Below are 56610 nucleotides of genomic sequence, written 5' to 3'. Positions count from 1 at the left end.
GACCGAACACCAACGGCGTCACGTCGATCATCTACATCCTCGAGGCGCAGACCGAGTTCGTCCGGCGGATGCTCGACGACATGGTCGACCGCGGTGCGGCGGCTGTCGAGGTGGGTCGGTCGGTGACCGACGCGTTCAACGCCGAGATTCAGCGGGCGATGGCGGACACGGTGTGGATGAGCAACTGCAACAACTACTTCCGGCACGCCAGTGGCAAGAACGTCACGCAGTTCCCGTATCGCGGGACGGCGTTCGCCGAGCGGCTCGCCGCCGTGTCACCCGACGACTTCCTCTGGACACCTCCCACCCACTGACGCGAGGAGCGCACATGCCCGGAATCCACCACACCGCGATCGTCACCGCGGACGTCGATCGCTCACGCCGGTTCTGGTGCGAGGGGTTGGGTTTGACCGAGCTCATGGACCACACGTTCCGCGGCGATTGGCCGACCCTGTTCGGGGCGCCGACCGACCGACTCAGATCGGTGTTCCTCGGCGACCCCGGTACACCCGACACCGGGATCGTCGAACTGGTGGTGTTCGACGCCGCCGACCCCGCACCGCCTCCCGCGCAGGCGCCGCGGCACGGGTTCTTCCTGGTGTCGCTCGAACGCGAGGTGGAGTCCACGCTGGCCACGTTGGCCGCGCTCGGGTTCTCCGACGGGGTGCAACGCATCTCGATGCCCGCTCCCGGCGACAAGTCGGTCGCCATGGCGGTGGTCACCGCCCCGGACGGCGTGCTGGTCGAGTTGATCGGGGCGCCTGCGCTGTGAGCGCCGTGGTGACGGGCGGCGCGTCCGGGATCGGGGCGGCCGCGGCGGCCCGGCTGCGGGAAGCCGGTCACTCCGTAGTGGTGTGGGACATCAGGGACGGCGATATCGATTGCGACATCAGCGATCCCGACTCACTGGCTGCAGCGCTGGACCGCACGGTGACCGACCACGGCGTGCCGGATCGGCTCGTCGCGTGTGCGGGCGTGGGTGCGTCCGGGCTGCTGCTGGACCAGTCGGTCGAGGACTGGCGCAGGGTGCTCGACGTCAACCTCACCGGCACCTGGCTCACGCTGCGCACGGTCGCGGCGGCGATGATCGCGCACGGTACGCCGGGTTCCATGGTCGCCGTGTCGAGCATCAGCGGCACGGTCTCCGACAGGGACATGGGCGCGTACTGCGTCTCCAAGGCCGGCATCGACATGCTGGTGCGGATCGCCGCTTCCGAATGGGGTCCGCACGGCATCCGGGTCAACGCCGTCGGGCCTGGCGTGACCCGCACGCCGATGCTGGCGAAGCCCGAGGCGCTGCCGGGTTGGGTCGACGGTCTGACAGAGCGCACGCCGCTGGGCCGCCTGGGGGAGGCGGACGACGTCGCCGAGGCCATCGTGGGGGTGCTCGAACTGTCCTGGGTGACCGGCCAGACCGTGTTCGCGGACGGCGGCCTCGCCCTGCAGAGCCCCATCGACGCCTACGGGCAGGTCCAGCGGCTGACCGCCCGACCACTGACGTGAGGCGAATCAGGGTCTTCAGTTACGAGAACATCATTGGCAAGATGAGAGAATGAAGTTCACCATCACCTATCCGATGCACAGCCATCCGTACCATCCGGACTTCGCATCGGGTGCCGGTGTCGCCACGCTCGCGGCGGCGTGCGAGAAGGCGGGATTCGACGGATTCGGCTTCACCGACCATCCCGCGCCGACGCAACGCTGGCTCGACGCAGGCGGACACGACTCGCTGGATCCCTTCGTCGCGATGGGGTTCGCCGCCGCGCACACGTCGACCCTGCGTCTGATCCCGAACATCGTCGTCCTGCCGTACCGCAATCCGTTCGTGGTCGCGAAGGCCGGCGCCACGGTCGACCGACTGTCCGACGGCCGTTTCACGCTCGCGGTCGGGGTCGGGTACCTGCGCAAGGAGTTCACCGCCGTCGGGGTCGACTACGAGCAGCGCGCCGCTCTGTTCGACGAGTCGCTCAAGGTGATCGACGCCATCTGGACGGGTGACGACATCTCCTACGAGGGAGGCGATTTCACCGCCATCGGCATCACCGCCCATCCGCGGCCGGTCAGCACGCCGCGACCGCCCATCTGGATCGGCGGCAACACGGGTGCGGCCCGTCAGCGTGTCGTCGACCGCGCCGAGGGGTGGTGCCCGTTCGCCGCGCCGAAGGCACTCGCGCAGACCGCGAAGACCGCCGCGCTGGATTCGGTGGAGGCCCTCGGGGTCGCGATAGACGATCTGCACAGGCGCTGTGACGCCGCGGGCCGCGACGCCGGCGCACTCGACATCGCCTTCACCAATTTCGAAGGGGGACATCCCGGTTCGCCCGACTTCAACGCCTCCGCACACATCGAGGGGCTGCAGGCGCTCGAGAAACTCGGGGTCACGTGGGTGCACGTCCACCTGCCCGGCGACAGCATCGCGCACGCGCTCGAGGCCATCGACCAGTTCCGCGCCGAGGTCATCGAGGCCGGGTAAGGGCGGCGATCCCCGCCTCGGCGCACGCGACGTCGTCGGCCACCGCTGCACCGCTCACGCCGATGGCGGCCACGGCCACGCCGTCGTCGAGCACGGGTATCCCGCCGCCGAAGATCACGAAGCGGCCGTTGCCGTTGGCGTGCAGTCCGAAGAGCTCCCCGCCGGGCGCGGCGAGGCCGGCGAGTTCGCTCGTGGCAATGGTGTTGGACACGGCGGTGTAGGCCTTGTCGATCGCGAGGGTCGGACCGGCGATCTCCGCGCCGTCCATCCGGCCGAAGGCGATCAGATGGCCGCCGGCGTCTACCACGGCCGCGGACACGCGCACCGACCGTCGAGCGGCTTCCGAGTGCGCGGCGGCGATCATCCGCTGCGCGACGTCGTACGTGATCACCCGGTCAGCTTATTCGGGTCAGCTTCACCGGCAGGTTGAGCACCAGCGAGGTGTTGCGGCCGCAGTTGCCGCTCTCGCCCGTGGTGACGTCCTCGCCGACCAGAACCCCTGGGGTTGCCGACCCGTCGGGATTGCTGCTCGTCTCGGGGTGGAACCTGAACACCTGCAGACCGGGGGCGGTGGTGCCGTCGGGGCAGGGGATCCAGTTCGGCACGGCGTGCCGGACGTACCAGTTCTTGCCGGTCGTGGTGTAGATGTCCTCGGTCCAGCCGAGGCTGCTGGTGACCGTGCCCGCGCAGGTGATCGGGGTCGAGCACGTCGTCGAGATCGTCCACTCGCTGAAGACCGACGGCTTGTCCTGGTACCGCTCGTTCATCTTGGCCCATTCGCCGTTGGACACAACGGAATACGTGCCGTTGAGCGCGTAATCGGAATTGTCGGCGACGGCCTGCGGTGCGCTCGCGACGGCGATCGCCGAGACGGCGAGTGCCGTCGCCGAGACGATCACCGCGCTGCTGACCATGCGCGACCCTAACACCGGCATCAACATCGGTAGACGCGTTCGGCATTCGCGGCGAAGAGCTTGTCCCGCGCGTCGTCGTCGAGGCCGGCGGTGACCGCCGAATACGTCGAGTACAGGGTGTCGAAGCTGCCGTGCATTCCGTCGACGGGGAAGTTGCTCGCGAAGAAGCAGCGGTCGACGCCGAACGCGTCGATGGCGTACTCGAGCCACGGCGCCAGCGTGCCCGCCGCCATCGATCCCAGCGGCATCGCCAGGCCCGACAGCTTGCAGTGCACGTTGTCGCCGAGCGCTGCGAGTGCGTTGACGCCCTCCTGCCACAGCGCCCGCTCCTGCGCGGAGTCGTTGCGCGGCCAGCCGGTGTGCTCGATGACCACGACCAGGTCGTCGTGCTGCTCGAGTCCTCGGGCGGTCGCCACGAGCTGGTCGGGATGTGTCATCACCTCGTAGACGAGCCCGCGGTCGGCGAGGGCGCGAAGGACGTCGGCATCGGGCAGCGCCGCGTCCCCTCCTCCCATCGGGCGGACGCCGCGAAATCGCTTGGCCGCCAACTGCCGGTCGATCGCCGCCACCGCCCCGGCGATCGTGTCCACGGGCGGCAGGCCACCGATGATCGCGTCGGGGTGACCGTCGGCGTCGGCCCTGCGGTCCAGTTCGAGCGTCTCCTCGACTGAGTGCCCGCCGGTCGCGGCGGCGACGTTGACCAGCTTCACCACGTTCCAGCCCGCGCTCTCCGCGCGGTAGGTCGGGACGTCGAAACGGCGCGACATGCCCGACACGTCGCCCATGTTCAGGGACGACTGATCCCTGGACAGGTACGGGTACCAGTCGGTGCGGGCGGGATCCCACAGGTGCACGTGGGCGTCCACGATGCGGGAGGGCTTGGTCTCGTCGGTCACTGCGGTGCCACCACCTCTCGAAGCGTGTCGTCGAACCACGCGGGTACGTCCGGCCCGCCGAAGCTGATGCTGCCGATCGGCCGCGGATGACTGCGCAGCCCGAACCATCCTGCGCCCGTGACCAGTTCAGCGCCTGCGAGATCCGCGGCCGCGGGACTGCACACCAGATGTGCGACGAGTTCGGCGTCGACGTCCGCGGACTCGGCGCTGACCGCGAACGGCAGCACCCGGTCGCCGGTGGCCTTGCGACCCGCCCTGGCCAGCTGCGCGGCCGCCTGCGCCCGGCTGCGACCGCCCGCGGTGTTGGCGTCGGTGACGGTGACGACGCGGACGGCGCGATCGAGATCGGCAGCGGCCCTGATCCATTGAGCGTCGAGGTCGATCCGGTCGACGATACCGTCGTGCTCGGCGAGGATCCGCTCCCAGCCGCCGCTGTTCGATCGGGTGCCGCCGGCGAGCGCAACCACCACCGCGTCGGCGTCGCCGAGTTCGGCGGGTGACTCGACCGTCCGGCACGTGACCCCGCGCGCCCGCAGCGCCGTCGACACGGCCGCCGCGACGTCGGCGCGGTCGGCGGCGACGGCGCAGACGCGCGTGAGGGGAGCGGGCAGGTCGTCGGCGGGGGCCTCGTCGAAGATCGAGCCGAAGCGGGCGTTGCTGCCGCCCCTGCTGACCTGGCCGGCCTGAGCGGGCGCGAGCGCGATCGTGGTCGCCGCCTCGATGAGCGCGGCGGGGGCGGGAACGTCGTCGCGGCGGACGACCTCGATCAGGCGTGGTTCGTCGATCACCGCGACCTCCGAGCCGCCCGCGAACAGCACACGGCCGCGGCAGGCGTCGAAGGTCCCGTCCACCAGATGTGCGCCGAGGGGCCCGAGGTGCTCGGGGGCGGGCATCGACCCCAGCGACAGTCCGCCGGTGGTGGCTCCCTTCGCCGGAACCCCGCCGCCCAGTGCGGCGGCGACCATGCGCGTGGCGGCGATCGGGGACACCGCGTTGACGACGACGCCCGGCGGTGCGTGGCGGCCCAACTGCCACGTCAGCGATGCGACCGCGCGCTTGGCGCAGCCGTACGCACCGGCGTCGGCCGCGCGCCACCCCGATCCCGACGTGACGCCGAGGATGTGTCCGCGGCCGGCGGACGCCATCAGCGGCAGGGCCGCGCCGAGCACGTTGCGGTAGCCGTTGAGGTGCACGTCGAGAACGTTGCGCCAGTCCTCGCGGCTGCCCTTCGCGAAACCGGTGGGCCTGCTGATCCCCGCGACGTTGACGACGGCGTCGAGGGCACCGAACTCCGCGGCGAGGTCGCCGAACAGCGCTCGGACCGCCGCCTCATCGGTGACGGATGTGTTCGACGCCCGCGCGGCACCGCCCGCGGCGACGATGCGGCCTGCGGTCGTGTCGTCCGTCGCGGGTAGTCGCTCGGACCCGTCCACCGACACCATCGGGTCGACGGTGACGACGAAAGCACCTCTGCGCGCGATTGATTCGGCGATCGCGGCACCGATTCCACCGCCACCGCCGGTGACGACGACCACGCGCCGGCGATCGGTCACGCCGTCTCCAACCCGTCGAAATCGCCAGCCGCCAGCCAGTTCTCGAGTAGGTCACGGTAACCGAAGAAGTCGCCGAAACCGCGGCCCCAGTTGGTGTCGCGTGCCTTGATCCCACCGGGGTCGCCCTCGTTGTTCAGGCGCGACGGGGTGCAGGCCGACATCACGGCGCTCGGATCGACGTACGTGTCGACGATCTGCTGAATCCAGTCGGCCTCCGCGGCGGCGCTGACGTCGAACACCGTGATGCCCTGCTTCTCCAGGAGCGCGACCATGCCGCCGATGAACTCGGCGCCGAACACGGCCAACTGGGTGTAGTTGACGGTGACCACCGACTGCTGGCCCGGCGCGGGCATGACGAACATGTTCGGGAAGCCGCGGCTCATCATGCCGAACAGGCTGGCGGCGCCGTCCGCCCACTTCTGCGCCAACGTAAGGCCGTCTCTTCCGACGATCTCGTGTCCCGCCCGGCGCTGCAGCGGGGTGACCTCGGCCTCGAAGCCCGTGCTGTAGACGATGCAGTCGACCTCGTACTGACGACCGGCGGCGATCAAGCCGTGCTCGGTGATCTTCTCGATGCCCGTCGGGCAGTCGACGAGCGTGACGTTCGCACGGTTGAACGCGTCGTAGTACTCGTCGTGGAAGCACGGTCGCTTGCACAGGTAGCGGTAATAGGGCTTGAGGATGGCCGCGACCCCGGGATCGGTGACGAGCTCGTCGATGCGGGCGCGGTGCTCCTCCATGATGCGGTAGTCGAGTTCCTCGGCCCTGAGCATGAACTCGCGCAGGCTCGCGCCCTTGATCCGCGGCGGGTTCTGCACGGCGGCGTAGTGGCGCGTCCAGCCGTCGTCGGTCAGGTCGGCCTCGACCGGCCTGCCCAGCATGATCGACTGGAAGTTGTCCATCCGCGCCTTCTGCCAGCCCGGCGTCAGCGTCTCGGCGAAGGACGGGTCGGTGGGGCGGTTGCCGCGTACGCCGATCGCCGACGGCGTCCGCTGGAAGACGTAGACGTGCTGGGCGGCCTCGGCGAGCGGCGGCAGCGCCTGCAGCCCGCTGGCGCCGGTGCCGATCAGTGCGACGGTCTTGTCGCCGAGTTCGGTGAGCGGCTCGCCGGTCGCACCGCCGGTGTACTCGTAGTCCCACCGCGCGGTGTGGAAGGCCTTCCCCGCGAAGGCGTCCATCCCCGGAATGGCGGGCAGCTTCATCAGGTTGAGGATCCCGACGGCCAGCACGTAGTAGCGGCAGGACAACTCGTCGCCGCGATCGGTGTGCACGGTCCAGCGCCCGGTGTCGTCGTGCCACACCGAACGTGAGACACCGGTGTGGAAGAGCGCGTCGGACACCAGGTCGAAGCGATCCGCGATGGACTGCAGGTGCAGCCGGATCTCCTCGCCGAAGGCATAGCGCCGAGACGGGAGGTAGTCGAGTTCCTCGAGCAGCGGCAGGTACTGATAGGACTCGACGTCGCACATCACGCCGGGGTAGCGGTTCCAGTACCAGGTACCGCCCACCCCGCCCGCGTGATCGACGATCCGGATGCGTTCGATACCCGCCTTGCGCAGGTGCACGCCCGCGAGCAGTCCTGCGATGCCGCCGCCGACGATCACCACGTCGGGGTCGTCGGTGATCGCGTCGCGCTCGGTACGGGGGGTGAAGGGGTCGGCCCGGTATCCGGCGACGCGTTCGTCGTGCGCGAGGTCGCGAATCTCGGCGCGGCCGGGAATCAGACGCCGATCGCGCTCTGCGAGGTACTTGGCGTGCACTTCCTCGGGATCGAAGGTCACGGCACTCCCTTCCGACGGCGTCGTGGTCATGTTACAAAACATAGCGCATCTGTTAACTCCGTCGGAGGGAGTTTCCCGCACTCGCACGGCGGCCGGGCGGGGGCTTGCCTTGATCGTCAACGGGATTCGAGGTGACGACCGCCGAACGGGCCATGTGCCGCCAACCTCTCCCGCTGTCAGCCTGTGCGTCGTCGCCGCACAGGCGGCTACTCTGATATGGCTATTATTGCTAAGATACTCACCGTCGATCACCGACCGCAATATCCCGCGACTCTGGAGAAGGGGTGGGTGGATTGCCGCACGCCGTGGATTGGACTCCGCTACCGGTGCCGTGGGCGGTGCAGGCGGTCGACCGGATCCCCAAACAGCGCTACTACGACTCCGAGTTCTACGCACTCGAGAACGAATTGCTCTGGCCGCGGGTGTGGCAGATGGCATGCCGGCTGGAGGAGATCCCCAAGCCCGGTGACTTCGTCGAGTACGAGATCCTCGACCAGTCGATCATCGTCGTGCGCGTCGATGCGGACCACGTACGCGCCTACTACAACTCCTGTCGACACCGCGGCATGAAACTGGTCGAGGGCAGCGGGTCGCGGCGCAGCTTCGTCTGCCCGTTCCACGGGTGGTGCTGGGGGTTGGACGGTGCGAACACCTTCGTCCTGCGCCCCAAGGCGTTCGACGCCGACAACCTCGACGCCGACGATCTCGCGCTGGTGTCGGTGCGGTGCGAGACGTGGGGCGGGTGCGCGTGGATCAACCTCGACGACGCGGCCCCGCCGCTGATCGACTGCATCGAGCCGTTCGCGTCGAAGCACGACGAGTGGAAGGTCGGTGCGCTGCGCACCGAGTGGTGGAGATCGTGCGTGCTGCCGGTGAACTGGAAGCTCGCGGCGGCGGCGTTCATGGAGGGCTACCACGTCCCGCAGACCCACCCGCAGCTGTTGCCGTCGTCGCACACGGCGGACCGTGGGGCCGGGGCGAGCACAGCGACGGGGAATAGGCAGGTGCACCCGATCATCGAAACCGATCTGCACCTCATGCGGATGCTCGGGTCGGGCATGGGCGGGATGACCCACGAGAACGACATCCGCATCGCCGAGGGGCTGCAGCACATGTCGCTGCCCGACGACCCGCGGGAGGCTATGGCGACGTGGCGGGCCGCGGTCAACGAGGCGGTGACCACCTGGCATCGCGCACGCGGCTGCGACTTCCCCGACCTCAACGACCTGAACCGCCGGCGCGTGATCGACGCGATCGGCTTCGCCTTTCCGCACTACTTTCTGCTCCCGCAGTTCAGTAGCGGATCGTCCTACCGGATCCGGCCGCTGGGCCCCGAGGAGACGCTGTTCGAGATCTGGTCGCTGACCCGATTCCCGGACGACGCGTCGCAGGGCAGGCCGGTGGCGCCGGAGCCGCTCGCTCCCGATGATCCCAGCTGGCCGACCATTCCGGCGCAGGACTTCTCGAACCTGCCGAAGCAGCAGAAGGGGCTGCACGCCAAGGGTTTCGAGTTCATGCGACTCTCGACGCAGATCGAAGGGCTCATCTCGAACTTCGAGCGGGTCGTCGACGGATTCCTGGCCGGCCTGCCCTACGAGAGGCTGGTGCCCGCGATTCAGCGGACGAACAGCACGATCGACGTGCCGGTCGCCGATCTCGGCCTGTCCGAGCCGGTCCCGTCGTGGTGACGTGGGACCGGACCGTCGACCTGCTCATCGCGGGCAGCGGCGGTGGCGGCATGGTCGCCGCGCTGGCGGCGCTCGACGCCGGCATCGAGCCGCTGATCGTCGAGAAGCAGGACCTGGTCGGTGGCTCCACCGGCATGTCCGGCGGGATGGCCTGGATGCCGAACAACCCCTTGATGCGCGCCGCAGGCGTCGCCGACTCACACGAGGAGGGGCTGGCCTACTTCGACGACGTCGTCGGCGACATCGGGTTGGCCTCGTCGCCCGCGCGGCGGGAGACGTTCCTGACCGCGGGCTCGGAGATGCTGACGTTTCTGCAGCGCAGGGGAGTTCGGCTGATCCGCTGCCCCGGCTGGACCGACTACTACCCGAATCACAAGGGCGGCAACGAAGCCGGCCGCGCGGTCGAGGGCATCCCGTTCGACGCGGCCGCGCTCGGCACCTGGAGTCATCGGGTGCAACCGTCGATGGCGAAGAACTACGGCTTCGTGCTCACCACCAACGAACTGCGCTCGGTGCAGTACTTCAACAGGTCACCGAAGGCGTTCGCGGTGGCGATGCGGGTGTTCGCACGCACCAACCTCGCGAAGCTGCGTCGCCGCGAGGTGCTGACCAACGGCGCCTCGCTGATCGGCCAGATCCTCAAGAGCCTGATCGACGCCGCCGGTGACCCGCCCATCTGGACGGCCGCGGCGATGGACGACCTGATCGTCGAGGACGGCCGCGTCGTCGGGGCCCGTGTCACCCGCGCCGGGACGGGGGTCAACGTGCGAGCCCGTCGCGGAGTCCTGCTGGCCGCGGGCGGGTTCGGGCACAACGCCGACATGCGACGCGAATACAGCGCCGACCAACCCAACGAGGCCAAGTGGTCGATTGCGAACGCGGGGGACACCGGCGAGGTGCTGCAGACGGCGATGCGCCTGGGCGCCAAGACCGACCTGCTCGACGAGGCCTGGTGGCTGCCGATGGTGTTCATCGCCGACCCCGGCGCCGCCTCGATCGGTTCGGGACGGCAGCGGCCGGGTGCGATCTACGTCGACGGCACAGGCAATCGGTTCTGCAACGAGTCGAACTCCTACGTCGAGGTCGGCAAGGCGATGTACGCCGCTCGCGCCGTGCCGTGCTGGCAGGTCTTCGACCACGGCTACATCCGTCGCTATGTGTCGGGTGCCAACCCGGTGAAGAAGCGCACGCTCAACGAGGACCTGGTCACCAAGGGCGTCGTCAAACGCGCCGATACGCTCGCCGACCTCGCGGCTCAGATCAAGGTGCCCGCCGACGCCCTGGAGAAGACCGTCGCGCGGTTCAACGAATTCGCCTCTCGCGGGCTCGATCCCGACTTCGGCCGCGGCCAGTCGGCGTACAACGCCTGCCTCGGCGACCCCGGCTACTCACCGAATCCCGCGCTCGGGCCGCTGGATCGCGCCCCCTTCTACGCCACCAGGGTGTTTCCAGGCGACGTCGGCACCTGCGGGGGAGTGATCACCGACGAGCACGCGCGGGTGCTCGACGAGGACGAGCGCGTCATCGAGGGGTTGTACGCCACGGGCAACATCACCGCGACGGTGATGGGCCGCAACTACCTGGGTGCCGGCGGCAGCATCGCCAACACCATGGTGTTCGGATACGTCGCGGCCAAGCACGCGGCGAGCGCAGGCTAAGTCTCGCCACGCTCCACGAAATCCCTTGGCTTCAGCCCGGATTGCTTCAGCTCGGCCCGGCGGGCCTGCACGTCCGACGCGGCGCCGACCATGTTCGTCAGGATGTGGCTGACCTGCAGGTGCACTCTCATGCCCATCAACTCGTAGGCGCGCTTGACGTTGTTCTTCACCGCCATGGTCGTGGTGAGCGGGATCCGGGCGATCCGCTGCGCCATCTCCTCGACGGTGGCCTCCAGGTCGTCGCGGGAAACGACCTTGTTGAGCAGACCCCACTCCAGCGCCTCGTCCGCGGACAGCGTCGGCGCGAGCAGCAGCCAGTCCATCGTGCGATGCCAGTTCATCAGCAGCCACGGCTCGATCATGGTGTGCCCGCCGGGTTCTCCGAGACTCTGTGCCAGCGGCATCTGGAACGTGGCGTCCTCCGACGCCACGCAGAAGTCGGTGAGCAGGCCCAGGTAGATTCCGCCGCCCATGCAGTAGCCGTGGATCTGGGAGATGGTGGGTTTCGGGAACTCCCACAGGTACAGCGTGGGCCACAGGAACAGGTCGGCGGTGCCCTTGTACTGATCCTCGAACGTTTCACCGAACGTCGGGTAGGGGTTCTCGTCGGGACCCCAGCGCGCCACGTGGCCGCCGCAGAAGCCCTTGCCGTTGGCCTTGAGGATCACCACCTTGATCTCGCGATCGCGGTCGGCCTCGTGAAGGCAGGCGTCGACCTCCTCGACCATCACGGCGTCCTTGGTGTTCGCCCTCTCCGGCCGGTTCAGGATGATCCGCGCGATCGGTGGCTCGCGTTCGTAGATCACCGCTTCCAGCGTGCGTCGCTCCATGGTGAACCTCCTACAGGATTGCGCCGCTGTCCTTCGCGGCCGAGATGTCGTCCCAGTCGAGGTCGAGCTCCAGAAGGATCTCCTCGGTGTGCTGCCCGTGTTCGGGCGCACGCGCGGCGGCCGGCGGGGTTTCGTCGAATTGCACGGGGGCGGCGACGATCCGGTAGTCGTTGCCGTAGTCGTCGACGTTGTGAACGACGTGTCCGTTCGGCTCGACCTGCCGATCGTTGAGCGTCTCCTTGGGGGTGGCGAGCGCGGCCCACACGCCGGGTTCGTCCTCCAAAACGTCGTGCCAGTAGGCGAGGTCCTCGCTGGCGATCCGGTCCCCGATGAGTGCGCACGCCTCCGGCGTGTTGGCGATCAGGTTGCTCGACGGGACGAAGCGCTCGTCGGTCGCCAGTTCGGGCAGGCCGATCCGCTCGCAGAAGCCGGCCCAGTACCGGTCCGGCTGGAGGAACACCAACTGCAGGAACCGGCCGTCCTTCGTCTTGTAGCGGTTGACCAGCGGGTTGATCGCGAGCCCCGGCGGGGCGCCGGGGATGCCGTCGATGTCGAACAGGTCGGCGACCGAGATCGACGGGGCGATCGTCCACATCGCCTGTGCCAGAAGCGAGGAGTCGACGATCGACGGCTCACCCGTCTTCTCGCGGTGGAACAGCGCGGCACACACCCCGCCCGCCAGCGTTATACCACCCTGCAGGTCGCCGAAGCCCGGCCCCTGCACCGCGGGCGTCTCCGTGCCGAACGGTGTCATGGTGTACGAGACGCCGCCGCGGGAGAGATAGGTGGCGGCGTCGAAACCGCCCTTGTCGCGGTCCGGCCCGCGCACTCCGGTGCCGGTGCCGCGGGCGATGATGATGTTCGGGTTGAACGACCGGATGTCGTCGACGGTCAACCGCGCGCGTTCCAGTGGGGCGGGCAGCCAGTTGGTGAGGAACACGTCGGCCGTCGCGAGCAGCTTGCCGAACAGTTCACGGCCTGTCTCGGACTTCACGTCGACGGCGATGCTGCGCTTCCCGCGGTTGCCGATCTCGAGGATGAAGTCGATCTTCGCGCGGGCGTTCTCCTTCGTGAAGCCGCCGATGACGAGGGCACGGCCCGGATCACCACCCTTGGTGTCCTCGACCTTGATGACGTCGGCACCCCAATCCGCAAGAGCCGCACCGGCGGACGGTACGTACGTCCACGAGGCGAGTTCGACGACGCGCACTCCGCGCAGCACTTCGGACATCTCAGTTCCCTTCTGCGGTGGCGAGTCGACTTCCGATCGCCTCGAGGTAGCGGTCCGACCCGCCGTGTGCGGCACTCCAGCCGAGCAGCCGTTTCAGGTAGAGGTGGGCGTCGTGCTCCCACGTGTAGCCGATGCCGCCGAACACCTGGATCGCGAGATCGCCGACGCTCGCCAGCCGGGCCGCGAACGCCTTGGCGCGCAGGGCCGCGAGGTGCCGCTCGTCGGCATCGGCGCCGTCGGCGGCCCACAGTGCGTGCAGCACACCGCCCCTCGCGAGCTCGACGGTCTCGTACATGTCGACGCACAGGTGCTGGACGGCCTGGAAGCTGCCGATGGGCGCGCCGAACTGGGTGCGCACCTTCGCGTACTCGATGGCCAGGTGCATCACGGCGTCCGCGGCTCCCAGCGCGTCGGCTGCGGAGGCGATCAGCACGTCGTCGGTGACGGCGTCGACCACGGCGGCGGGGGTGTCTCCGAGCCGACGGGCGGGCACGCCGGTCAGGCGTGCGTCGAACAGCTTGCGGGTCGGGTCCACGTGGCGCCGCGGTGTGACGGTGATGCCGGGGCTCGTCGGGTCGACGGCCCAGAGCGCACCGTCGGCGAACACCAGCAGCGCGGTGGCGGCTGCGGCGTCGGGCACGGAGGTCAGCTCGCCGGACAGTGTCGACCCGGTGGACTCGAGCCGTTCTAGCCCACCGAGCGCGACGGTGGCGACCGTCGTCCCGTCGGCGATGCCGCCGAGCAGCGACGGGTCGTCGACCAGGGTCAGGGCACGCGCCGCCGCGACGGCGGTTGAGAGCCACGGCCCCGGATACAGCGCTGCACCGAGTGCCTCGGCGACGACGCCGGCGTCGACCACGGTCAAGCCGGCGCCGCCGTGTTCCTCGGGCACCAGCACCCCGGTGGCGCCGAGGTCGGCCAGGCCCCGCCACACCTCGTCGGTGCTGCCCGTCGGGTCGTCCAGCAGGGGGCGGACGTGGGCGCCGATGCCCGCGTGCTCGGCGAGGAAGCGGCGCACGGTGTCGCGCAGCGCGAGCTGCTCGTCGGTGAGTTCGAGGTTCACATCGCTCCTTCACTCAACCCCGCGGTAGTCCGAGCACTCGCACCGCGGTTATCCCCTTGGTGATCTGCGTGGTGCCACCCGCGATCGTCAGAGACCGCGACGAGAGCCGCTGCTCGCTCCACCGGTCGGTGGCCTGGCGCTCGCCGAGCACGTCATAGGCGAATTCGGCCATCCGCTGCCCGGTTTCGGCCCACACGCTCTTGGCGAGGCTCGCTGCGCCTCCCCCCGTCGCTTCGCTCGCCCCGGTCCCGTCCGCGTCACCCCCGTGCAGAGCCGCCGAGATCGCGCGCTTGCAGAGCAGTTCGAGGTAGTCGACGTCGACGGCGATCTCGCCGAGCCGACGCAGCGTCGCGCTGTCCTCGAGTACGGGCCTGCCGTCCACCGAATGGGCGGCCAGGTCGGCGACGAGGTCGGTCAGCTGCAGTTGCAGCGCCGCGTACAGCCGCGCCGCGCCCGCCCGTTCGTGGCTCAGCGTCGTGGTGGCGACTCCCCAGCCGCCGTGCAGCGGACCCAGCAGAGCGTCGGCGGGCACGCGGACGTCGTGGAAGAACACCTCGGCGAAGTCCGTTGCGCCGTTGAGCGTCACCAGGGGTCGCGCCTCGATGCCGGGCAGCGTCATGTCGACGATGAGGCACGAGATGCCCGCGTGCTTGCGGGCGTCGGGATCCGTCCGGACGTAGAGCTGACACCAGTCGGCGTGGTGGCCGAGTGAGGTCCAGATCTTCTGGCCGTTGACGACGAAGTGGTCACCATCTCGCACGGCGCGAGTCCGCAGCGCCGCGAGGTCCGACCCCGCCTCCGGTTCGGACATGCCCTGACACCAGATGTCGTCCGCGCGCACCATCCGGGGGAGCAGTCGTTGCTTCTGCTCCTCGGTGCCGAAGTGCATGATCGCCGGACCGATGTTGTTGAGTCCGATCACGTTGAGCGGCAACGGCGCTCGGATTCGCGCGATCTCCTCGGCGTAGGCGAGTTGCTCCAGCACCGACGCGCCGCGGCCACCGTACTCGCGCGGCCACGACACCGCGCCCCAGCCCGCATCGGCCACGGTCGCGTCCCAGGCGCGGCGCAGTGCGAGCGCCTCGGCATCCTCGCCGCGCAGGCGGCCCGCGGCGACGACGTCGTCGGTCAGGTGCTCCGAAAGCCAGGCGCGCAGTTCTCTGCGGAAGGACTGCACTGGCGCCGGATACGAGAAGTCCACGATGTCCTACATTCGGCTCGGATTGTTTCTTTATAGTTTTAGCAAGTATAGCTAGGGTAGGCCTAGAACTTTGCGACAACGGAGGTGACGTGATGGGCCGGGTGGACGGCAAGGTGGCGCTGATCAGCGGTGCGGCGCGAGGACAGGGTCGGTCGCACGCGCAGCTCCTCGCGGCCGAGGGCGCGGACGTCATCGCCGTCGACATCTGCGCGGACATCGCCAGCAACGAGTACCCGCTGTCGCGGCCCGAGGACCTCGACGAGACGGCACGGTTGGTAGAGAAGGAGGGCCGGCGGGCGTACACCGAGATCGCCGACGTCCGCGACCGCGCCGCGTTGTCGGCGGCCATCGACCGGGGTGTCGCCGAGTTCGGAAAGCTCGACATCGTGGTGGCCAACGCCGGCATCGCGCCGTTGACGGCGGGGCAGGGGATCGAGGCGTTCGTGGACGCGGTCGACGTCGATCTGATCGGCGTCCTCAACCTCGTCCACGCCAGCGTGAAGCACCTGCGGTCCGGAGCGTCGATCGTCATCACCGGGTCGATGGCGGCGGCGCTGGCCGCCAACAACACCGGCGGCATCGACGCGGGTAGCGGCGGCGCGGGCTACGGATTCGCCAAACAGGTTGTTGCGCACTACGTCAACGACCTGGCGCTGCAGATGGCGCCGAAGAGCATCCGGGTCAACGGCGTGCATCCCACCAACGTCAACACCGACATGCTGCACAGCCCGCCGATGTACCGCGCGTTCCGTCCGGACCTCCAGGAGCCCACCCGCGAGGACGCCGAACTGGTGTTCCCCGTGCTGCAGGCCATGCCGATCCCCTACGTCGAACCCGAGGACATCAGCGAGCTGGTGCTGTTCCTGGCTTCGGATGCCGCGCGGTACGTGACGGGCCAACAGATCGCCGTCGACGGCGGATGCGGCGTGAAGGCCAGGACCTGGAGGGGACTGTGAAGGGCATCATCTTCCTCGAGACCATGCCGCGGTCGCCGGACGTCGAGGCGGAGTACCAGAACTGGTACAACGACGTGCATCTCGAGGAGATCTGCTCCGTGGAGGGCATCGTCGGTGCGCGGCGCTTCGCTCCCATCGACGGCGAGGGACCCTTCGTCGCGATCTACGAACTGGACACCGACGATCTCGACGCGGTGGTGGGCCGCCTGCAAGAGCTGGGCGCGAGCGGCAGGATGTCGTCACTGCAGTACCTCAGCATGGACGACCCGGCGCCGATTCCGAAGGTGTACCGCGAGATCGGATCGTACGAGAAGTGATTCCCGACAACGCTACTCGCACGCGCCTCTACGCGCTGATGGCCCTGATGAAGGCGGCCGACGACCGGTTGAGCAAGGGCATCGGCACCGGCGAGTTCCAGGCCGTGTACTGGCCGTCGCGCGGGCAGGAGGCGATCGCCGCCGCGATGGGCGTAACGCTGCGCACCGACGATCAACTCGTCACGACGTACCGCGGCCTGCACGACCTGATCGGCAAGGGCGTACCGCTCGAGGAGATCTACGGCGAGATGATGGGGCGCACCGTCGGCGCCAGCCGCGGCAAGGGCGGCACCATGCACATCGCCAAACCCGAAGCGGGGGTGATGCTGTCGACCGGCATCGTCGGTGCGGGACCGCCGGTCGCCGTCGGCTTGGCGATGGCGGCCAAGCGCAAGGGCCTCGACCGCGTGACGGTGGTGAGCTTCGGGGACGGCGCGACCAACACCGGCTCCTTCCACGAGGCCGCGAACATGGCCGCGCTGTGGGATCTGCCGGTGGTGTTCGTCTGCCAGAACAACCTGTACGCGGAGATGACCCCCACCTCCGACACGATGAAGATCGCGCACGTCGCAGACCGAGCGGCCGGTTACGGCATGCCCGGAGTGCGCGTCGACGGCAACGATCCGGTGGCGGTCACCGAGGCGCTCGCCGAGGCGGTGGGCAGGGCACGCACCGGGGCCGGTCCGACCCTGCTCGAATGCGTGACGTTCCGGTTCCGCGGCCACTACTTCGGTGATCGGATGAAGTACATCCCGCCCGAGCAACTGGAGGCGGCGAAGGCGGCCGATCCGGTACCCCGGTTCCGCGCCCTGTTGCTCGAGGCCGGGGTCTGCACCGACGACGAACTCGCCCGCGTCGACGAGGGGGCGCTCACCGCCGTGGAGGACGCGCTGCGCACCGTCATGGCCGCGCCGGCCCCCGCTGTCGACGAACTGGACCGCGATGTGTACGCCCACCCGATCGCGTTCCCCGTCTGAGGAGTCCGGTGATGACCGAGCAGCAGATGACCATGCGCGAGGCGCTGAACCTCGCGCTCGATCAGGCGCTGGCAGCCGACGAGCGGGTGTTCCTGCTCGGGGAGGACATCGCCGACCCCGGCGCGTCGGGCCCGACCGCGGGGCTGTCGACGAAGTACGGGCACGATCGCGTGCTCGACACCCCGATCTCGGAGGCCGCCATCGTGGGTGCCGCCATCGGCGCCGCCGTCGACGGTCTCCTTCCGGTTGCCGAGATCATGATCATGGACTTCATCGGGATCGCCGCCGACCAGCTGATCAACAACGCGGCGAAGATGCGGTTCATGACGGCGGGCAGAACGACGGCGCCGCTCACCGTCCGCACCCAGGTGTACGGCGGACTGGCCACCGGCGCAACGCATTCGCAGTCGCTGGAGGCGTGGTTCATGCACGTGCCGGGAATGAAGGTGATCATCCCGTCCACCCCCCGCGACGGTAAGGGACTGCTGACGTCGGCGATCTTCGACGAGGACCCCTGCCTGTTCATCGAGACGATCCGGCTGCAGGGGGTCAAGGGCGCGGTGCCGACCGATCCCGGCTTCTCGATTCCATTGGGGCGGGCCGACGTCAAGCGGCCGGGCACCGACGTCACGTTCATCGCCTACGGGCGCAGCGTGCACGACGCCCTGAAGGCCGCCGAGACACTGCAGTCCGAGCACGACGTCGGCGCCGAGGTCGTCGACCTGCGCACGCTGGTGCCGTTGGACGTCGAGACCATCGTCGAATCCGTGGGCCGCACCCGCCGTGCCGTGGTCGCCCACCACGCCGTGGAGTTCGCGGGTCCCGGCGCCGAGATCGCCGCCATCCTGTCGAAGGAACTGTTCGGCCGACTCGAGGCACCCGTCGAACGGGTCGGCGCGAAGTTCGTGCCGACCCCCGCCGCCGCCGCACTCGAGGCGGCGGTGCTGCCGTCACCGGCCCGTCTCGTCGAGGCCGCGCTGCGCACGCTCACGCCGTCGGCGGCGAGTGTCCATGGCTGACTTCGTCGTTCGCATCCCCAGGGTGTCGGTGGCCGTCTCCGAAGCCGAGCTCACCGAGTTGCTGGTCGAATCCGGCGCGCACGTCGACGAGGGCGACCCGCTGTTCGTGATCGCCACCGAGAAGGTCGACCAGGAGATCGAAGCCGGCGCGACGGGCATCGTCACGTGGACCGGCGAGGTCGGAACCGTCTACGACATCGGCGCCGACATCGGCGTCATCACAGGTTGATTCGACAAGGAGAGCAACTGATGGACTTCGGACCGGAGACCCGCGAGCGGATCATCTACGAGAAGGCGGGGCCGATCGCGCGCATCACGCTGAACTGGCCCGAGAAGGCCAACGCGCAGGACCAGAAACTCGCCGAGGAGGTCGACGCCGCACTGCTGGACGCCGACCGCGACTACGACGTCAAGGTGCTGATCCTGAAGGCCAACGGCAAGGGGTTCTGCTCGGGGCACGCGATCGGCGACAACGCAGGAGACTATCCGAGTTTCGCGGAGGGTGCGGCACGTACCGGCACGCCGTGGAAGGCGCAGACCGACCTCTTCGTCAAGCCCACGCTGAACCTGTGGGAGTTCTCCAAGCCGACCATCGCCCAGGTGCACGGCTACTGCCTGGGGGGCGGTACGCACTACGGCCTGACGACCGACATCGTGATCGCCTCCGACGACGCCTACTTCTCGTACCCGCCGCTGCAGGGCTTCGGCATGCCGTCGGGCGAGTGTTCCATCGAGCCGTGGGTGTTCATGAACTGGCGACGCGCCGCGTACTACCTCTACACCGCCGAGGTGGTGAAGGCCGAGAAGGCACTCGAGTACGGCCTCGTCAACGAAGTGGTGCCGCGGGCGGAACTCGATGACCGCGTCGAGTCGATCGCGCGGCACATCGCACAGGCACCGCTGACCACGCTGATGATGACCAAGGCCAACATCAAGCGAGCCTGGGAGGGGATGGGCATGCGACTGCACTGGCAGACCTCCAACGACCTGGTCGCCCTCGCGTCGATGAGCAGTGACGTGCAGGCGCTCATCGGCCAGGTCCTGAGAGGGCAGATCAAACCGCAGGAGATGGCGAACCGGCAGGCCGCGGCGGCGGCGACGCCCGACGAGTAGCGATGCTCGCCGACCGGGGGCGATCGCCGGCACTGATCACGGCCGACGGCGCCGTCGTGTCCTACGACGAGTTGTACCACCGCAGCCAACGGGTGGCGGCGCTGCTGTACGACGCGGGACTGCGGCGTGGCGACGGTGTCGCAGTGGTGCTGCCGAATCGTCCGGAGTTCCTCGAGATCACCTGGGGTTGTCAACTGTCCGGGCTGTACTACACGGCGGTCAACACCCACTTCACCCCGGACGAGGTGGCCTACGTCGTCGCGGACTCGGAGGCGCGGGCGGTGTTCGTCGACTCCTCGATGCCGCGACTGGGCACCGCGTTGGCCGACGGCGTCGAGGTCCGGATCGCGGTGGGGGGTGACCTGCCCGGCTGGCGTGGCTACGAGGATGCGATCGCCGAAGCCGGTGCGGCACCGCCGCATTCGGACGGCTCCGAGATGCTCTACTCGTCGGGCACCACCGGGCGGCCGAAGGCGGTACGCAGGCCGCTGCCGACGGACGGCAACGGGTCGTGGGCGCAGGCGGTGCTCGAGCAGGCGCTGGCGACGCGCTACGGCATGACGCCCGACGGCGTGTACCTGTCGCCTGCGCCGCTCTACCACGCGGCGGGGGTGAACTACACGATGGCCGCTCACCGCGTGGGTGCGGCGACGATCCTGATGCCGAAGTTCGACGCGGAGACCGTGCTGCGCCTCATCGACGAGCACCGGGTGACGCACGCCCAGTTCGTGCCGACGATGTTCGTGCGGATGCTGAAACTGCCTGAGCGGGTGCGGAAGTCCTACGACGTGTCCAGCCTGCGGCGGGTGATCCACGCCGCCGCGCCGTGCCCGGTCGACGTCAAGTACGCGATGCTGGACTGGTTCGGGCCGATTATCGAGGAGTACTACGGCGGGACCGAGGGTTTCGCGGGCTGCACCATCGGCCCGGACGAGTGGCTGGCTCATCCCGGTTCGGTCGGCAAGCCGTTCAGTCCGGTGCACGTGCTGTCCGAGGACGGCGTCGAACTGCCGGTCGGGGAGTCCGGCGAGTTGTACTTCGAGGGCGGCCCGGAATTCGAGTACTTCAAGGATCCGGTGAAGACCGCGTCGGTGTCCAACGAGCGCGGGTGGCGGTCGCTTGGGGACGTGGGCTATCTCGACGACGACGGCTACCTGTACCTGACCGACCGGTCGACGTTCACGATCGTCTCCGGTGGCGTCAACATCTATCCGCAGGAGGCGGAGAACCTGCTGATCATGCATCCGAAGCTGGTCGACGCCGCGGTCTTCGGGGTGCCCAACGACGAGTTCGGCGAAGAGGTCAAGGCGGTGGTGCAACCGGCGCGGGGAGTCGCCGACGGTCCGGCGCTGGCGGCCGAACTGATCGAGTACTGCCGAGCCCACCTGGCGTCCTACAAGTGCCCCCGCACAATCGAATTCGATCGCGAGCTGCCCCGCGACCCGAACGGCAAGCTGTACAAGCGACGCATTCGGGACCGCTACTGGCAGGGCCGGGAGTCACGCATCCTGTAGCGGGCGGAACGTCACGGGCAGCTTCTCGGGGGAGCGGAACGGCATGCCGACGATCTTCGTGCTGTCGTCCGGCACCAGTTCGAGATCGGTCACCCGATCGAAGAGGCTGTTCAGCATGGCCTTGGTCTCCACCCTGGCCAGGTGCATGCCGAGACAGCTGTGAATCCCGCCCGCGAACGAGATGTGCGCGCGCCGCTGCCGGTGGATGTCGAACGTCTCGGGGTCGTCCCACCGCTTCTCGTCGCGGTTGGCCGCGCCCATGCACAAGGTGATCGCCGCGCCCTTGGGGATCGTCACGCCGTGCATCTCGACGTCGCGAGTCGTGTTGCGGGCCACCAGAACGAGCGGCGTCTCGTAGCGGATGCCCTCCTCGATGGCGGCGGGGATCAGGGCACGGTTCTGCTGAACGGCCGCCAGCTGCTCGGGGTGGGTGAGCAGGAGGTACAGCAGGTTGCCCGACGACCGGTACGTCGTCTCCAGTCCGGCGGGTAGCAGCAGCCGCAGGAACGAGATGATGGCCTCGTCGGTGAGTTTCTCGCCGTCGATCTCCGCGGCGACCAGATCGCCGATGACGTCGTTGGTCATCGTGCGGCGGCGCTGGTCCACCTGGTCCTGGAAGTAGGTGCCCAGCTCCACCGACGCGCTGAAGCCGGCCTCGATGTCGTCCATGATCGAGATGAGGTCGAAGGACAGCCGCCGGAACATCTCGAGGTCCTCCTCGGGGAGTCCGAGAAGTGCGGCGGTGACCCTGGTGGGGAACTCGAACGTCACCGCCTTGACGAGGTCGGCGTGGCCGTCGTTCTTGATCTCGTCGACCAGGCGGTCGCAGATGGGGTCGATGACCTCGGGCTCCCACGCGTTCAGTGCGCTCTGCCGGAACGCCTTCGACACCAGGCTCCGATGGTCGTGGTGCTGTTTGCCGTGCATGCCCAGGATCGTCGGCCCGAACATCAGCCCGATCGTCTGGTTGTACATCTCGGAGGCGAACACGGTGTCCTCGCGGAAGGCCGTGAAAACGCTCTCGAAGTCGAAGAGCGTCCAGTTCTCGTCGGTCTTGAGCTCGGCGGGCATCAGGTCGCTCTCCATGAGCGTCCCCCGCCACACCGGGTTCGCCTTGCGCATCTTCGCGAAGTACTCGTACGGATCGCCGGTGAGATCGGGGACTCCCTGGTCGTGCGAATCGGTGCCGAGCGTCACGCGAGCCTCCCTGGGCGGCAAAAGGACAACGGCGACGTCGCCGCCGTAGGTCTATCTTTACTATTTTAGGAATCTAGGTCAAGGCAGCCCCCTCCGCCGGAATAGCATTCCTGGCTGCCAGCCCGCGGGTGTGACAGCTGGGAATGCCGTTCCGGCGGGGGGGTCAGTTCGGGCCGGGCATCAGCTCGGTCCACGACTCCGGCGCGGTCGGTGTCGCCAGGTCGGTCTGGTGGTAGAACTTGCCGTCGGGCCCCATGTACGCCCCGGTCTGCGGGTTGTACTGGGCGAAGCCGACCGCCGGCTGCGGGCCGCCGGGGGGTGGCGGCGCAGCGGCTGGCTCGGCGGGCGGTCCGGGCGGGGGGCCCGTGCCCTCCACCGGGGCGTAGAGGCGTTCACCCGAATCGACCCGACCGTCCGGCGGAATGCCCTGTGAGATCAGGTTCGGATCGATCGGATACGGCCCGAGCACGTGCTGACGCATGGCCAGCGGCTGGAAGGGCTTGTCGCTGTTGCAGTCCTGCACCGTGGCGGCGCGCTTACCGGGGTGCTCGACGCACGGGTAGTTGCGTGCGCCGCGCACCGCGATCGGCGCGTCCTGGGGCAGCTTGCAGTAGATGCCGTCCGGGGTGTCCATCTCGGTGGTGTCCGCCGGTGACCGCCACTGCGAGGGTGGCAGGAATCCGACCGTACAGGAGGGCGGATCGTTGATCGATACGGCGAAGTCGCCCAACGGTTTACCCGTCGGGTTGTTCGCCGGTGTCACCGACTGCAGCCCCGCGAGGTAGGGCGGAAACAGCACCAGCAGCTGTTCGAGGGACTTGTTGTAGGTGACGAGGACCTGACCGATGGACGTCAGATTGGCGAGCAGGACGGGCAGCGTGGGCTTGACCTGCTCGAGCAGGGTGGTGACCTCGCGTGCGAAGCCCGGCCCGTTCTGCAGCAGGGCACGGAACTGATCGTCGTGCGCGACGAGCTGATCCGTGATGCCCGCCATGCTCCGCGCCCACACCGCGAGCGAGTCGGTGGTCTGGGCTTGGGACTCCAGCAGCGGGCCGCTGTCGTCGATGAGGGCCCGGCTCTGGTCCGCCACGCCGTCGAGGTCGCGCGTGAGAGTCGTCGTCGAGTCGAGCAGCGAGCCGAAGTCGTAGCCCGCGCCGTTGAACGCCTTGAACCCCTCGTCGAGCAGGGGTCCTAGTTTGTCCTTCGGGAAGGAGCCCACCAGCGCGTTGAGTTTGTCGAGCATCGGCCCCACCGGTTCGGGGAGCGCCGTGCGGTCGGCGGGGATCACCGAGCCGTTCTCCAGGTACGGCGGCGCGTCGTCGACCGGCTGCAGGTCCACGTACTGCTCACCGACCGCGGACACGCTGCGCACCCTGGCCGTCAGGTTCACCGGGATCGGTGGTGAGGTGTCAAGGGAGAGTTCGGCTTCCACGCTCCGGCCGCCGACGGTGCGGATCTCGGTCACCTTGCCGACGTTGACTCCGCGGTAGGTCACGTTGCTGAACGGGTACAGACCGCCGGCTGCCGGCATCTGCAGTGTCACGGTGATCCTGCCGATACCGAGCAGCGTGGGCACCTGTACGTAGACCACGGCCATGGTCACGACACCGATCACGGACGCGATCGTGAACAGCACCAACTGGATTCGGACGAGACGGCTGAGCATCACCCACCTCCGTACGGTCCGGCGAACACCGGGGACGCCGGCTGTGAGATCGCGTTGGAGGGCGGCGGGCTCACCGGCAGCACCGCGCCCGGCGGGTCGGCGTCCAGTTGGGGCGTCGGCGGGAATCCCGGCACCGCGCCGAGTGGGCCCCCGGTCGGCGGGGGTGCCAGCGGCCGACCGAGGGGGTCATTGGTGTAGCGCTGCGTGTACGGCTCACCGGGCGCGGGGATCAGCTTCGCGTCCTCATCGCCCCAGCGGGTACCGAGCAGCAGCGATCTCTTCAAGCGCGGGTAGGTGAAGTCGAGCTCCCCGAAGAAGTTGATGTAGTCACCCCGGACACCGCGGTCGATGAGGTCCTGTCCGAAGGGGAAGACGGGAATGAAGGCGAGCGCGGTGTCCAGGTCCTTGCCGACGTCCGCGAGCGATCGCAGGGTGGGTTCGAGGTTGCGCAGGTCGGTCACCAGGTCGGCCTGAGTGTCCTTGACCAATCCGGTTGCGGTGTCACTGAACACGCGCAGTCGATCCAGGGCCGTCGTCAGCGTCGGTCGTTCGGCGATCAGCACGTCGAGCGCGGGTGGGATCTTCGCGAGGGCCCGTGTGATGACGTCGCGCTGATCGGCGAGGCTGACCGCCAGCCTGTTCAGGCTCTCGATGGAGGCCAGGATGTTGTCGCGCTGCCGGTCCAGGGTCCCGACGAAGGTGTCCAGTCTGGTGAGCAGTTCGCGGACGTCGCCCTCGCGTCCCGACAGGGCGAGAGAGAGGTTGTGGATGATGTCGCCGATCTGGCCGAGACCGCCGCCGGTGACGACCGCCGCGAGAGAGGACAGCGTCTGCTCGGTCGACGGGTACGTGGCCGTCGCGTCGAGCTGCACGGTCGCGCCGGGCTCCAACCGCCCGCGCGGTTGTTCGCCGAGAGGTGGGTCGAGGGCGACGTGCATGGAGCCGAGCAGGCTCGTCTGGCCGATCGTCGCCACCGCGTTGGCGGGCACGGCGATGTCGGGACGGATCGACACGTCCACGTTGATGTGCCAGTTGGAGAACGTCATGGCGCCGACGCTGCCCACCACGACGTCGTCGATGAGCACCGGCGAATTCGGCTCCAGTGTGCCCACATTCGCGAACTCGAGGTGGTACACGCTGCCATCGGAGCCGCTGCCGACGGCGCCCGGCAGCGGCAGCGAGTTGATGCCCTGGAATCCGCATCCGCCCACGGCGAGAGTGGCGATGATCGCGGCCAGCCCCTTGAGCCCCTTGACGGCGGTCACGGCTGCGGTGCTCCCGCTTCGGCGGGCAGCATCAGGTCGGGGAACGTCGGTGACGTGGGTATCGGCGCGCCGGGGTACAGCGCGGGGGACGGCGCAGCCGGCAGGTGATCGGGCGCGGTCGGTCCCGGCGCCACCGCCGGTGGTGGGACCGGACCCGGCGGGTTCTCGCCCGTGTAGGCCGACACCGCCGGCGGCACCTCGGGCGCAACCGGTTTGGGTCCCGTCCCGCCGGGTGCGAGTCCCGGCTCCGTGTAGACGAGGCGGTCGGGGTTGATCGACTTCATCAGGTAGGGGGCGATGCCGACGGGGATCTGGTTGATGCTCACCGAGTTCAGCGCCGGGCCGAGCGTCTGTGCGCACAGCTTTGCGGACTCGGCGGACGTCACGCTTTCGACGGCGCCGATCGCGCTGCACAGCAGGGCCATCGGGTTGGCGAAGTTGTTGAGTGCGAACCTGCCGATCTGGCTGCCGGTGTCCGGGTTGTAGATGTTGTAACCGTTGGCCACCGCGTTGGGGGCCGCGTGCAGCAGGTTCTCCAGGTCCAGTCGGTGGTCGACGAGATTCTGCGTGACGTTGGTCAGGCGCTGTATCTGCTCGGCGGTCTGGTCGCGGGTGCCCGCGACGAAGCGCTGCACGTCCGCGACGGCCGAATTGAGGTCGGCCAGCGTCGTACCCAGGTCGGACTCGTCGTTCACGACGCTGGTGAGTGTGGCGAACCGATTCTGGAACTCGACGATCTGCTGGCCGCTGTCGCGCAGCGCGGTGACGAAGGTCTGCAGGTTCCTGATGACGTCGACGAGGTTTCCGCTGCCATCGGCGAGCGTGCGTCCCAGCCCCGACAGCTCGGCGATGGTGCGCCGCAGCTTGTCGCCGTTGCCGTTCATCGCGTTGGCAGCGCTGTCGATGAAGCGTGAGATCGGCGTGCCGGGCGCGCCGGCTTGTGGTCCGAGATCCGTTGCCAGCCTGGTCAACTGCTCCTTCACCTGGTCCCACTCGACGGGGATCGCGGTGCGTTCGAGGGGGATGACCGCGTAGTCGGGCATCGTCGGACCGCTGGTCTCGTACGCGGGCGCCAGCTGGACGTAACGGGAGGCGACGAGGCTCTGCGCGACGATGACCGCTTTGGCGTCCGCCGGAATCGGCACGCCGCGGTCGACGCGCATCGTGATCCTGGCCTGCCCGCCCACGGGTTCGATGTCGGCGATCGTGCCGACGTTCACGCCGGCGACGCGCACCTCGTCACCGCGGTAGATGCCCGTCGCGCTGAGGAAGTACGCCGTGATCGTGGTCGGCGAGAAGTAGGCCTCGCGCACCACCAGTGCGGTGCCGCCGAGCAGTGCCGCGACCAGCGCCATGGCTGTCACGATGCGCACCAGTTCGCCCCTCATCGCGGACCGCCAGGAATGCCGTTGTAGGGCAGCGGGAGTTCGGCTCGCGGACCGGCGTTGTCGGGCGGTCGGCCGGCATCGGTACCGCGTCGGAAGCCGAACGCGTAGTCGAGGAACGGCTGGAAGAGCTTGCCCGGCAGGATGTTCGAGACAAACGCCTCGTAGAAGTAACCGTTGGCCACCGCCTCGCCCTGGGTGATCTGGTACTTCGCCAGACCCGGCAGCGCCTTGGCGATGTTGTCGCGGTTCTTCTCCAGCATCGCCGTGACGGAGTTCAGCTTCTGCAGCGTCGGCGCCAGCGTCTGTTCGTTGTCGGCGACCAGCCCGGACAGTTCCCTGGAGAGTGCGGAGACGCTGGCCAGCAGGGAGACGATGGCCTGCCTGCGGTCGTCCAGCATGCCGATCAGGTCGTTGGCGGACAGGATCAGTGTGTTCAGCTGCTCACTGCGTTCGGCGAGCACACCGCTGACGGAGCTCGCGCTGTCGAGCAGGGCGCGCAGTGTCTCGTTGCGGTCGTTCAGTGAGCGCGACAGCCGCGAGACGCCGTCGAACGCGGGACCGAGTTGGGGTGCGATCTGGTCGATCGTGGACGCCAGTGTGTCCAGGGCCTGGTTGATCCCGGCCGTGTCGGTGCCCGCGGTGTTGGTGGTGAGATCGCTGACCGCCTCGGTCAGCGAGTACGGCGACGACGTGCGCGACACCGGGATGACCTCCGAGGGTCGCATTCTGGCGGTACCCGCCGACTCCAGCGTGAGGATGCGTTCACCCAGCAGCGTGCCGGTCCGGATGTGGGCGGTGGTGTCGGATCCCAGCGTGATCGCGCTAGGCAGCGTGAAGGTCACCCTGGCCTTGCCCTTGTCCAGCGAAACGCCCGTCACCGCACCGACTCTCATTCCGGACAGCCGCACGTCGTTACCGACCGACAGGCCGCCCGCTTCGGTGAACAGCGCCTGATACCGAAGGGCGGTCGCCCACTGCGCGATCCGTTCGGGCTGCAGGCCGACGCCGATCACCAGCACGACGAGGATCACCCCGATGAGTCCGGGCCGGATCAAGGCGCTGTCGCGGTACTTGAGCATTACTCGGCGCACCTCCCGTTGGTCTGCTCGAACCAGGGGAAGACCGCGGTGTTCCCCTGCAGATCGCTCACCCGGAAGCTCAGTGCGCAGATGTAGATGTTCAGCCAGCTGCCGTAGGCGCCGAGGCGGATCAGCTTGCGGTAGTTGTCGGGCGCGCGTTGCAGTGCCCCGTCGATCCTGTCCTTGTCCTGATCGAGTATGGGAGCGAGCCGGTTGAGCTCGGCGATCGTGCCCGACAGCGGGCTGCGCGCCTGCCCCAGAAGGTCGGCGAGCGACGACGTGCCTTGGTTGAGCGAGTCGATGGCGGCGCCGATGGGGTCACGGTCCTTCGACAGTCCCGTGACGAGTTGCTCGAGCCGGTCGATGGTCCCGGAGAACTCGGTGCCGCTGTCGGCGAGCGTGGCGACCACCGTGTTCAGGTTGTCGATCAACTGCTCGATCACCTGCCCGTTGTCCGCGAGCCCGGTGGTGAACGACGAGGTCTGCGACAGCAGGGAATCCAGCGTCCCGCCCTGCCCCTGGAAGATCTGCAGCAGGGCACCCGACAGCGTGTTGACGTCCTGTGGGTTCAGGCCCTGGATGACCGGTTTCAGGCCGCCGAGCAGCAGGTCCAGGTCGAGGGCCGGAGCGGTGCGATCGGCGGGTATCCGCGACCCCTCCGGAAGCAGGCGGGTGGAGCCGGGGCCGTCGACGAGGTCCAGGAAGCGGTCGCCGACGAGGTTGAGGTATCTGACGGCCAGCGTCGTCCCGGTGCTCAGCGGCACGGTCCGATCGGCGTCGAACGTCACCAGGATGGTGTGGTCCGATTGCATGGCGACCTCGTTCACCGTGCCGACCCGGAGGCCGCCCGCCCGCACCGAGTCGCCGGACCTCAGACCGGAGACGTCGGCGAAGACCGCCGAGTACGTGATCGTCGAACCGGTTCGGTACTGACCGAAGATCACCAGCAGGCACGCGGTCAGCACGGTCATCACCACGGCGAAGACGCCGAACTTCACGAACGGTTTGCGACTCGCGTTCATCCCGGCTGTCCCACCTGGGCGGTGTTGCGCGGTGGCCCGTCGATGGGACCGAACAGGTACTGCTTGAGCCCGTCGGAGTTCAGCAGGATGCCCTGATTGCCGTACTGCGCCGGGTTCGCGCCGGTGTCGGCGACCACGAACGGCGGCCGCGACTCGGGAGGCACGTTCGGCAGCGAGAGGCATTGCGGCCCACCGGTACCCGCGACCTTCGGCAGGTTGCCGGGGTAACGGTAGCGCTCCCTGGCCAGCTGGAAACCGATCGAGTCGACGATGCCGGGCTTGTCAAGCGGCGGACCCGTGGCCAACGGCAGCAGTCCGCCGAGCGTGCAGGTGATCGCTTCGTGGTAGCGGTTGGACAGCTCGAGGGTGGGCACCAGCACGCGCACCAGGTCCGTCAAGCCCTGTCGGTTGCCGCCGATGACGTCGTTTCCGGTGTCGGCGAGCCCGATCGTACTGACCAGGAAGGCGTCCAGATTCGCGCTCTGGTCGACCAGCGTGTCGCTGATGGTCGACGCGTTGTCCACGATGCGCAGCAGGTCCGGCGCGGCGTCCGCGTACGCGTTGAGGACCCCCGGCGCGACCTCGATGTCGCGGCTGAGGTTCGGCAGGCTCGGTTCGATCTTCGCGAGGTAGCGGTTCAGTCGGCTCAAAGCCTCACCGAACTGCTGGCCGCGACCGTCGAAGGCGGTCGCGATGGCGCCGAGTGTCTCGTTGAGCTTCTCGGGCTGAATCTCGGTCAACACCGCGGTGAGTTGTTCGAAGACGGTGTTGAACTCGACCGTGACGTGTTGGGAGTCCAGCACCTGGCCGGGCTGCAGGGTGCGGGGTGACGGATCGTCCGGCGGCACCAGGTTGATGGACTTCGCGCCGAACACCGTCGGGGACGCGATGTCGACGACGACGTTGTCTGGGATCTCGGCGAGCCGATCGGGTTCCATCTCGAGGTGGATGGCGGCTCGGCCGTCGGCGAGCTCCTCGATGCGACCGACCCGGCCCACCGGGACACCGAGCAGATTGACCTTCGCGTCGGGATTCATCACCAGCCCGGCGCGGGGCGACAGGACGATCAGGGGAGCGGTCCCGGCGAAGCGATTCTGGAACAACCCGACGGATACGAACGCGATACCGACGATCGCGACGATCGTGCCCATGCCGACGAGCACCCGGAGTGTCGTGGACTTCACGATGCGGTGATCGCGTGGCGGTCGGCGGGTACGTGCACAGGTCTCTCGTCTGCTGAGCGGTTGTGTAGCTTTCTTTATAAAGTTAGCGTTTTAGCGAGAGTACGCCTGGAGTCGGAAAGAGTCAGCACTTTCACCGCAACTCGCGAGGACTGCCGTCGGTCGGTGGCGTGACCGAGGCCCCCTGGTGCGGGCTACGCGGTGCCTCGGGGTGCGAACACGGGTACGAACATCGCGCCGTCGGCGCCGGGCTGCTCTTCGAACCGCACGCTGACGGGCATCCCGACGGTCACCGAATCCGGTTGGCAGTCCACGATGTTCGCCGCGAGTCGGAGATCGTCCTGCTCCGCCAGCTCGATGATCGCGATGACGTAGGGCGGCGGCACCGCCGGGTTGAACGGGTGGTGGTTGACGGTGTAGGTGAATACGGTGCCGGCACCGGAAACCGGCCTGGTGCCGAGGGCGGCGTCGCAACCAGGGCAAACGGCTTCGGGGGGAAGCACCCAGCGAGCACACGGCTCGCAGTACGGCACGTGCAGGCGTCCGTCGGCACCGCCGGTCCAGAACGCGCGATTGTGTTCCGTGAGTTCGGGAAGCATCCGCCCTGGGGCCGCACCTGACATGTCGACGAACCTACCCCTCGACTATTTTTACAACAATGGAACTGCCGAAGGGCTTCGAGAAGGACACGATCATCAGTGGGATCGGCATCTCCCACATCGGTCGCCGCACAGGCATCCCCGGTCTGCAGCTGACGCTGGACGCCACGCACGCGGCCATCGCCGACGCCGGCCTGACACCAGCCGACATCGACGGCATCGCCACGCTCGGCGACACCCCGCGGCAGCACGTCGTCGACGCGCTCGGCCTCGACGCCGAGAACCGCGGCTCGGGAATCGACACCTCGGGGCTGTACAGCCCGCTGATGTCGGCGATGCTGGCCGTCGCCGAGGGCCGCTCCCGACACGTCCTGGTGTATCGCACCGTCGCGATGCTCGGTGGCTCGATGATCGACTCGTCGGCGGAGTTGCCCCCCGAGCCGAACGCGCTCACCTCACCACCGGAGGAACCGCGGCAGCCGGGTGCACCCCGCAGGATCGGCGCCAACGGCGACATCGGCGAACTCATGGCGGCGCACGCCTACTCCGCATCGAACTGGGTGGCGATGCACTGCCGTCGGCACATGGAGCTTTACGGCACCACCAAGGAACAACTCGGCTGGATGGCCATCAACAGCCGACGCAACGCCGCGCTCAATCCACTTGCGGCGTATCGGGACCCGTTCACCATGGACGACTATCTGGCCGCGCGCCCGATCTCGTCGCCCCTGGGCCTGCTGGACTGCGACGTTCCCGTCGACGGCTCGATCGCCGTGATCGTCTCGCACCGCGACTACGCGGGCGACTGTCCCCAGCCGCCCGCGCGGGTGGAGGCGATCGGCGGAGCGTACGGAACGGGCGGCTGGTTCCACCGTCCCGACTTCCCCAAGATGGCGTCCGCCGAAGCCGCGACGCAGATGTGGTCGCGGACCGACCTGACGCCGAAGGACCTCGACGTCGCCGAACTGTACGACGGCTTCACCTATCTGACCGTCGCCTGGCTCGAGGCGCTCGGCATCTGTGGCGACGGCGAAGCCGGGCCGTTCGTCGAGGGCGCCACGCGCATCGCGCTCGACGGCGACCTTCCGCTCAACACCTATGGGGGACAGCTGTCGGCTGGGCGCATGCACGGCTACTGGGTACTGCACGAGGCTTGCCTGCAACTGCGCGGGCAGGCGGGGCAGCGACAGGTGGGGGGCGCCGATACCGCGGTGGTCGCCGCGGGCGGCGGCCCGATCGCCGGCTGCCTGCTGCTCACTCGCTGACGGACAGCGCCGCCGTCAGGTCGTCGACGAGTTGAGCGTGCTCACCGGGGCTGACGTGGTCCAGCCGCTGCAGCGCTTCGGCGCGCCTGCCGTCTGCGACCAGTGGCCGCAGTGTCTCGGCGAGCGCGGCGAGTTCGGTCGTCGCCAGCACGTCGACGAGTTCCCAATCGCGGTACAGCGCCAGCGAGCGCTCCGAGATCCCGAAGCCCCGCACCGGTTGTCCCCGCATGGTGCCCTCGAACAGGAACGGACCCTCCATGTACTCGACCGGAAGGGCGTGCGCGGGTGCCGCGATGAGCGGTGTGCCGCGCAGTTCGAGAGCGAGCGCCTCGGAGCGAAACGTGTGCCGGTCCGGCATCCAGCGCGCGCTCACGGGTGGCCGGATGAGCTGTCGCACCGATTCGGGCCAGCGGACGTAACTCTCGGTGTGCACCTCGATGTCCTCGACGCACTCCGGGGCCCGGCCGTCGGCGTAGGACACGGTGGCACCCGTGAACGGGCGCGGGGCGTTGCGGTCGCGGCGGTCGAACTGCCGCCACGCCACGACGTCTGCCCCGTTGTCGAGGTGGATGGTGCGCCACTCGTACGAGATCGCCCGCGGATCGCCGTCGGTGCCGCCACCGCCCGCGGGCAGCGGGAACCACTGCCGGTCGATGTGGCCGGCCGTGCCCGACACCTCCTCGGTGATCGATCCCCAGGTGAGTGTCCCGGTCATGGCCATGCCGGTCTGGAAGTACGAGAACGTCTCGGGCTGGGCGAGACACTGGAACCGGCCGCTGTGCGTCGAGGCGCCGACGGGCACGGGCGGTCGTGTCGCCGAGACCGTCAGGGTCAGCGCCATCGGCGCGTCGAACTGATCGATGCCGACGAGGGCGAGGTCGTAGCCGAACGGCACCGGCGAGCCGTCGTCGGTGTGCCGCGCGGTCCACGCGGAGCGACCGGCTCTGGTGTCGAAGCTGAGCGCGAGATGCCCTGTGGCGGCGGACATCTTGTGGACCGTTCCCGGCTCCATGTTCTTGGGCGGCATGTCGTAGTCGGTGCTGGTGGCGTAGGTCCCGTTGTCGAGGTCGAAGAACGCCAGAGTGTGGAAGTCGGCGACGATCGCGCCACCCGGCCGGTTCTGGTTGAAGATCGTCAGGAACGCGAACCGCCTGCCGGAGGTGCGGCCGGTCAACTCGCCCGCGATGAACCACGTGTCGGACTGGCAGTGCGGATGGATGCCCTCGGCGGCCGGAAAGACGAATTCCGGATCGCCTGCCACCAGTTCGTAGGGGTACTGCAGTCCGAAGTCGGTCGTGTCGGCCACTGCCACCTGCCCTCGTTGGCTACGGTTGGGGTCTATCTGGCTATTATCGCAAAGTTAAGCTACTACGCCGCGCCGCCGAGGGAAATGGGGCTGCATGACGACGAGCGAGGAGCGGAGCGGATCGCGCATCACCACGACAGTGGCCGATCTCGTCCGGGCGCGGGCCGACGACGACAACGTCGGTCTGCTGTACGGAGACCGCTCCTGGACGTGGCGTGAGGTGGTGTCGGAAGCGGCGCAGCGGGCCGACTGGTTGATCGCGGCGCTCGACCCCGCCCGGCCGCCGCATGTCGGCGTCCTGCTGCCGAACGTGCCCGAGTACGTGTTCCAGATGTTCGGCGCGGCGCTCGCCGGCACCTGTGTCGTCGGCCTCAACACCACCCGGCGCGGCGCAGAGCTCGCACGCGATATCGACCACACCGCTTGCCAATTCGTGCTGACCGACGCCACCTACGCCGGCCTCGTCGGCGATGCCCTGCGCGTGGAAGAAGCGCCCTGGGAGAGCCACCGGGGTGCGACACCGCCCGCCGCGGCGCCGCTGCCGGACACGCTGCTGTGTCTGCTGCTGACGTCGGGCTCGACGTCCGCGCCCAAGGCCGCCAGATGCAGTCAGCGCCGGATGGCTTCCGTCGCCGCCGCGGGTTTCGGCTTCGGGCCGGGCGACACGCTCTACTGTCCGATGCCGCTGTCGCACGGTAACGCGTTGAGCGCGGCCCTGTTCCCGGCCGTCGCCAGCGGCGCTCGGTTGCTGCTGCGCGATCGGTTCTCGGCGACAGCGTGGCTCGACGACGTCCGCACCCACGACGTGACCTTCACCAACACCGTCGGACGCGCACTCGGTTACGTGCTGGCGACCGAGCCGACCCCGCACGACCGTGACCACAGGCTGAAAGTGGTGCTCGCGCCGGAGGCCTCACCGCGCGACATGGCGGCGTTCAAGAAGCGGTTCGGAGTCGGCGTGCTGAGCGGATACGGCTCCAGCGAGGGCGGTATCGCGCTCATGCCGTCGCGCAAGCCCGGCTCGCTCGGCAGCGCGCCCGCCGGCGCCGACATCGCCGTCGTCGACGCGTCCGGCGTGGAATGCGCACGCGCCGAGTTCGATTCCGCGGGCCGGCTGTGCAACGCCGAACAGGCGATCGGCGAGTTGGTGCGCCGCGACACGGGCGGCTCGTTCGAGGGCTACTGGAACAACGCGGAGGCCGACTCGGAGCGGCTGCGGGACGGCTACTTCTGGTCGGGCGACCTCGCCTACCGGGACGCCGATGACGTGTTCTGGTTCGCAGGCCGCGTCGGCGACTGGCTCCGGGTGGATTCGGAGAACTTCTCGGCCGCACCGGTCGAGCGGATCGTCGAGCGGTACGAAGCCGCGGCCGCGGTGGCGGTGGTCGGCGTGCCCGACCCGGTGGCCGGCGATCAGGTGCTGGCCGTTCTCGAACTGCAGCCGGGCCGCGCCTTCGCACCCGCGGACTTCGCCGAGTTCCTCGCGGCTCAGCCGGATCTCGGCACCAAGTGGGCGCCGCGCTTCGTCCGACTGGCCGCGATCCCGGTCCTGGGCAACGGCAAGGTCAACAAGAAGCCGTTGCGCCGCGACGCCTGGCTGTGTCCGGAACCGGTGTGGTGGAAACCGCCGGGGGCGACCGCGTACACGCTGATGACCGACGCCGATCGCGACGCCGTGCGCGCACAGTTCGCCGACCACGACCGGATGGGTGCCTTCCCGTCCGAGGCCCACTGAAGGAGATGCCGTGCCCGTTCACTACGAACTCGGAAAGCGCCGGGATGCACCGCATGTCGTGCTGATCACGCTCGACCGGCCGGAGGCGAAGAACGCCTGCGACCTCGAGCACTTCCATCAACTCGCACAGGCGTGGAAGCGGTTCGGCGAGGACGACGACGCGTGGGTGGCCATCTTCACCGGGGTCGGTCGGGCGTTCATGTCCGGCGCCGACCTCAAGACCTACGTCCCCGAGATCACCGCGCTGTCCAAGAAGATCCGGGACGGCTCGGCCACCGACGTCGGCGGTTACTCGCTCACCGACGGCACCGACGCGGTGTTGCGCGGCAGCAAGATCTACAAGCCGATCATCGCGGCGGTGAACGGACCCTGTGTGGCGGGCGGTATGGAGATGCTCGGCGGGGTCGACATCCGGGTGGCCAGCGAACACGCCACCTTCGGTGTGCTGGAGCCGGCCCGCGGTCTGTTCGCCGGCGGAGGCACCACCGTGCGGCTTCCGCGTCAGGTGCCGTTCGCGCACGCGATGGAGTTCCTGCTGTGCGCCGACGTCGTCGACGCGGCCAAGGCCGCTCAGATGGGTCTGCTCAACGCCGTGGTGGGGGAGGACGAGTTGCTGGACACGGCGTTCGCCTACGCGGCCCGCATCACGAGGAACGCGCCGCTGGCGATCCAGGCCACCAAACGCAGTGTGCTCGAGGGTCTCAAGGTCGACATGCGCGAGGCGTATCGCAACGAGGCGCGCATCGCGCAGGAGGTGTTCGCCACCGAGGACGCCAAGGAGGGGCCGCGCGCGTTCGCCGAGAAGCGGGCGCCCAACTGGTCCGGCCGCTAGATGTCCTCCGCCGAGCAGACGCAAAATCCCCTCAATCACGCCGATTCAGGGGATTTCGCGTCTGCTCGCGGGGTTAGTTGACCAGCACGGTGCGGATGCCGGCACCCGAACTGAGGTCGGCGAAGGCGTCGTTGACCTCGTCGAGCGCCACCCGACGGGTCACCAGGCGGTCCAACGGCATTCGGCCGTTGCGCCACAGTTCGAGCAGCATCGGGAAGTCGCGTGCGGGTACCACGGAGCCGTACTGGCAGCCGACCAGGGTCTTGGCGTTCATGAACAGGTCGTAGGCGGAGAGGGCCACGTCGTCGCCGGGCATCGCGGCCCCGACGACGCAGGTGGTGCCGCCGCGGCGGGTGGCCTTGATCGCGGTGTCGATCGTTGCGCTGCGCCCCACCGCCTCGAAGACGATGTCGGCGCCGCGGCGACCGGTGATCGCGCGCACCTGCCTGGCGACGTCGCCGTCCGCGGGGTCGACGACGTGGGTGGCGCCGAACGACGCGGCGGCCTCGCGCCGCGCCGCGACCGGATCGATCGCGATGATCTCGGCGGCGCCGCGCACGGCAGCGGCCATCAGCGTCGCGAGACCCACGCCGCCGAGGCCGAGCACCGCGACCGAAGTGCCGTGCTCGACCGGGGCGGTGTTCAGCGCCGCACCGGCGCCGGTCGCGACGCCGCAGCCGACGAGCGCGGCGACGTCGAAGGGGATGTCACGGGGGATCGGAACAACGGCCCGGCCAAGGCAATTGGTCGCGGTCGCGAAGCTGGAGACGCCCATCGAGGTGAACAGTGCGGCGCCGTCGGCGTCCGTGGCGTACGGCATCGCGTAAGTGTCGGGAATCGCGTTGCGGCAGAGGTGGAGCTCGCCCCGGTTGCAGAACCAGCAGTGCCCGCACGCAGCCGTCCAGGCGATGACCACGTGGTCGCCGACCTCGACGTGGTGAACCTCGGAGCCGACGGCCTCGATCACCCCCGCGCCCTCGTGGCCGAGCACGCACGGCGCACCCGCGGGGAGCGCACCGGTCGCCTGGGACAGGTCGGAATGGCACACCCCGCTGGCGGCGATGCGCACGCGGACCTGGTTCGGCGCGATGTCGGCGAGCACGATGTCGCCGATCTCGAGCGGCTGGCCGATCTCACGCAGGATGGCTGCCCGTTCACGCATGGTGACATTCTACCAATGTTCGAATAGATTAGAACACTGGTAGAAAGCTTGGGAGGCTGCTCATGTCGTACTCCTTCGACCGCTTGTTCGTCGCGGGCGAGTGGGTGGCACCGTCCACGGGGGACGCGTTCGACATCCGCTCGCCGCACGACGGGACGGCGGTCGGCTCCGCGCCGATCGCCTCGGAGGCCGACGTCGACGCCGCCGTCGCGTCCGCCCGCCTCGCGTTCGACGAGGGCCCGTGGCCCCGCATGACGGTGGCCGAACGCATCGCCGTGCTGCGCCCGTTCATCGACGCCTACGGCGCCCGCGCGGGCGAGATGTCCGCCCTGGTCACCTCCGAGATGGGCTCGCCCGCGACCTTTTCGCAGGCCGCGCACGGCATCGGTCCCTTCGTGCTGATGCAGCAGACGTGTGAGTTCGCCGAGGCGTACGCGTGGATCGAGGCCCGCGGCAACAGCGCGCTGGTGCGCGAGCCGTCGGGTGTGGTCGGCGTCATCACGCCGTGGAACGTCCCGCAGGTGACGATCGTCGCCAAGCTCCTCCCGGCACTCGTGGCCGGGTGCACGGTGGTGGTGAAGCCCGCGCCCGAAACCCCGCTGGACGGAATGCTGCTCGCCGGCATGTTGGCGGACGCCGACCTGCCGCCGGGCGTCGCGGCGATCCTGCCCGGCGGTACCGAGGCCGGACAGCGACTCGTCGAACACCCCGGCGTCGACCGGATCGCGTTCACGGGCAGCGCCGACGTCGGGCGGGCCATCGCAGCCACCTGCGGCCGGCGGTTGGCCCGCGTCAGCCTCGAACTCGGGGGGAAGTCCGCCGCGATCGTCTGCGAGGACGCCTCGATCGAACGCACGGTGGAGGGGCTGAAGTTCTCGTCGTTCCTCAACAACGGTCAGGCCTGCGTGGCGCAGAGCCGGATCCTCGCGCCGCGCAGCCGGTACGACGAGGTGGTGGGTGCGCTGGCCGATGCTGCGAACGGCTTCACCATCGGCGATCCCCGCGAAACGAGTACCGACATCGGCCCCATGGTGTCGGCGCGTCAGCGTGATCGAGTCCTGGGTTACCTGCACATCGGCGAGGCGGAGGGCGCGAAGGTGGCAGCGGGCGGGACGGAGCCGGTCGACGGGCTCGACAGCGGACACTACGTGCGGCCCACGGTGTTCCGCGATGTCGATAACTCGATGCGCGTCGCTCGCGAGGAGATCTTCGGCCCGGTGATCGTCGTCATCCCGTACGACGGCGTCGACGACGCCGTTCGGATCGCCAACGACTCGCCGTACGGCCTGGCGGGATCGGTGTGGACCAGGGACCGTCGCGCGGGCTTCGACATCGCGCGGCGCGTCCGGACCGGGATGTTCGGCATCAACGCGTTCGCACCCGGATTCGATCTGCCCTTCGGCGGATTCAAAGCCAGCGGCATCGGTCGGGAGTACGGGCCGGAGGCCTTCGACGAGTACGTCGAGATGAAGTCGGTGTACGGGGTGCCGACCTCGGGGGCGAGCGAAGCGACGGGGAATCAGACGTGAACACCCCGACGCGGCGGGCGTACGGCGAACTGGATCGCGACGAGGTGGTGGCCGCCCTGCAGAACCTGGCCCGGCGGGTCGGTGTGCAGAAGGTGACCATGCGCGGACTCGCCGCCGAACTGGGGGCCGCTGCACCCTCGGTGTACTACCACGTGCCCGGCAAGCAGGCGGCGCTCGATCTGCTCGCCGAGTCCGTGCTCGCGGGTATCACCGAACCGACCGCCGGGCCGTGGGACCGTCGACTGGTCGAGATGTACTGCGAATCACGGGAAGTCCTGCTTGACGTGCCGGGCATCGCGGGAATCCTGCAGACCAACGGCGACGGTGAGTGCGCCCGCAGGCTGGACCGGCTGAGCCGGGAACTCATCGCACACTCCGGGCTCGGCGAGGCGAAGGTCAACGCCGCGCACGCCGTGCTGTACACCTACCTGCTCGGATCCGTGAGCCTCGAGGAGGCCCGGCCGTTGAGCGTTCCCGCACCGACGAAACGGCAGGCGGCGACCCGCTACCGGGCGGGTCTCGCCGTCATCATCGCCGGAATCAAGGCGTCAGTGGAGGAACGATGAACATCCCGAAGCCGAACCTGGTGAGCTCACTGGCGACCGAACACTCCGGCAGCGCACTGGATCTCGACGCCGCCGCGGTGCTCGACCCCGACACCTACGTTACCGGGGCGCCCTTCGAGGCGCTTGCCCGCTTGCGCGCCGAATCGCCGGTGCATCCCGTCTCCCTACCCGGTCTGCCCAAGTCGTGGCTGCTGACCCGGCACACCGACGTGCGGACGGTCAGCCGGGACACCGAGACGTTCACGAGCAGTCGGGGCAACACCCTCGTCGAGGTCGAGATGAGCCCGACGTCGGCGATGCTGCCCGGTATCGACCCGCCCAGGCACGTGCAGGTCCGCAAGCTCATCAACCAGGGTTTCACCGCTCGCAACGTGACGCGACTCGAACCGCACATGCGCAAGGTGGCGCGCGACATCGTCGCGAACATCACCGAGAAGGGCGAATTCGATGCGGTGCCCGACATCTCAGCGGAGATGTCGCTGCAGGTGATCGCCGATGTCCTGGGCGTTCCCCCGGAGGACCGGATGGACGTGTTCCGATGGAGCAACGCCATCGGCAGCCTCGGTATCGAGGACCCCGACTACGCGCCGACACCCGAGGCTCTCGGTCAGGCGTCCGCGGAGATGTTCCGCTACTGCGCTGAACTGGTCGAGGACCGGCGCAAGCACGGACTGAAAGACGACATCCTCTCGGCTCTGCTGGTGGCGGAGGTCGACGGCGAGAAACTCAATCGCGACCAGCTCAACGAGTTCTTCCTCCTGCTGGCGATCGCGGGCAACGAGACCACCCGCAACACGCTGAGTCACGGAATCCTCGCGCTCTCCGAGCATCCCGAGCAGAGGGCGCTGCTCGCGCGCGATCCGTCGGCGATCCCACGTGCCGTCGAGGAGCTGCTGCGGTGGTCCACCCCGGTCATGCACTTCCGGCGCACCGTGACCACCGACGTCGAACTCGGCGGGCACCACATCCCCGCGGGCGATTGGGTGCTCATCCACTACCTGTCCGCCAACCGGGACGAGGACGTGTTCGAACGGGCCGACGAGTTCGACGTCACCCGCGAGGACGCCGGCCACGCCGCGTTCGGGGGCGGCGGCACCCACTTCTGCCTCGGCGCGCAGTTGGCGCGGCTCGAGCTGAGGGTGCTGCTCGAGGAGCTCTATCCGAACGTGCCCGGTCTGGCCGTGACCGGCGCACCGGACCGGTTGCGCTCGTCGTTCTTCCACGGCATCAAACGGCTTCCGTGTACGACGGGTGCCGCGTGACGGCCGATCCGCGCGGACTGTGCGTCATCGGCGCCGCGCAGCACACGGTCCGCGACGGCGCGGCGCCGGAGCCTTTGGCCAGCTGGGCCCAGCGCGCTCGCGAGGCCGCCGCCGGATTGGGTGACGTTCTGTCACAACTGGATTCGATCCAGGTCGTCTACTGCCAGACCTGGCCCTACGACGACCCGGTGGCCCGGCTCGCCACCGAGCTGGGTGCCGCCCCGCGCCATCGTCACTACTCGGGTATCGGCGGAACCACGCCACAGGACCTGGTGAACCGGACGGCGGCCGCGATGCGCCGCGGCGAGCTGGATCTTGCGCTGATCTGCAGCGCGGAGGCGCTGGCCACGATGCGCGCCGCCAAGAAGCGTGGGGAGAAGCTGCCCTGGAGTCACCGCAAGTCCACACCGTTCCCGTGGGATCCGCCGCACGAGTCGGAGCTCGCGCACGAGGTCGTGCAGGCGTGGGAGACCTTCCCGCTGTGGGATACCGCACGGCGGGCGCGGCTCGGCCGCTCGCTGGACGAGGACGCCGCGGAGGCCGCCACGGTGATGGCGGCGATGAGCGTCGTGGCGGCGGGCAACCCGCACGCCTGGCGCCCGAGGGCGCTCGACGCCGCGACCGTGGGCACGCCCACCGCCGACAACCGTTACGTCGGATGGCCGTACACCAAACACGAGGTCGCGGTGATGGACGTCGACATGTCCGCGGCGCTGCTGCTCGCGACCGCGGAACGCGCCGATGCGCTGGGCGTGCCCGAGGACCGCAGGCTCTACCTGACCGGCTGGGCGCATGCGCAGGACCCCGACAGCATCGCCGAACGGACCGACATGTCGCGGTCCGTGGGCATGGCCGTCGCGGGTCGCCACGCGCTGGCGGCGGCGGGCGTCGGTCTCGACGACATCGACGCCTTCGACCTGTACTCGTGCTTTCCGTCGTCGGTTCGATTGGGTTGCGACGCAATCGGACTCGCTCTCGACGATCGGCGCGGGCTCACGGTGACGGGCGGGTTGCCCTACGCGGGCGGCCCGGCGAGCGGCTATCTCACGCACGTCATCGCGAGCACCTTCGACAGGTTGTGCACGGCGCCGGGTCGCGCACTGGTCACCGGCGTCGGTATGCACCTGGCCGAACACGTCGCCGCGGTGTGGTCGAGCACGCCGGACTCGGCGGCGGTGCCGCCCGAGGATCTGCAGGCCGACGTCGACGCCGCGCAGTCGCGGGAGCCGCTGCTGACGACCTGGTCGGGCCCCGGCACCGTCCGCGCGTACACCGTCGCGCACGGCCGGGACGGCGCACCCGTGCAGGGTCTGGTGGTCCTCGACACCGCCGACGGCCGGGCGCTCGCCCGTGTCCGGGAGGGGGAACTGCTCGCCGACGCCGAAGCGCGGGAGTTGGTGGGCCAACGGGTCGACGTCACCACCGACGGGCGGCGCAACGAGGCGCGCTGGTAGTCAGCCGCGCCGCGACATCGCCTGGGGCGAGTGGGCCTGAATGCGTTGGTCGGCCGTCGGCAAGGCGTGCGTGTGCGCATCGCCGATGTGCTTGTACGCCAGCTTGCGCGCACGGTCCACGTCGCCGTCGGCGATCGCCTCGGTGAGCTTGAGGTGAGCGTTGAGTGCCGCGCGCCGCTTGGCCGCGGTGGGAAACGCGTTCTCCTCCTTGGCGTTGGCGAACCACTCGCCCTCCTGGCTGGTCCACAGCGCCTCGAGGCTGCCCATCACCACGACCATGGTGTGGTTGCCGCACCCGTGTGCCAGCACGTGGTGGAACTCCCGGCCGATCTCGGAGAACTTCTCGACGTCGTCGATGGACTCGGCGAGATTCTCGTTGCTCGCCACCAGTTGCGGGATGAGGGTGGTGGCCCGGTCGGGTCGCTGCGCCGCCAGCGCTGCGCACGACGGCTCGAGTTCCTTGAGCGCGGTGCGCAGATCCGTCACCGGCACCGAGTCGCTCTGCAGCACCAGGCCGAGCATGTAGGCGGCGCTCGACTTCGCGGGCGCGTGCACTACGGCACCGCCGCGGTTGCCACGACGGACCGACACCAGCCCCTCGGTCTCGAGGATTCGCAGCGCCTCGCGCACCGAGACGAGGCTGACGTTGAAGTGCTCGACGAGCTGCTTCTGGCCAGGGAGCAGGTCGCCGTCGGTGAGCCTTCCGTCGATGATCTGCTGACGCAGTTCGTCGGCGACGATCTCGGCGGTCCTGCGCGACGACAGGCGCCGGTGCGCTTCCGCGCCGATTCCAAGGATGGTCATGTGCTCCCCGCAGTTAAGGCACTGTTGTACAAGTGTGCGATTTTAACACCGATAGGACGTCACCTCCGGTTCAGCCGCATGCGACCAGGGTAGATCCATCATCATATAAATAGCTATGATAGTGCGATGACGGTCACAGCCGAATCGGCCAGTGCGGCTCTCAACGATCGGGCACGGCACCGTGCCGAGTCGCGGATGCTGGTCGACGGCGAACTGCGCGAAGCGCTTTCGGGCGAGACGTTCGCCAATCTCAGCCCGGCGACCGGTGAGGTGCTGGGGACCACCGCGGCGGGTGGTGCCGAGGATGTCGACGCCGCGATCACCGCGGCGCGACGGGCGTTCGACGAGACGGCGTGGTCGACGGATCGCGCGCTGCGCAGGCGGTGCCTGATTCAACTGCAGGAGGCGTTGGAACGCGACCGCGACGCGCTCCGGGAGGAGATCGTCGCCGAAGTCGGCGCTCCGCTGATGACGACGTCGATGGCCCAGCTCGAGTGGCCGCTCTCGGACGCCCTGACCTATCCGGCCGACCTGATCGACGAGTTCGAGTGGGAGAGGGAACTGGGGCCGGGCACCGCGTTCGGTGGCGACAACCTTCGCCGCGTCGTGAAGGAACCCGTCGGTGTGGTCGCCGCGATCACGCCGTGGAACTTCCCGGTCGAGATCGTCCTGAACAAGCTGGGTCCGGCGTTGGCCACCGGTAACACCGTGGTGCTCAAGCCGGATCCGAACACCCCGTGGACCTCGACGCGCATCGGGCGGTTGATCGCCGAGCACACCGACATCCCGGCCGGAGTCGTGAACGTGGTGCCGACGCCGGACAATTCGGTCGCGCAGCGACTGGTCACCGATCCCCGCGTCGACATGGTGTCGTTCACCGGGTCGACCGATATCGGCCGCCTCATCGCCGCGCGGGGCGCCGAAACGCTGAAGCGGGTGTTCCTGGAACTGGGCGGGAAGTCGGCGATGGTGATCCTCGACGACGCCGACATCGACGAGGTGCTACCCAACACCGCGCAGGTCTGCATGCACGCCGGACAGGGGTGCGCCATCAACACCAGGGTGCTGGTGCCGGCGGCCCGCTTCGACGACGTCGTCGCCAAGGTCGCCGACCTGTTCGGCATGATCCTGCCCGGCGACCCCGCCCTGGCCGAGACGTTCCTGGGGCCGGTGATCAACCGCAAGCAACGTGACCGCATCCTCGGATTCGTGGACCGCGCCAGGGCATCGGGGGCCGAGATCGTCACGGGTGGAACGGTTCCCGAATCACTGCCGCCCGGCCTGGAAGGCGGCAACTACCTGATGCCCACGGTCATCACCGGTGTCGACAATTCCCACGAGATCGCCCAGCACGAGGTGTTCGGACCCGTCGCGGTGATCCTGCCCTACCGTGACGAAGTCGACGCGCTGCGGATCGCCAACGACAGCAGTTACGGGCTGTCGGGATCGGTGTTCTCCGCGACGCGCGAGCGCGGGATGGCGTTCGCCGCCAGAGTCCGGTCGGGATCGATGAACGTCAACGGTGGACTCTTCTACGGCGCCGATTCCCCGTACGGCGGATACAAGTCCAGCGGACTCGGCCGCCAGTGCGGGCTCGAGGGATTCGAACAGCACCTCGAAACCAAGGCGATCGGCTACCGCTAGCCGCCCCTGGCCTCGAGCATCGCCGACCGGCTGACCTTCGTCGCAGCGGATCGCGGGATCTCGTCGACGAACTCGACGGTCTTGGGCACCTTGTAGCGTGCGAGACGGCTCTTCGCGTAGGCGATCACGTCGTCGGCGTTGAGGTCGCCCGCGCCGTCGGCCCGTTGCACCACGGCGTGCACGCGGCGGCCCCACTCGGGATCGCGAAGACCGAGGCAAACGACGTCGACGATGTCGCGGTGGGCGATCAGCGCGTTCTCCACCTCGGCGGGGAACACGTTGGCACCGCCGGTCACGATCATGTCGGTGCGACGGTCGGCGATGTACAGGTAACCGTCCTCGTCGAGACTTCCGAGATCACCTGCGGAGCGGAAGCCGTCGGCGGTGGGGACGGCGGGCTTCGCGCCGCCGAGGTAGCGGAACGTGTCGTTCATCGGCGCACGAAGGTAGATCTCGCCGATCTCACCGACCGGCACATCCGCGCCCTGCTCGTCGCGAATGCGGATCTCGGTTTCCCGGAACCCCCGGCCGACGCTGCCCGGATGCCGCAGCCACTCGTCGCCGCGCAGCGTCGCCAAGCCGAGGTTCTCGGTCATCCCGTACGCCATGATGATCCGCTCGGGACTGAGGAGGTCGAACCAGCGGCGCAGCAGATCGGGGGGCATCGACGCCGCGCCCTGCATGATCCACTCGACCGTCGACAGGTCGCGCGGGGCGGCGTCCTGCGCGTCGGCGATCCGGCCGAGCATGGTCGGCGTCGCGGTGAAGTGGGTGATGCCGTGGCGTTGTATGGCGTCGAGAACGCCTGTGGCGCTGAACTTCTCGAGTATCACCAGCCGATCGCCCCCGAGCAGGTAGAACAGCGGATTGAACCCGTTGGTGTGGTACATCGGGCCGGGAACCAGGATGGCCTGCGGCCGGGGAACCGGTGCCCAGTGGGCGACGAACGGCTCGCTCAGGGCGGTCGTCCACTCCGCGGGACGCGTGTTCAGGATGATCTTGGGCAGACCCGTCGAGCCGCTGCTGCAGATGCCGTTCTGCATCGGCGACACGACTGCGGGCAGCGCGGTGTCGTCCTGTGCCAGGGCTTCGGCGACCAGCGCGTCGCGATTCGCCTCGTCCACCACGACCACCGCGTGAAGCACCTCGAGCAGTCGCGAACTCTCCCACGCGGGCAGGTCCCATCGCATCGGCACGGGGACCGCGCCGATCTTCCAGCAGCCCAGCGCCGTGAGTACGAACTCGAGCGAGTTGGGGATGGCGATGCCGACCAGGTCACCGACTCCGGCACCCCGTGCGGCCAACGCGCGGGCCCACTGATTCGCGCCGCGGTCCAGGTGTGCGAGGGGCACGGAGGTTTCGGAGCCGTCCTCCGCCACCATCGTCACCGCGATCTGGTCGGGATCGACGGCCGCGCGCCGAGTCAGCTGTTCGCCGAACGGCACACCCACCTCGACGTTCGGCTGTGACGCCGTGGTCAACGCCTGCCTCCCGAGATCACCTGGGCGGGCAGCGCCTGGATCAGCTGCTCGGGGTGATCGCCGACGACGTAGTTCTGGGTGTCGGCGACGTGGCGCGCTGCCAGCCGGCGCGCGCGCTCGGCGTCGCCCGCGGCGATGGCCTGGGTGAGCTTCACGTGGGAGGCGTGCACCGCCCGACGCGCGGCGAGTGCGGGGTAGGCGCCCTGTGCGGTCGACTGCTCGGCCCACTGACGCTCGTGGCCGGTCCACAGCGCTTCGAGGCTGCCCAGAACGACTGCCATGGTGTGATTGCCGCAGCCGTAAGCGATCTCGTGATGGAACCGGCGGCCGATCTCGGTGAACTTGGCACCGTCGTCAAGGTGCTCGGCAGTGAGGTCGTTGAGTTCGTTGAGCGCCGGGATGAGAGTCGTCTGCCGGTCCGGCCGCTGCGCCGCGAGCGCCGCGCACGACGGTTCCAGCTCCTGCAATGCGAGTCCGAGATCGGTCAGAGCCACCGAGTCGCTGCGAAGCACCAGCCCGAGCATGTAGGCCGCCGACGACTTGGTGGGCGCGTGCACCACAGCGCCGCCGCGGTTTCCGCGACGAACGGAGATGAGCCCCTCCGTTTCGAGGATCCGCAGAGCCTCACGCAGTGACACCAGGCTCACCCTGAACCTGTCGACGAGGACGTCCTGGCGGGGGAGCAGGTCGCCCTCGACGAGTTCGCCGTCGAGTATCTGCCGCCGCAGTTCCTCGGCGACGATTTCGGCGGTCCGACGGGCCGACAGCCTGCGTCGGGCGTCTGCGCCGATCCCGATGGCCGTCACCGGATGCCTTCGTCGTGAGTCTTACCGCTCATTTTTATATTTATAGCGCAATGTGACGCTTTTAGCGGCGACATGATGGGTGGCTAGGCTGGGCGGATGCGCATCGCCATCCTCGTTGTCGGAATCGTCGTCACGGCCTTCGGAGTGCTGTGGGCGCTCCAGGGGTTCGGCGTGGTGGGCGGCAGTCCGATGAGCAACACCACTACCTGGTCGATCATCGGACCGATCGTGGCCCTCGTCGGCATCGCCATCGCCGGGTACGGCGGCCGGGCCCGCAAGAAGTAGCGACTCAGTCCTCGCTGAAACCCGCTATCGCCGTGTCGATCTCGGCGACACGACGCGAGCAGATTCCCCACGGCTCGGCGACGCCGACGTGCCGGTCGAGATCCCAGAGCACGCACTCCTCGCCGGGGTCCGCGACGAGTGACCAGGCGATCACGGTCCGCCGCAACTGGTCGGCCATGGAGTCGGCCTGTGCCCGGGCACCGTCGGGTGCGCCGCCGTCGGGATGGTGGTGAAGGTAACGCCCGTACGCGGTCTCGCAGAACGCGGTGTACCTCGCGGTGCACAGGATGAAGCCGTGCCAGGCCTCGTCGACGGCGTGCGACGGCATGCCGATGACCTGCCCGTCGTGCAGCGCGGCCGCGCAGCATCGTAGCCACTGCCGCAGTCCGGTCTCGACGAGGGCCCGCGGTTGCCACGGGCACGTCTTGTAGACGGCGTCGGGGAGGACCAGGTCGGCTACCGCGCGATTGGCCCTGGCGATCGGGGCCCGGCGGCGGAATCTCATGATTTGCACTCTATTCGGCCGGGTGTGACGGCCGTAGCCTTTGATCATGAGTACGGGGGTCGTGATCTTCTTCGGAGCGCTGGGCGCGCTGGCGCTCGTCGTGGTCGCGATCGCGGCATATCTGTTGTGGGACTGGGTGAGACATCGCAACGCATCGCCGGCCGAGCACTACCGACGCGGGTCCGGCGACCTGCACAGCCCGAGAAGCCGGATGTCCCGCGGGCGTGACGCCGGTTGGGCCGGCGGCGCGGCGGGCGTGGCCGGCGGCATGTGGCTGGCCGGTCAGGGCGGTGCCGACGGAACGGACCACGGCGGCGGCGGACACGACGGCGGCTGCGGTGGCGGCGGTTGTGGCGGCGGCGGTTGTGGTGGAGGCGGTGGCTGCGGCGGCAGCTGACCGTTGTCGCGGTTCCGGTTGACGAGCCGCGGTCAACATCACACAATTGCGGGCAACAACAGTCAAAAGCCCACAAGAGGTCACAGCTTGCTCCCGGTCGCGCGGCACGACGCCATCGTCACGCTGGTCAACGGCGCACACACGGTCAGCACGGACGACCTGGCCAGCAAGCTGGGCGTTTCACTCGAGACCGTGCGCCGGGACCTGGCGCTTCTCGAGGGCCGCGGTGAACTCCGGCGGGTGCACGGCGGTGCCGCGAGAGTGGCCGACCGCGGGACCGGTGAGGAGCCGTCCTTCTCCGAGCGGTCGGTGATCAATCACCAGGCCAAGGCCGACGTGGGCCGGATCGCGGCAGGGCTGATCGAAGCGGGCCAGACGGTGGTCATCGACATCGGGACAACGGCCGTGGAGGTGGCCCGCGCGATCGCCGACGATTTCCGCGGCACCGTCGTCACGTCCTCGCTGCTGGTCGCTGCGGAGCTCGCGGCACGCCCCCGCGTCGACGTGCTGGTCTCCGGTGGGCGTGTGCGCCGTGGCGACCTCGCGTGCTCGAACGCCCACGCCAAGGCCATGTTCGCCGACCTCTACCCGGACATGGCGTTCATCGCGTCAGGAGCGGTCGACGCCGCCGCCGGCCTCACGGATTACCACCCCGACGAGGTAGACATCCGGCGCACGATCATCGCCAACAGTGCACGCAGCTACATCCTCGCCGACTCGTCGAAGTTGGATCGCATTGCGCCGCATCGGGTCTGCGGCCTGACGTCGGTCACCGGGCTGATCACCGAAGCCGACACGTCACCCGCCGTCGCGGCGGCCATTCGCGAAGCGGGAGGTGAGGTCCTGTGCCCGTGACCGACGGTGTGAAGGGCGCGACGGCGTGACCGTCCTCGCCATCGACCAGGGCACCTCCGGCACGAAGGCCATCGTGGTGGATCCCTTGGAGGGAGTGGTGGGGGTCTCCGAAATCGCGGTGCATCCGCGTTACCTGGACGGTGGCGGAGTGGAGCAGGACCCCGGCGAGCTGCTCGAGTCGGTGCTGGCCACCGGCCGGGCAGCGGTCGCGGAGGCGGGGAATCGGCCGATCTCCGCGATGTCACTCGCCAATCAGGGCGAGACGGTCCTCGCGTGGGATCCGAACACCGGCAGGCCGCTGACCGACGCGGTGGTGTGGCAGGACCGCCGGGCCGAATCGCTCTGCGCCGGGATGTCGGAGCACGCGGACCGCCTCGCGGCTGAGACGGGGTTGGTGCTTGATCCGTACTTCTCGGCACCCAAGCTGGCGTGGCTGCGGCGCAACGTCGAGTCGGGCGGCGTCGTCACGACCTCGGATACGTGGCTGCTGCACCAACTGACCGGCGAATTCGTCACCGACGCCACGACGGCGAGCCGGTCACTGGTGGTGAGCCTGGGTGCGCAGGACTGGAACCGGGAACTCCTGGGGCTCTTCGGGTTGGCCGACGAGCGCATGCCCGCCATCGTCGCCAACGACGTCGTGATCGGGTCGACGTCGGCGTTCGGCGGAGACATCCCGGTCGGCGGGCTGGTGGTCGACCAGCAGGCCGCGCTGCTGGCTGAGGCGTGCCTCGAGGCCGGGATGGCGAAGTGCACGTTCGGTACCGGTGCCTTCCTGCTGGCCAACGCCGGCTCCGACGCCGTGCGATCGAGTTCGGGGTCGACGACGTCGGTGGCGTGGCGGGTGGCCGGTGCGGACACGTTCTGCGTCGACGGGCAGGTGTACACGGCGGCCTCCGCGGTGCGATGGCTGACGACGTTGGGCGTGATCGCAGACGCGCACGAGCTCGACTCGGTCGCGGCGGCCGACGCCGCCGGGGTGCTGTGTGTGCCGGCGCTCGCCGGGCTCGCGGCGCCGTGGTGGCAATCCGGCGCTACCGCAACGATTTCCGGGATGAGTCTGTCGACCGGGCGCGGCCACATCGTGCTGGCGGTGCTGCAGGGCATCGCAGGACAGCTCGCCGAGTTGGTGACGGCGATGGAGGCCGACACTCAACCGTTGCGGCGGCTGAGGGTCGACGGCGGCCTGACGCGGTCGCGCGTGCTGATGCAGTCGGTTGCCGACGTCCTGCAGGTGCCCGTCGACGTCTACCCATCGCCGCATGCGACCGCGCTGGGTGCCGCTGCCCTGGCGGAACTGAGCCTTCACCCCGACCGCGCCCTGCGCGACGTCGTGCCGTCGTGGACTCCGTCGTGGACGTACGAGCCGCAGTGGGATGCGGCCCGTACGACCGAATTCCGTTCTCGCTGGCGTACTCTCGCAGACACCACCTACCCGGCGGAGGATCCGTCGTGACCGACTACGACGTCGTCGTCATCGGTGCGGGCATCGTCGGGTCCGCGATCGCCCGTGAGCTCGCCGGGTGCGAGCTGTCCGTGGCGCTGCTCGAGGCCCGCGACGACGTGGGCGACGGCACCAGCAAGGCCAATACGGCGATCCTGCACACCGGCTTCGACGCAACGCCCGGAACGCTCGAATCGACGCTGGTCCGTCGCGGGTACCACGAGCTCTCGGAGTACGCCCGGCACACCGGAATTCCCGTCGAGCACACCGGGGCCGTCCTGGTGGCCTGGGACGACGAACAGCTCGACGCACTGCCCGCCCTGTTGGAGAAGGCGGAGGCCAACGGCTACACCAGGTGCGAGATCGTCGACAGCGCAGCGGTATACGCGATGGTGCCGCACCTCGGCGAGGGCGTGCGAGGCGGACTCACCGTGCCCGACGAATCGATCATCTGCACCTGGACGGTCAACCTCGCGCTCGCCACCGACGCCGTCACCCGCGGCGCGCGGCTGCTCACCGGCCATCGCATCGACGGCGTCGAGGTGGGACCGGATGGCACGACGCTGCGCACGTCCGCCGGCGACGTCACCGCACGGTGGGTGGTCAACGCCGCCGGCCTCGGCGCCGACCTGATCGACGCGATGCTCGGGCACCACCGGTTCACGGTGACGCCGCGCCGAGGCGAACTCATCGTCTACGACAAGCTCGCGCGTCCGCTCGTCGACAAGATCGTGCTTCCGGTGCCGACCTCGCGAGGCAAGGGCGTGCTCGTCAGCCCCACGATCTACGGCAACGTGATGCTCGGGCCCACGTCGGAGGATCTCGAGGACCGCACGGCCACCGGGACGTCGGAGTCGGGTCTCGATTTCCTCCTCGAGAAGGGGCGCGCGCTCATGCCCGGGCTGCTGGACGAGGAGGTGACCGCCACCTACGCCGGTCTGCGCGCGGCGATCGATCACGGCGACTACCTCATCGAAGCCGACCCCGAGCAGCGCTACCTGCTGGTCGGCGGTATCAGGTCGACGGGTTTGACCGCGGGAATGGCCATCGGCGAGTACGCCGTCGAACGGTTGCGGGCCGCTGGTCTGAGCCTGGTGCCGCGCGCCGATCTGCCTGCGCCACCGCGGATGCCTAACCTGGGGGAGGCGTCCACCCGGCCGTATCAGGACGAGGAGCTGATCGCGAGCGATCCCGAGTACGGCGCCATCGTCTGCTTCTGCGAACGGGTGACGGCCGGTGAGCTGCGGGATGCGTGCACCTCGGTGATCCCGCCGGCGGGACTCGACGGCCTTCGCCGCCGGACGCGTGTGATGAACGGTCGCTGCCAGGGATTCTTCTGCGGCGGCGAGGTGCAGGAGTACGTGGACCTGTTGACGGGAGCGCGTCGATGACCGACGTCGTCATCGTCGGCGGTGGGCCGGCGGGGCTGACGGCGGCGGCCGAGCTCGCGGGCGCGGGTCTGCGCGTTCTGGTGTTCGAGCGTGAGGCCGCAGCGGGCGGTATCCCTCGGCACAGCGATCACCCCGGATACGGCATACGGGACATGCGCAGGTTCGTTTCCGGTCCGGCGTACGCGCGCAGGCTCGTCGACCGGGCGGTAGCCGCCGGTGCCGCGATTCGCACCGGTGCGATGGTGACCGGCTGGGCGGGCGACACCACGCTGGAGATCACCTCGCCGGAGGGCCGGCAGCGGGTCGAGGCCGGCGCGGTGGTGTTGGCGACCGGCGCGCGTGAGCGACCCCGGCCCGCCCGCCTCATTCCCGGCGACCGCTGCGACGGCGTTTACACCACCGGGCAGCTGCAGAATCTGGTGCACCTCAAGGGCAAGCGGGTGGGTCGTCGGGCGGTGGTGGTCGGCGCGGAGCTGGTCAGCTACTCGGCAGTGCTGACGCTCAAACACGTGGGGTGCGAGACCGCGGTGATGACGTCGACCTACCCGTCGCCGGAGTCGTACGCGGTGTTCACCGTGGCCGGGCGGTCGCCGTTCCTCGGTGTGGACGTTGCGACCCGCACCAAAGTGGTGCGGATCATCGGCAAGCCGACCCTGCAGGCCGTCGAACTCGAGCACCTCGACTCCGGTGAGCGGCGCGTCGTCGAGTGCGACACCCTGGTGTTGACCGGCGATTGGATACCCGACCACGAGCTGGCCCGCAGCGCGGGACTCGTCATGGACGCGGGAACGCTTGGGCCGCTTGTCGATACGGGCCTGCGCACCAGTCGGCCAGGGGTGTTCGCTGCCGGTAACCTCCTGCACCCCGTCGACACCGCCGACATCGCCGCACTCGACGGGCGACACGTGGCGGGTCGAGTCCGGGAGTACCTGCGTGGTGCAGTCGAATCCGCCGGGGGAGTGCGACTGCTGGTCGACCCCCCGCTGCGGTGGGTTTCGCCGGGACTCCTTCGGCAGGGTGACGAGGCGCCAGCGCGCCGACTGCTGCTGTGGACCGATGAACTGGTGCGCGTGCCGACGGTGGTCGCGCGGCAGGATGGCCGGGTGATCGGCCGCAGGACGCTGCCATGGCCGGCGTCGCCGGGGCGGGTGTTCCGGGTGCCGTCGAGGCTTCTGACCCGCACACATCCGGCCGGCGGCCCGGTGACGCTTGCGCTGAGCTGAAGCTCAGGACTCGCAGGCGATCCCATCGCCGTCGCGGTCGCCGCCCGGCCAGTAGTTCGGGTCGTCCTGCGGAATGTCGTACGCCCCGTCGGCCTTGGCCTGAGTGCAGTTTGCGTACGGCCCTTCGGCGGCGGCTGCCGGAGCCAGACACACGCTTGCGATGACGATCGCGACAGCGGAGAGGACTGTGCGAAACATGTTTACCCCCAGTGATCTTGAAATTGACAGTGCCGTAACTACCGGCGGGATGACATTAGCTGAGCGATCTTGCGAAGACCAGCACTTCGCGAGATTGAGTTCGCTGCGCGCATACTGCGAAGTTGGGATCGGTAGCCGGTCCGGGAGTGTGAAATAGGGGGCATGAACATGATTTCGCGATGGATCTCGACGTTCGCGCTGTCGGCCGGCCTGGGTCTGGCCGGTGTCGCGCTGACCGCCGGCGCAGCGCAGGCGGAGGGGCCGAGCTACACCGGAGGCAATTGCCCGGCCGGGCAGACCTGCACGCACTGGTGCCCCGGTGATCCGCTGATTCCGGGACACCAGGTCATCAGTTGGGACTGGAACGTGTGCCACGACTGGTACTGGGACTCCGTGGGCGTCACCGATGTGACGACCAACTGGATCTACCCGTGGGCCGGGGCGCCCCGCCAGCTTCCGTAGCCGAACGCACGGTCGCCCGCGGCGTCCGCGTCAGGCGCCGCGCGCTTCCAGATCCGCTCTGAATCTCCTCGTCGCGGTTGTCATCGCGTCGATGACCCGGCGGGCGGCGTGGATGTCGTCGTCGGACAGTTCGGTCAGCGAGGCGTGGACCCGTCGATCCGTCTGCTCGTCGGCCTCGGCGACGGTGTCCCGGCCCGCCCTGGTGACCTCCACGGTGTAGGTGCGGCGATCGGCCGGGTCCGGAACCCGTCGGGCGAAGCCCCTGCCGACCAGTCGTTCGATGACGTAGGTGACGGCCGCACCGGACAGGTGCAGCGAGTCGCGAAGGTCGGTCGGCCGGATCGGTGTGCCGGATTGTGCGGCGATCACGAGGTGGAGATAGGCGGCCAACTCGCTGTTGCCGATGCCGTGTTGGGCACCGAATGCCTGTGTTGCGAGCATGACGTCGTGCGTCAGCGTCGCGCGATGACGACTCAGTACCTCTTCCAGGTCATGACGCGACCCCGCTGATGCCATGGAACCCCCCGACCCGGCGATCTTGCCTCATCAATTTACTTACGAATGGCGGAAATGCCCAGTCGGGGGGCATCCGACGTGAATCGGGCGGGGTGCAAACTGCCGAAATGCGCTGTGCCCGAGGATTTTCCGACCCGCACTTCACGCTCTCAGCAGCGCCTCAGGCGCCCGTGCGTAGGTTGGTTTCAGGCGGGTGATGGCCGTGTGCCGGGCCGCACCCGCATAGGGTCTCTGCCGACTCCCGACGTGCCGCTGAGCGGGAGTCGGCGAGACCCGTTCAACACTCGGGCGCCCTTGGTGGCTACGTCCTGAACCACCAAGGGCTTGGATGGAGTGATGGCCGGCCAACGTCTCCGTCCCGCCGTGGGTGCTACCCCGATGTAGGCGAGGCTAAGCGACTTCAGCCATTCTTGAACTGAGCGTCCACCGGTCGGTCTGCGAGGTCGTCGGCGCGCTGGACTCTCCAACGCCCGAGGCGCAGCTGTAGATCAACATCAGTGATCCAGGGGTGTGCGATTCCTCGGGAATGGGTAGAACCGTTGCACGTCTGGTGCGTTGGTGCATCGGCGCGCTAGTCAGGTCCCGCTGGTCCAGATCCCTCCGCTGGCGGCCGTGGGTGAAGGCCGGAGGAGGGCCATGGAGAACAATCACCTGGCGGCATTGCTGGGGGAGTTCGCAGTAGCTCTCCAGGACGAGTCGAATCCCGAGTCCCTGCTGCGGATGATCGTCGATAGTTCGGTCGACATGGTCCCAGGGGCGCGATGGGCAGGCGTCTCGTATATCCAAGCCCCGAAAATCGTGGCGCGGGTGCCCACAGCACCGCTAATCGCCGAGCTCGACGTCTTGCAGTCCGAACTGAACGACGGCCCGTGTGTCAGTGCGCTTCGCGATCATCACACGGTCCACATCCGCAACATGGAAATCGAAGAGCGGTGGCCCCGCTTCTCGGCAGCCGCATTCGCGCGCGTGGAATCCGGAGCATGCTCTCATTCCAATTGTTCGTCACCCACACCACGTTCGGCGCGCTCAACCTCTACGGTTCCGAGACAGGCGCCTTTACCGACGACAGCCGCCGGATGGGCGAAATCCTGGCCCAACACGCGTCGGTCGCTCTGGCGGCCAGTGCAGCAGATGACCAGTTCCGTCGGGCGCTGTCCAGCCGCGATGTTATCGGGCAAGCCAAAGGTCTACTGATGGCACGCAATTCGGTGTCCGGTCAGCAGGCTTTCGCGATGTTATTGCGGGTTTCGCAGAACACCAACCACAAACTGCATGACATAGCCGGGAAGCTGGTGCTGATGCATGAAGACGACGTCGCGGAGAAACAGCCTCACGGATGACTTGCCGCTGGTGCGGCCGCGAACCGGTTGTGCTTCGACATGCCGACATCACATCGGCCCGTCACCGCGACGGTGACGGGCCGAGTGTGTCTGCTGCGGTTTAGACGCGGGGCTGCTGCGGGTTGCCGTAGCCGGGCGCCGCCGGGTTGCCCACGACTGCCTGGTCCTTGCGGCGCTTCAGGCCCGCGAGCCCGATCAAGCCCAGCAGGCCGGCGAGGCCCCACAGGCCGTTGTCGCCGTCATCGTCTGCGTCGGTGTCCGCCGCGAGCGTGACGGTGGTCGACGTCGACATCGGTGCGGTGGGTGTGGCGGCGGTGGCGACTCCAGCGCCGCCGAACAAGAGTGCTGCCGTGGTCAGGGTGACGCCCAGTGTCTTATGCATGTGTTGCTCCTGTGGGTAGTCGGCTGTCGCGAATGCGAGCCGGATTGCCGTAGGACCGGCGTCTTGAGTCCTTGGCTTGCTGCGACGAGCGGAATAGCGCGCCGCTTCGGTCTCATACCCGGTGCTAGACGTAAGAAACATGTAACGTTTACGTCGCCGAGGACGATGCGGAGTCATTTGCTAGGAGAAAGGATTGCTGCGGTCGGCCGCTGGCGCCCGAGAGATCGGCCGGGATGTGTCCGTCGGCGCAACCCAGCTTCCCGGTCCGAAATTCACTGCTGAAATCCCCGATGGACGTGATTCAGCGGAATGTCGAGTGGGACCCTTTAACGTCCATCATCGCCGGTTGCGGTGTCGATGACGTTCTTCGCGAGATCGACCAGTTTGGTGTTCGAATCCTGCGACAGCCTCGTCAATAGTGCGAAGGCCTGGACGGCGTCGATATGGAAGCGCTCCATGATGATGCCCTTGGCTTGACCGATGGCGTCGCGGCTGGCGATCGCGCGCTGCATTTGTTCGACGGCCTTCGAGCCGGCCATGGCGACGGCGGCGTGCTGGGCAAGGATCTCGCCGTAGAAGATGGAGTCCTCGTCGAAGACGGATGCCTTTTCGCCGTAGAGGTTGAGTGACCCCAGGTTGTCGTTGAGAACGAACAGCTGAAAGGACAGCGAGGTCCTTACTCCGAGTTTGAGCGCCGCCGCGGCGAATCTGGGCCAGCGAGTTTCCTGCGACATGTCGTCGATGTGGACGGTGTGACATTCACGCAGCGCCGTGATGCATGGCCCCTCATCGAGCTCGGACTGAAGTTCGTCGATTTTCGCGACGAGGGGATCCGTGGGGACGCGCGCCTGGATGACACGTCCTTGTATCAACGAGATCCCCGCCCAGCGCACACCCGGAACTATGGCTACGGCGCCAGCCGTAATTGTTCTCAGTACCGATTCGACGTCGAGCTTGCTTTCCATCGCGAGCGCGAGGTCTCCCAGCGACCGTGCTAAATCAGTCCGGCTTGGCGAAGGCAGCACGTGAGGTACCTCGATTCTGTTCGGTTCAGTGCCGCCATGTTCCCTTTGCAGCAAGGCTTACACACGAGTCCTTAAATGCGGTCATCCTGGCTCGAAGCGATGAGGACGAGCTTAGCCGCATGCCGGGCTGGTGCTCGCGCTTCAGAGTGGTCGGTGACCT

The 56610-nt window shown here is 68.6% G+C and carries 56 protein-coding genes (1 of these 56 running past the window's edge); 29 read left to right on the top strand and 27 right to left on the bottom strand.

Going from position 1 to position 56610, the window contains the following annotated elements; translation table 11 throughout:
* The 4 genes in view from NM203_RS12615 to NM203_RS12600 are tightly spaced (at most 49 nt apart) and all read left to right on the top strand, a layout consistent with a single transcriptional unit that may run on beyond the window.
* A protein-coding gene (locus tag NM203_RS12615; RefSeq protein WP_255060263.1) for a flavin-containing monooxygenase crosses the window boundary here: on the top strand, window positions 1-314 show its final stretch. The gene continues 1138 nt to the left of window position 1, outside the view; only the last 314 of its 1452 coding nucleotides appear in the window; its start codon lies beyond the left edge, outside the window; the stop codon is at window positions 312-314.
* A 14-nt stretch (window positions 315-328) separates the two neighbouring features.
* Window positions 329-772 carry a VOC family protein gene (locus NM203_RS12610; protein WP_255060262.1) on the top strand — a complete coding sequence of 148 codons (444 nt, stop codon included), beginning with the start codon at window positions 329-331 and terminating at the stop codon, window positions 770-772.
* On the top strand, window positions 769-1503 hold the full coding sequence (locus tag NM203_RS12605) for an SDR family NAD(P)-dependent oxidoreductase (protein WP_255060261.1): 735 nt from the start codon (window positions 769-771) through the stop codon (window positions 1501-1503). The genes NM203_RS12610 and NM203_RS12605 overlap by 4 nt, the downstream gene beginning before the upstream one ends.
* A 49-nt stretch (window positions 1504-1552) precedes the next feature.
* Window positions 1553-2473, top strand: coding sequence for an LLM class F420-dependent oxidoreductase (locus NM203_RS12600; RefSeq protein WP_255060260.1), 921 nt, complete (start codon window positions 1553-1555; stop codon window positions 2471-2473).
* On the opposite strand, the gene NM203_RS12595 is transcribed toward NM203_RS12600, so the two are convergent.
* The 5 genes from NM203_RS12595 to NM203_RS12575 are packed head-to-tail and all read right to left on the bottom strand — an operon-like array spanning window position 2457 to window position 7647.
* Complete coding sequence (locus NM203_RS12595) at window positions 2457-2864, bottom strand: GlcG/HbpS family heme-binding protein (RefSeq protein ID WP_255060259.1); 408 nt, start codon at window positions 2862-2864, stop codon at window positions 2457-2459. The two genes, NM203_RS12600 and NM203_RS12595, sit on opposite strands and share 17 nt — an antisense overlap.
* Window positions 2865-2868: 4 nt before the next feature.
* Window positions 2869-3387, bottom strand: a complete 519-nt coding sequence (locus NM203_RS12590; protein ID WP_255060258.1) for an Rv2253/PknI dimerization domain-containing protein — start codon at window positions 3385-3387, stop codon at window positions 2869-2871.
* Window positions 3388-3407: 20 nt separating this feature from the next.
* Window positions 3408-4283 carry an amidohydrolase family protein gene (locus NM203_RS12585; protein WP_255060257.1) on the bottom strand — a complete coding sequence of 292 codons (876 nt, stop codon included), beginning with the start codon at window positions 4281-4283 and terminating at the stop codon, window positions 3408-3410.
* Window positions 4280-5836, bottom strand: a complete 1557-nt coding sequence (locus tag NM203_RS12580) for an SDR family NAD(P)-dependent oxidoreductase (RefSeq protein ID WP_255060256.1) — start codon at window positions 5834-5836, stop codon at window positions 4280-4282. The genes NM203_RS12585 and NM203_RS12580 overlap by 4 nt, the downstream gene beginning before the upstream one ends.
* Window positions 5833-7647 carry a flavin-containing monooxygenase gene (locus NM203_RS12575; protein WP_255060255.1) on the bottom strand — a complete coding sequence of 605 codons (1815 nt, stop codon included), beginning with the start codon at window positions 7645-7647 and terminating at the stop codon, window positions 5833-5835. The genes NM203_RS12580 and NM203_RS12575 overlap by 4 nt, the downstream gene beginning before the upstream one ends.
* Window positions 7648-7922: 275 nt before the next feature.
* On the opposite strand from NM203_RS12575, the gene NM203_RS12570 reads away from it, so the two are divergent.
* Complete coding sequence (locus NM203_RS12570; RefSeq protein ID WP_255060426.1) at window positions 7923-9305, top strand: aromatic ring-hydroxylating oxygenase subunit alpha; 1383 nt, start codon at window positions 7923-7925, stop codon at window positions 9303-9305.
* Entirely contained in the window at window positions 9299-10963 is a 1665-nt protein-coding gene (locus tag NM203_RS12565) for an FAD-binding protein (RefSeq protein ID WP_255060254.1), read from the top strand. The genes NM203_RS12570 and NM203_RS12565 overlap by 7 nt, the downstream gene beginning before the upstream one ends.
* On the opposite strand, the gene NM203_RS12560 is transcribed toward NM203_RS12565, so the two are convergent.
* The 4 genes from NM203_RS12560 to NM203_RS12545 are packed head-to-tail and all read right to left on the bottom strand — an operon-like array spanning window position 10960 to window position 15288.
* Window positions 10960-11793, bottom strand: a complete 834-nt coding sequence (locus tag NM203_RS12560) for an enoyl-CoA hydratase-related protein (protein WP_255060253.1) — start codon at window positions 11791-11793, stop codon at window positions 10960-10962. The two genes, NM203_RS12565 and NM203_RS12560, sit on opposite strands and share 4 nt — an antisense overlap.
* 10 nt (window positions 11794-11803) lie before the next feature.
* Window positions 11804-13024, bottom strand: coding sequence for a CaiB/BaiF CoA transferase family protein (locus NM203_RS12555; RefSeq protein ID WP_255060252.1), 1221 nt, complete (start codon window positions 13022-13024; stop codon window positions 11804-11806).
* Between the two features lies 1 nt (window position 13025).
* Window positions 13026-14087 carry an acyl-CoA dehydrogenase family protein gene (locus NM203_RS12550; RefSeq protein WP_255060251.1) on the bottom strand — a complete coding sequence of 354 codons (1062 nt, stop codon included), beginning with the start codon at window positions 14085-14087 and terminating at the stop codon, window positions 13026-13028.
* Between the two features lie 13 nt (window positions 14088-14100).
* Window positions 14101-15288 carry an acyl-CoA dehydrogenase family protein gene (locus tag NM203_RS12545; protein ID WP_255060250.1) on the bottom strand — a complete coding sequence of 396 codons (1188 nt, stop codon included), beginning with the start codon at window positions 15286-15288 and terminating at the stop codon, window positions 14101-14103.
* Window positions 15289-15380: 92 nt separating this feature from the next.
* On the opposite strand from NM203_RS12545, the gene NM203_RS12540 reads away from it, so the two are divergent.
* The 7 genes from NM203_RS12540 to NM203_RS12510 are packed head-to-tail and all read left to right on the top strand — an operon-like array spanning window position 15381 to window position 21184.
* Window positions 15381-16244, top strand: a complete 864-nt coding sequence (locus NM203_RS12540) for a mycofactocin-coupled SDR family oxidoreductase (protein ID WP_255060249.1) — start codon at window positions 15381-15383, stop codon at window positions 16242-16244.
* Window positions 16241-16561, top strand: coding sequence for a hypothetical protein (locus NM203_RS12535; protein ID WP_255060248.1), 321 nt, complete (start codon window positions 16241-16243; stop codon window positions 16559-16561). Before NM203_RS12540 ends, NM203_RS12535 begins: the two co-directional genes overlap by 4 nt.
* 38 nt (window positions 16562-16599) lie before the next feature.
* Window positions 16600-17538: a thiamine pyrophosphate-dependent dehydrogenase E1 component subunit alpha gene (locus NM203_RS12530; protein WP_255060425.1), complete on the top strand. Its 939-nt coding sequence runs from the start codon at window positions 16600-16602 to the stop codon at window positions 17536-17538.
* 11 nt (window positions 17539-17549) lie between these two features.
* Window positions 17550-18557, top strand: coding sequence for an alpha-ketoacid dehydrogenase subunit beta (locus NM203_RS12525; protein WP_255060247.1), 1008 nt, complete (start codon window positions 17550-17552; stop codon window positions 18555-18557).
* Window positions 18550-18786, top strand: a complete 237-nt coding sequence (locus NM203_RS12520) for a lipoyl domain-containing protein (RefSeq protein ID WP_255060246.1) — start codon at window positions 18550-18552, stop codon at window positions 18784-18786. Before NM203_RS12525 ends, NM203_RS12520 begins: the two co-directional genes overlap by 8 nt.
* A gap of 20 nt (window positions 18787-18806) precedes the next feature.
* A complete protein-coding gene (locus tag NM203_RS12515) occupies window positions 18807-19670 on the top strand; it encodes an enoyl-CoA hydratase-related protein (RefSeq protein WP_255060245.1) in 864 nt (287 codons plus the stop codon).
* A gap of 2 nt (window positions 19671-19672) precedes the next feature.
* Entirely contained in the window at window positions 19673-21184 is a 1512-nt protein-coding gene (locus tag NM203_RS12510; protein ID WP_255060244.1) for an acyl-CoA synthetase, read from the top strand.
* Here NM203_RS12510 and NM203_RS12505 read toward each other — a convergent pair.
* The 8 genes from NM203_RS12505 to NM203_RS12470 all read right to left on the bottom strand — a co-directional run bounded on the left by NM203_RS12505 (window position 21170) and on the right by NM203_RS12470 (window position 30581).
* Complete coding sequence (locus NM203_RS12505; RefSeq protein WP_255060243.1) at window positions 21170-22381, bottom strand: cytochrome P450; 1212 nt, start codon at window positions 22379-22381, stop codon at window positions 21170-21172. The genes NM203_RS12510 and NM203_RS12505 overlap by 15 nt on opposite strands.
* Window positions 22382-22544: 163 nt before the next feature.
* A complete protein-coding gene (locus NM203_RS12500) occupies window positions 22545-24047 on the bottom strand; it encodes an MCE family protein (RefSeq protein ID WP_255060242.1) in 1503 nt (500 codons plus the stop codon).
* Window positions 24047-25312, bottom strand: coding sequence for an MCE family protein (locus tag NM203_RS12495; RefSeq protein WP_255060241.1), 1266 nt, complete (start codon window positions 25310-25312; stop codon window positions 24047-24049). The genes NM203_RS12500 and NM203_RS12495 overlap by 1 nt, the downstream gene beginning before the upstream one ends.
* Entirely contained in the window at window positions 25309-26700 is a 1392-nt protein-coding gene (locus NM203_RS12490) for an MCE family protein (protein ID WP_255060240.1), read from the bottom strand. Before NM203_RS12490 ends, NM203_RS12495 begins: the two co-directional genes overlap by 4 nt.
* Window positions 26697-27779 (bottom strand): MCE family protein, encoded by a 1083-nt coding sequence (locus tag NM203_RS12485; protein ID WP_255060239.1) that lies wholly within the window; start codon window positions 27777-27779, stop codon window positions 26697-26699. Before NM203_RS12485 ends, NM203_RS12490 begins: the two co-directional genes overlap by 4 nt.
* Complete coding sequence (locus tag NM203_RS12480) at window positions 27779-28801, bottom strand: MCE family protein (RefSeq protein ID WP_255060238.1); 1023 nt, start codon at window positions 28799-28801, stop codon at window positions 27779-27781. Before NM203_RS12480 ends, NM203_RS12485 begins: the two co-directional genes overlap by 1 nt.
* A complete protein-coding gene (locus NM203_RS12475) occupies window positions 28798-29985 on the bottom strand; it encodes an MCE family protein (protein WP_408633334.1) in 1188 nt (395 codons plus the stop codon). The genes NM203_RS12480 and NM203_RS12475 overlap by 4 nt, the downstream gene beginning before the upstream one ends.
* A gap of 191 nt (window positions 29986-30176) precedes the next feature.
* Window positions 30177-30581 (bottom strand): Zn-ribbon domain-containing OB-fold protein, encoded by a 405-nt coding sequence (locus NM203_RS12470; protein WP_255060422.1) that lies wholly within the window; start codon window positions 30579-30581, stop codon window positions 30177-30179.
* 59 nt (window positions 30582-30640) lie between these two features.
* Between NM203_RS12470 and NM203_RS12465 the strand changes: the two genes are divergently transcribed.
* Window positions 30641-31846 carry a thiolase family protein gene (locus NM203_RS12465; protein WP_255060237.1) on the top strand — a complete coding sequence of 402 codons (1206 nt, stop codon included), beginning with the start codon at window positions 30641-30643 and terminating at the stop codon, window positions 31844-31846.
* Here the strand turns inward: NM203_RS12465 and NM203_RS12460 are convergent.
* Window positions 31836-33158 (bottom strand): lipocalin-like domain-containing protein, encoded by a 1323-nt coding sequence (locus NM203_RS12460; protein ID WP_255060236.1) that lies wholly within the window; start codon window positions 33156-33158, stop codon window positions 31836-31838. The genes NM203_RS12465 and NM203_RS12460 overlap by 11 nt on opposite strands.
* Before the next feature lie 88 nt (window positions 33159-33246).
* Between NM203_RS12460 and NM203_RS12455 the strand changes: the two genes are divergently transcribed.
* A complete protein-coding gene (locus NM203_RS12455) occupies window positions 33247-34887 on the top strand; it encodes an AMP-binding protein (protein ID WP_255060235.1) in 1641 nt (546 codons plus the stop codon).
* Window positions 34888-34897: 10 nt separating this feature from the next.
* Complete coding sequence (locus NM203_RS12450) at window positions 34898-35719, top strand: enoyl-CoA hydratase-related protein (protein WP_255060234.1); 822 nt, start codon at window positions 34898-34900, stop codon at window positions 35717-35719.
* A gap of 73 nt (window positions 35720-35792) precedes the next feature.
* Here NM203_RS12450 and NM203_RS12445 read toward each other — a convergent pair whose 3' ends face one another.
* Window positions 35793-36881: a Zn-dependent alcohol dehydrogenase gene (locus NM203_RS12445; protein WP_255060233.1), complete on the bottom strand. Its 1089-nt coding sequence runs from the start codon at window positions 36879-36881 to the stop codon at window positions 35793-35795.
* Window positions 36882-36943: 62 nt separating this feature from the next.
* Between NM203_RS12445 and NM203_RS12440 the strand changes: the two genes are divergently transcribed.
* Genes NM203_RS12440 through NM203_RS12425 form a run of 4 tightly spaced genes read left to right on the top strand, consistent with a single transcriptional unit; the run spans window position 36944 to window position 41692 of the window.
* Window positions 36944-38410 (top strand): aldehyde dehydrogenase, encoded by a 1467-nt coding sequence (locus NM203_RS12440; RefSeq protein WP_255060232.1) that lies wholly within the window; start codon window positions 36944-36946, stop codon window positions 38408-38410.
* Entirely contained in the window at window positions 38407-38976 is a 570-nt protein-coding gene (locus NM203_RS12435; RefSeq protein ID WP_255060231.1) for a TetR family transcriptional regulator, read from the top strand. Before NM203_RS12440 ends, NM203_RS12435 begins: the two co-directional genes overlap by 4 nt.
* Window positions 38973-40238 carry a cytochrome P450 gene (locus tag NM203_RS12430; protein ID WP_255060230.1) on the top strand — a complete coding sequence of 422 codons (1266 nt, stop codon included), beginning with the start codon at window positions 38973-38975 and terminating at the stop codon, window positions 40236-40238. Before NM203_RS12435 ends, NM203_RS12430 begins: the two co-directional genes overlap by 4 nt.
* Window positions 40235-41692, top strand: coding sequence for a TLP1 C-terminal extension domain-containing protein (locus NM203_RS12425; protein WP_255060229.1), 1458 nt, complete (start codon window positions 40235-40237; stop codon window positions 41690-41692). The genes NM203_RS12430 and NM203_RS12425 overlap by 4 nt, the downstream gene beginning before the upstream one ends.
* Here the strand turns inward: NM203_RS12425 and NM203_RS12420 are convergent, their stop codons facing one another.
* Complete coding sequence (locus NM203_RS12420) at window positions 41693-42496, bottom strand: FadR/GntR family transcriptional regulator (RefSeq protein WP_255060228.1); 804 nt, start codon at window positions 42494-42496, stop codon at window positions 41693-41695. It lies immediately after the preceding gene.
* Window positions 42497-42622: 126 nt separating this feature from the next.
* On the opposite strand from NM203_RS12420, the gene NM203_RS12415 reads away from it, so the two are divergent.
* Window positions 42623-44140: an aldehyde dehydrogenase family protein gene (locus NM203_RS12415; protein ID WP_255060227.1), complete on the top strand. Its 1518-nt coding sequence runs from the start codon at window positions 42623-42625 to the stop codon at window positions 44138-44140.
* Here the strand turns inward: NM203_RS12415 and NM203_RS12410 are convergent.
* Both NM203_RS12410 and NM203_RS12405 read right to left on the bottom strand, forming a co-directional pair.
* Entirely contained in the window at window positions 44137-45621 is a 1485-nt protein-coding gene (locus NM203_RS12410) for a class I adenylate-forming enzyme family protein (protein WP_255060226.1), read from the bottom strand. The genes NM203_RS12415 and NM203_RS12410 overlap by 4 nt on opposite strands.
* The gene (locus tag NM203_RS12405; protein WP_255060225.1) at window positions 45618-46427 is read right to left on the bottom strand and encodes a FadR/GntR family transcriptional regulator; all 810 of its coding nucleotides are present in this window, start codon (window positions 46425-46427) and stop codon (window positions 45618-45620) included. The genes NM203_RS12410 and NM203_RS12405 overlap by 4 nt, the downstream gene beginning before the upstream one ends.
* 96 nt (window positions 46428-46523) lie before the next feature.
* Here NM203_RS12405 and NM203_RS12400 point away from each other — a divergent pair, with 96 nt between their 5' ends.
* On the top strand, window positions 46524-46712 hold the full coding sequence (locus NM203_RS12400) for a hypothetical protein (protein WP_255060224.1): 189 nt from the start codon (window positions 46524-46526) through the stop codon (window positions 46710-46712).
* A 4-nt stretch (window positions 46713-46716) separates the two neighbouring features.
* On the opposite strand, the gene NM203_RS12395 is transcribed toward NM203_RS12400, so the two are convergent.
* Window positions 46717-47217: a UCP032817 domain-containing protein gene (locus tag NM203_RS12395; RefSeq protein ID WP_255060223.1), complete on the bottom strand. Its 501-nt coding sequence runs from the start codon at window positions 47215-47217 to the stop codon at window positions 46717-46719.
* Window positions 47218-47263: 46 nt separating this feature from the next.
* On the opposite strand from NM203_RS12395, the gene NM203_RS12390 reads away from it, so the two are divergent.
* From NM203_RS12390 to NM203_RS12370, 5 genes are all read left to right on the top strand, one after another.
* Window positions 47264-47614: a hypothetical protein gene (locus NM203_RS12390; protein WP_255060222.1), complete on the top strand. Its 351-nt coding sequence runs from the start codon at window positions 47264-47266 to the stop codon at window positions 47612-47614.
* Between the two features lie 87 nt (window positions 47615-47701).
* The gene (locus NM203_RS12385; protein WP_255060221.1) at window positions 47702-48469 is read left to right on the top strand and encodes a DeoR/GlpR family DNA-binding transcription regulator; all 768 of its coding nucleotides are present in this window, start codon (window positions 47702-47704) and stop codon (window positions 48467-48469) included.
* 25 nt (window positions 48470-48494) lie between these two features.
* Entirely contained in the window at window positions 48495-49925 is a 1431-nt protein-coding gene (locus NM203_RS12380) for an FGGY family carbohydrate kinase (protein WP_255060220.1), read from the top strand.
* Complete coding sequence (locus NM203_RS12375; protein WP_255060219.1) at window positions 49922-51304, top strand: NAD(P)/FAD-dependent oxidoreductase; 1383 nt, start codon at window positions 49922-49924, stop codon at window positions 51302-51304. Before NM203_RS12380 ends, NM203_RS12375 begins: the two co-directional genes overlap by 4 nt.
* Window positions 51301-52527, top strand: a complete 1227-nt coding sequence (locus NM203_RS12370; RefSeq protein WP_255060218.1) for an NAD(P)/FAD-dependent oxidoreductase — start codon at window positions 51301-51303, stop codon at window positions 52525-52527. Before NM203_RS12375 ends, NM203_RS12370 begins: the two co-directional genes overlap by 4 nt.
* Before the next feature lie 3 nt (window positions 52528-52530).
* On the opposite strand, the gene NM203_RS12365 is transcribed toward NM203_RS12370, so the two are convergent.
* Window positions 52531-52725, bottom strand: a complete 195-nt coding sequence (locus NM203_RS12365; RefSeq protein ID WP_255060217.1) for an excalibur calcium-binding domain-containing protein — start codon at window positions 52723-52725, stop codon at window positions 52531-52533.
* Between the two features lie 162 nt (window positions 52726-52887).
* Between NM203_RS12365 and NM203_RS12360 the strand changes: the two genes are divergently transcribed.
* Window positions 52888-53187 (top strand): hypothetical protein, encoded by a 300-nt coding sequence (locus NM203_RS12360; protein ID WP_255060216.1) that lies wholly within the window; start codon window positions 52888-52890, stop codon window positions 53185-53187.
* 30 nt (window positions 53188-53217) lie between these two features.
* Here the strand turns inward: NM203_RS12360 and NM203_RS12355 are convergent, their stop codons facing one another.
* Window positions 53218-53628, bottom strand: coding sequence for a MarR family transcriptional regulator (locus NM203_RS12355; RefSeq protein WP_255060215.1), 411 nt, complete (start codon window positions 53626-53628; stop codon window positions 53218-53220).
* Window positions 53629-54464: 836 nt separating this feature from the next.
* Here NM203_RS12355 and NM203_RS33500 point away from each other — a divergent pair.
* Complete coding sequence (locus NM203_RS33500; protein WP_255060214.1) at window positions 54465-55043, top strand: GAF and ANTAR domain-containing protein; 579 nt, start codon at window positions 54465-54467, stop codon at window positions 55041-55043.
* 100 nt (window positions 55044-55143) lie between these two features.
* On the opposite strand, the gene NM203_RS12345 is transcribed toward NM203_RS33500, so the two are convergent.
* Together NM203_RS12345 and NM203_RS12340 are read right to left on the bottom strand one after the other, a co-directional pair.
* The gene (locus tag NM203_RS12345) at window positions 55144-55425 is read right to left on the bottom strand and encodes a WGxxGxxG family protein (protein ID WP_255060213.1); all 282 of its coding nucleotides are present in this window, start codon (window positions 55423-55425) and stop codon (window positions 55144-55146) included.
* A gap of 326 nt (window positions 55426-55751) precedes the next feature.
* On the bottom strand, window positions 55752-56390 hold the full coding sequence (locus NM203_RS12340) for a GAF and ANTAR domain-containing protein (protein WP_255060212.1): 639 nt from the start codon (window positions 56388-56390) through the stop codon (window positions 55752-55754).
* Window positions 56391-56610: the final 220 nt, after the last annotated feature.

Source organism: Mycolicibacterium arenosum, assembly GCF_024320865.1.
Taxonomy (GTDB): Bacteria; Actinomycetota; Actinomycetes; order Mycobacteriales; family Mycobacteriaceae; genus Mycobacterium; species Mycobacterium arenosum.
This window is presented reverse-complemented; position numbering and strand designations above follow the sequence as displayed.

What these genes read in the sequence shown, in the direction of transcription:
- NM203_RS12400 (WP_255060224.1), top strand. Translation starts at nt 46,524, where the DNA reads ATGCGCATCGCCATCCTCGTTGTCGGAATCGTCGTCACGGCCTTCGGA.
- NM203_RS12340 (WP_255060212.1), bottom strand. Translation starts at nt 56,390, where the DNA reads ATGGAAAGCAAGCTCGACGTCGAATCGGTACTGAGAACAATTACGGCT.
- NM203_RS12540 (WP_255060249.1), top strand. Translation starts at nt 15,381, where the DNA reads ATGGGCCGGGTGGACGGCAAGGTGGCGCTGATCAGCGGTGCGGCGCGA.
- NM203_RS12610 (WP_255060262.1), top strand. Translation starts at nt 329, where the DNA reads ATGCCCGGAATCCACCACACCGCGATCGTCACCGCGGACGTCGATCGC.
- NM203_RS12390 (WP_255060222.1), top strand. Translation starts at nt 47,264, where the DNA reads ATGAGTACGGGGGTCGTGATCTTCTTCGGAGCGCTGGGCGCGCTGGCG.
- NM203_RS12415 (WP_255060227.1), top strand. Translation starts at nt 42,623, where the DNA reads ATGACGGTCACAGCCGAATCGGCCAGTGCGGCTCTCAACGATCGGGCA.
- NM203_RS12575 (WP_255060255.1), bottom strand. Translation starts at nt 7,647, where the DNA reads ATGACCACGACGCCGTCGGAAGGGAGTGCCGTGACCTTCGATCCCGAG.
- NM203_RS12420 (WP_255060228.1), bottom strand. Translation starts at nt 42,496, where the DNA reads ATGACCATCCTTGGAATCGGCGCGGAAGCGCACCGGCGCCTGTCGTCG.
- NM203_RS12455 (WP_255060235.1), top strand. Translation starts at nt 33,247, where the DNA reads ATGACGACGAGCGAGGAGCGGAGCGGATCGCGCATCACCACGACAGTG.
- NM203_RS12560 (WP_255060253.1), bottom strand. Translation starts at nt 11,793, where the DNA reads ATGGAGCGACGCACGCTGGAAGCGGTGATCTACGAACGCGAGCCACCG.
- NM203_RS12530 (WP_255060425.1), top strand. Translation starts at nt 16,600, where the DNA reads ATGGCCCTGATGAAGGCGGCCGACGACCGGTTGAGCAAGGGCATCGGC.
- NM203_RS33500 (WP_255060214.1), top strand. Translation starts at nt 54,465, where the DNA reads ATGGGCAGGCGTCTCGTATATCCAAGCCCCGAAAATCGTGGCGCGGGT.
- NM203_RS12430 (WP_255060230.1), top strand. Translation starts at nt 38,973, where the DNA reads ATGAACATCCCGAAGCCGAACCTGGTGAGCTCACTGGCGACCGAACAC.
- NM203_RS12395 (WP_255060223.1), bottom strand. Translation starts at nt 47,217, where the DNA reads ATGAGATTCCGCCGCCGGGCCCCGATCGCCAGGGCCAATCGCGCGGTA.
- NM203_RS12345 (WP_255060213.1), bottom strand. Translation starts at nt 55,425, where the DNA reads ATGCATAAGACACTGGGCGTCACCCTGACCACGGCAGCACTCTTGTTC.
- NM203_RS12485 (WP_255060239.1), bottom strand. Translation starts at nt 27,779, where the DNA reads ATGCTCAAGTACCGCGACAGCGCCTTGATCCGGCCCGGACTCATCGGG.
- NM203_RS12465 (WP_255060237.1), top strand. Translation starts at nt 30,641, where the DNA reads ATGGAACTGCCGAAGGGCTTCGAGAAGGACACGATCATCAGTGGGATC.
- NM203_RS12525 (WP_255060247.1), top strand. Translation starts at nt 17,550, where the DNA reads ATGACCGAGCAGCAGATGACCATGCGCGAGGCGCTGAACCTCGCGCTC.
- NM203_RS12555 (WP_255060252.1), bottom strand. Translation starts at nt 13,024, where the DNA reads ATGTCCGAAGTGCTGCGCGGAGTGCGCGTCGTCGAACTCGCCTCGTGG.
- NM203_RS12480 (WP_255060238.1), bottom strand. Translation starts at nt 28,801, where the DNA reads ATGAACGCGAGTCGCAAACCGTTCGTGAAGTTCGGCGTCTTCGCCGTG.
- NM203_RS12590 (WP_255060258.1), bottom strand. Translation starts at nt 3,387, where the DNA reads ATGGTCAGCAGCGCGGTGATCGTCTCGGCGACGGCACTCGCCGTCTCG.
- NM203_RS12510 (WP_255060244.1), top strand. Translation starts at nt 19,673, where the DNA reads ATGCTCGCCGACCGGGGGCGATCGCCGGCACTGATCACGGCCGACGGC.
- NM203_RS12470 (WP_255060422.1), bottom strand. Translation starts at nt 30,581, where the DNA reads ATGCTTCCCGAACTCACGGAACACAATCGCGCGTTCTGGACCGGCGGT.
- NM203_RS12520 (WP_255060246.1), top strand. Translation starts at nt 18,550, where the DNA reads ATGGCTGACTTCGTCGTTCGCATCCCCAGGGTGTCGGTGGCCGTCTCC.
- NM203_RS12515 (WP_255060245.1), top strand. Translation starts at nt 18,807, where the DNA reads ATGGACTTCGGACCGGAGACCCGCGAGCGGATCATCTACGAGAAGGCG.
- NM203_RS12355 (WP_255060215.1), bottom strand. Translation starts at nt 53,628, where the DNA reads ATGCTCGCAACACAGGCATTCGGTGCCCAACACGGCATCGGCAACAGC.
- NM203_RS12370 (WP_255060218.1), top strand. Translation starts at nt 51,301, where the DNA reads ATGACCGACGTCGTCATCGTCGGCGGTGGGCCGGCGGGGCTGACGGCG.
- NM203_RS12490 (WP_255060240.1), bottom strand. Translation starts at nt 26,700, where the DNA reads ATGAGGGGCGAACTGGTGCGCATCGTGACAGCCATGGCGCTGGTCGCG.
- NM203_RS12445 (WP_255060233.1), bottom strand. Translation starts at nt 36,881, where the DNA reads ATGCGTGAACGGGCAGCCATCCTGCGTGAGATCGGCCAGCCGCTCGAG.
- NM203_RS12500 (WP_255060242.1), bottom strand. Translation starts at nt 24,047, where the DNA reads ATGCTCAGCCGTCTCGTCCGAATCCAGTTGGTGCTGTTCACGATCGCG.
- NM203_RS12365 (WP_255060217.1), bottom strand. Translation starts at nt 52,725, where the DNA reads ATGTTTCGCACAGTCCTCTCCGCTGTCGCGATCGTCATCGCAAGCGTG.
- NM203_RS12600 (WP_255060260.1), top strand. Translation starts at nt 1,553, where the DNA reads ATGAAGTTCACCATCACCTATCCGATGCACAGCCATCCGTACCATCCG.
- NM203_RS12440 (WP_255060232.1), top strand. Translation starts at nt 36,944, where the DNA reads ATGTCGTACTCCTTCGACCGCTTGTTCGTCGCGGGCGAGTGGGTGGCA.
- NM203_RS12360 (WP_255060216.1), top strand. Translation starts at nt 52,888, where the DNA reads ATGAACATGATTTCGCGATGGATCTCGACGTTCGCGCTGTCGGCCGGC.